Raw genomic sequence first — 54,992 nt, forward strand, 5'->3', positions numbered from 1 at the left:
CGCATTTGCCGGCAGGCGGTTTCGAGCACCCAATCGCCGATCTGCAGGATCATGCCGTTCTCTTCGGCCAGGGAGATGAAGTGCTCCGGCGGTACGTCGCCGAAGGTCGGATGGCGCCAGCGAATCAGCGCTTCGGCGCCCACCAGGCGATAGTCGTCGAGGCTGATTTTCGGTTGGTAGTAGAGCTGCAGCTCGTTGCGCTCGATGGCGCGACGCAGTTCATGTTCCAGTGCCACTCGCTCACTGGCCTGCGCGGTGAGGTCGCGGGTGTAGCTTTCGACCCGGTTGCGGCCCTTGGCTTTGGAGCGGTACATCGCCGCGTCGGCGTTCTTGATCAGCGTGGCGACGTCGCCGCCGTCCTGTGGATAAAGGCTGGTGCCGATACTGGAGCTGATGAAAAACTCATGCTCGCCGGCCTGAAACGGAGCGGTGAAGCAGTTAAGCAGTTTGGTCGCGATGTTGTCGGCGTCGCTGGCTTGCTGCAGGCCGGGTAACAGGATGATGAACTCGTCGCCGCCCAGGCGCGCCACGGTGTCGATGTCGCGCAGCTGCTCTTTGAGCCGCACGGCAATGCCTTTGAGCAGCAGGTCGCCGACCGGGTGACCGAGGCTGTCGTTGATGTGTTTGAAACGGTCCAGATCCAGGAACAGCACCGCGCCCTGGCCGCCGTTCTCCTTCTGGGTATTGAGGGCGGTCAGCAGGCGGCTTTCGAATAGCGTGCGGTTGGGCAGGCCGGTGAGCGGGTCGTGGTGGGCCTGGTAATCGAGTCTGGCCTGGGCGTGTTTGAGGCTGGAGATGTCAGCGAACACGGCCACGAAATGGGTGATGAACCTGTCCCGGTTGCGCACGGCGCTGATGGTCAACCAGCTCGGGTAGAGCTCGCCGTTTTTGCGCCGGTTGGAAATCTCGCCTTGCCAGTGACCTTCGGCGGTCAATTGATGCCACATGGCGGCGTAGAACGCGCTGTCATGCAGGCCGGAGGCGAGCAGGCGGGGGGTATGGCCCAGGGCTTCGCTTTCGCTGTAACCGGTGATTTCGGTAAACGCGCGGTTGACGGCGCTGATGTGCTGCTGGGTATCGGTGATTAGTACGCCTTCGGCAGTGCTCTCGAATACCGTCGCCGCTTGTTGCAGTTTTTCCTGCATCAGGTGGCGCTCGGTGATGTCCCGGGCGATGGTCAGCATGCAGTCTTCGTCACCAATCGGCAGCGGACGGCTGGACACTTCGCAGAGGCGGATCTGGCCGTCGCTGCGGCGAATATGGCAACTGAAGTCGCGGACAAAGCCGTCGCGGTGCAGCAGGTCGAGCATCTGCTTGCGCTCGTTGAGGTTGACCCAGATCCCCAGATCCAGCGCCGATCGGTCCACCGACATCGCGCTGTTGAACCCGGTAATGCGGCTGAACCCCTCGTTGACCTCGATCAGCAGGCCGTCGCTTTGACGGGACAGCAACAAGCCGTCCGGCGAGGCGTGGAACGCCTTGGCGAATTTTTCTTCGGAGGTTTGCAGTTGTTGCTGGGTTTCCTTGAGCTGGGTGATATCACGTACGACCACCACCAGCGCCGGGGTCGTATCGAGGTCAAAGGGCTCGGCGGAGATCAGGCCGGTAAACACCTGGCCATTGCTGCGACGAAAGGGCATCTCCAGGTTGCGGATGCTGCCGGCCTGCAAGCGCTGCAACAATCCCGGCCCGACGCCGGGTATGCCCCAGATATTGAGGTTGGTGGCGGTCTGGCCGATGACGTCCTCGGCCCGCAGGCCGATCTGTTCTTCGAACGCTTCGTTGACCTCCAGCAGGCAGCCGTCGGAAAGGCGTGCGATCACCAGGATGTCCGGGCATTGCTGGAACACCGAGGCAAACTTCTGCTCCGACAGGCGCAGGGCTTCTTCGGTGCGCTTGGCTTCGCTGATGTCGATCATCAACCCGCGCATCACCGGTTCGTGGCCATGTTCGATCAGGCTGACGATATCGCGCACCCACAGGCAGCGCCCATCGGCGGTGATGACCCGGTAATCGAGGCTGTGGTCGCGTCCGGCCAGCACTTCGTGATCACAGAAGTTCTGCGCGCGGGTCAGGTCGGCGGGGTGAATGATGTTGCGCCAGAAGCCCGGAATCAGCCAGTGCGACAGCGGATAGCCGAGCAAGGCCTCGGCGTGGGGCGACACATAGCTGTAGGTGAAGTCGCTCATCCGCGCTTCCCAGGCGATGGCCGACAGGCTCTCCACCAGCCCGCGGTAGTGGTATTCACTGCTGCGCAGTTCCTGTTCCAGATCGACGCGGCGGGCGATCTCCGAGCTCAGTCGGCGGTTGATCCGGATCACTATGGCCAGCACGATCATCAACAGCAGTAAACCCGGCAGGCCGTAGACCAGCAGATCGGACCAGAAAGTCCGATGATCGAGGACGTTGCCTACCCAATGTTCCTGAATGGAACTGATTTCGGCCGGGCTCATGTCCGCCAGAACTTTATCCAGGATGCCGACCAGCATTTTGTTGTTGCGGGGCACGCCCATGGCCAATTGATAGCGATAGGGGGTCTCGCCGCTGACGTAGAGGCCGTCCAGCTTGAGCTGGCGCAGACTCCAGACGCTGGAGGCAAGGTCGCCGACCACGGCGTCCACTTCGTCGGTGGCCAGCGCCTGCAAGGCCGAGCTGACGTTGGGCATCGCCACCAGATTCAAATCGGGGTTGTGGGTGCGTAACAATTCGTGGGGCGCGTAGTTTTCCACAACGGCAATTTTCAGCCCGTACAAGTCCTCGATTTTGCGTGGCTGGGGCCCTCCGACATGGGCCAGGATGACAATCGGGAAATCCAGGTAGGGGCGGGTGAATGACAGGTAGCTCTGGCGTTCCGGGGTCGACATGATGCCTGGCAAGAGATCCAGCTTGCCTTGTTTGGCTTGCTCCAGCACGACGGTCCAGCTGACCGGCTCGATAGGCGTCAGTTCAACCGCCAGGCGCCGGCGGATCAGGTCGATGTAGTCTGCCGCAAGGCCCTGATAGCGGCCCTGTTCGTCGCGAAACTCAAAGGGCGGCCATGATGCATCGACACCCAGGCGCAGGTCCGGGTGGGCCGCAAGCCAGCTACGTTCTTCGTCGGTCAGAGTCAGCGCGCCAGCCGTTGCGGTCCAGGTCATCAGCGACAGCAAAAAAAACACGGTCGGCAGTCTGGGCATAACGGTCTCGTTATGGCTCGGGGGAATGCTTCGAGTGTAGACGGGCAATTCGGCGGGAGGGGTAGCGCGGGGGATTTAATCTGTAGAAAGCAAAACCCCCGGCCTGGGCCGGGGGTTCTGTGATCACTCGTCGAGGAAGGAGCGCAGATGCTCGCTTCTCGTCGGGTGGCGCAGCTTGCGCAACGCCTTGGCTTCGATCTGACGAATCCGTTCACGGGTCACGTCGAACTGTTTACCAACCTCCTCGAGGGTGTGGTCGGTATTCATATCGATACCGAAGCGCATGCGCAGAACCTTGGCTTCACGTGCAGTGAGGCCGGAGAGTACTTCGCGAGTCGCTTCTTTAAGGCTCTCAACGGTGGCAACATCGATTGGCGACTGCATGGTCGAGTCTTCGATGAAGTCACCCAGATGGGAGTCTTCGTCATCACCGATCGGGGTTTCCATGGAGATCGGCTCTTTAGCGATCTTCAATACCTTGCGGATCTTGTCCTCAGGCATCTCCATGCGTTCGCCCAGCTCTTCCGGGGTCGGTTCACGACCCATTTCCTGCAGCATCTGACGGGAAATGCGGTTGAGCTTGTTGATCGTCTCGATCATGTGCACCGGAATACGGATGGTGCGGGCCTGGTCGGCGATCGAGCGAGTGATCGCCTGACGGATCCACCAGGTGGCATAAGTCGAGAATTTGTAGCCGCGGCGGTATTCAAACTTGTCTACCGCTTTCATCAAGCCGATGTTGCCTTCCTGGATCAGGTCGAGGAATTGCAGGCCACGGTTGGTGTACTTCTTGGCGATGGAGATCACCAGACGCAAGTTCGCTTCAACCATCTCTTTCTTCGCGCGGCGGGCCTTGGCCTCACCGATCGACATGCGACGGTTGATGTCCTTGATCTCGGCGATCGTCAAACCGGTTTCGGTTTCCAGCGCGGTCAGCTTTTGCTGGCAGCGAATGATGTCCGGCTGCAGGCGACCAATGGCTTCAGCGTATTTGCTTTTGCCTTTGGCCAGCGCGTCGGACCAGCTTTCGTCGACTTCATTGCCCGGGAACTGGCGCAGGAAATCGGCGCGCGGCATGCGCGCATCACGAACGCAGAGCTGCATGATTGCACGCTCTTGCTGACGCAGGCGATCCAGAGCACTGCGAACACGCTCGACCAGGCCTTCGAATTGCTTCGGCACCAGTTTGATCGGCATGAACAGGTCGGCCAGGGCCAACAGTTCGGCGATCGCCGCCTTGTTGTGGCGACCGTGCTTTTTCAGGGCCTTGCGGGTGATTTCCATCTGATCGGCCACAGCGCCAAAGCGCTGTGCAGCGATGATCGGATCCGGACCGCTTTCGGCTTCTTCCTCGTCGTCCGAAGCTTCGGCGTCATCATCGTCGGAATCGTCGTCCGCTTTCACGGCTTTCGGATCGATCGGTGGTGGCACTTCGGCTGCAGGCGGCGCAATGCCGTCGTCCGGGTCGATATAACCGCTCAGGACGTCGGACAGGCGACCACCTTCGGAGGTGACGCGGGTGTACTCGGAGAGAATATGGTCAACCGTGCCAGGGAAGTGCGCGATAGCGCCCATCACTTCACGGATGCCCTCTTCAATACGTTTGGCGATTTCGATTTCGCCTTCACGTGTGAGGAGCTCTACAGTACCCATTTCGCGCATGTACATGCGCACCGGGTCGGTAGTGCGACCAATGTCGGTCTCGACCGCTGCCAGCGCTGCTGCTGCCTCTTCGGCCGCGGCTTCGTCGGTATCGGCGTCGGCCAGCATAAGGGAATCCTTATCTGGCGCAACCTCGAATACGTTGATCCCCATGTCATTGATCATGCGGATGATGTCTTCCACCTGTTCCGGATCTGAAATATCCTCCGGCAGGTGGTCGTTGACCTCCGCGTAAGTCAGGTAGCCCTGCTCACGACCAAGTGTGATCAACTCTTTGATACGAGACTGCTGTTGCGCTTTTCCGGACATAACACCCTATCCACTGAAGGTCTTGGCGGGCAAAAAACAAGCCGAGGATTATACCTGAGCTATGACCTCACGCGCCAGTTGAGGTCGGGTTTGGTACAGCCATATTGCGTTTTAATAGGTCGCGCATCTGATTTGCGATCTGATTTGCTTCCTCGGCAGTCAATCCTGGCTGCTTCGCTTTTCTGATGAGTTCTTCCAGGCTATCGGTGTGTTGACCCGCTGATAACCTAGTAATGGTGTCTAAAAACTGTTGTTCAAGGTTGTCGCCGTCAATCAGCCATTCCTTTTCGGCCAAGGCCTTCAGCAAGCGTCCCTGTTCAGTGCCGTGCCAGCGAGCCATTAACTGAATAGAGTTTAGCTTAGGGTTTTTTTGCACAGCCTCGATGAGGGCTACCAGCAATTGCCCATAAGTGCTGCTTTCATTGGCGAAGTGGTTGGCGGTTTCGACTTTGCCAGCCAGTTGCGGATGATGAATGAGCGTACGCAACGCAATGAGTGTAGGTGCTTCGACGGCAATGGGTTTGCGCGGGGCACTCTGTTGATCGCGATCGCCGCCACGCTTGCCGTTCTTGTCCCAGGGTTTTTTGTCCCATTTCTTGCCGCCGGCACCGGGCTTCTTCGGTGTCCATTCCTGTTGCGGCACATACATTTCTTGCGATTGCGGCTGATGATAGTCGCTGTAATCAGGCATCGCGTCGTAATCGATGCCAGGGTCATAGGCGGGCGGCGCCTCGTGTGGCGCGCTTTGCGCCAGTTGGCTGACCGTTTCGCTGCTCAGGCCGGTGATTTCGGTCAGGCGCTGGCGCATCAGAATACGCAGGTTGGCTCCCGGCACCTTGTCGATCAGCGGCGCTGCGAGGGTGGCCATGTGGGCCTTGCCTTCGAGGGAGCGCGGGTCCGATTCTTCCGTCAGCTGTTGAAAGAAATAATCTGCCAATGGCTGGGCGTGCTGGTTGATCCGTGCGCGGAAGGCATCCGTGCCTTCGGAGCGCACCAGGGTATCCGGGTCTTCGCCTTCGGGCAGGAACAGGAAGCGGGCTCGTCGCCCATCCTGCAGGCTTGGCAGGGTGGCTTCCAGTGCGCGCCACGCGGCGTTGCGACCCGCCTGGTCGCCGTCGAAGCAAAACAGCACGCTGGGCACGACACGGAACAGTCGCTTGAGGTGTTCTTCGCTGGTCGCGGTACCCAGGGTGGCGACAGCATTGCGCAGGCCTTGCTGGGCGAGGGCGATGACGTCCATGTAGCCTTCGACGACGATGATTTCGTCGAGGTTGCGGTTGTTCTTGCGGGCTTCATACAGGCCGTAGAGTTCCTGGCCTTTATGGAATACCGGGGTTTCCGGCGAGTTCAGGTATTTCGGTTTGTCGTCGCCCAGTACCCGGCCGCCGAAGGCAATGACACGCCCGCGACTGTCGCGGATCGGGAACATCACGCGGTCGCGGAAGCGATCATAGCGTTTGCCGGTTTCGGCGTTCTCGATCAACAGGCCGGCATCGATCATGGCTTTCTGCTGCAGGGTATCGCTGCTCAAGTGCTTGAACAGGTTGTCCCAGCCAGGCGGTGCGAAGCCGAGGCCGAAGTCGCGGGCGATTTCGCCGGTCAGGCCACGACCTTTCAGGTAGTCCACCGCAGCTTTGCGCGATGGATGGCTTTTCAGGGCCTGACGGTAAAAGTCGGCCGCGGCGGTGAGCAGTGGATACAGCGGCGAATCGGTCGGCTGGCGCGGCTTGTGCGCGCGGCCGCTTTCTTCCCGTGGAACTTCCATGCCGGCCGCCTTGGCCAGATCTTCGACAGCCTGGACGAAATCCAGGTTGTCGTGGTCCATGATGAAGCCCAGGGCATTGCCGCCGGCGCCGCAGCCGAAGCAGTAATAGAACTGCTTGTCGGGGCTGACGCTGAACGATGGGGTTTTCTCTTTGTGGAACGGGCAGCAGGCGGTGTAGTTCTTGCCGGCTTTTTTCATTTGCAGGCGCGAGCTGACCACGTCGACGATGTCGGTGCGGTTCAGAAGGTCGTCAATGAAGCTCTGGGGAATTAGCCCGGCCATGGCGTTCTCGTCATCTGCGCTGATTGGGTCCGAAACGAAGGGTAGTCGAACGAAGGTCAGTGTTTGAGGCGCACAAGATGGGCGGCTCGACCGGTGTCGTCTGCGTAATCGCTATCGGGAAATGTATCTGCCGAAAATCCCCTGACGTTAATGCCAATCAGTATTCGACTTTTTGAAAGTGTTGCGCTGAATCCGGCTGCGGCCAGTCATGGGCCTCGGATAGCTCATCATTTGCACGCGTGAGGTGCCTTGGGCTGATCGTCGTGAGAGGAATCAGTGGGTGTGCTCGTCAGTAGCCTTGAAAGGCTCGTCAGAAAAGACGTGCACCGCTGGCAAAAGAGCCAGGTCTGACGCGATGAAGCAGATTTGTCTCAGTCGCGTCTGCGGCTTCGACGGTGAAGCATCAAGCGTTTTACGCAAATGCCATTAGCCCGGCGGAGAGCCGGGCTTGGCAGAAGCTTGCTACGATCGTCTGTGTATTAGTACAGACGAACGGCGCGGCGCTGTTCGCGCTGAACTTTCTTGGCGTGACGCTTAACAGCGGCTGCTGCTTTGCGCTTACGCTCAGAAGTTGGCTTCTCGTAAAATTCGCGGCTACGAACTTCAGCCAGTACACCGGCTTTTTCGCAGGAGCGCTTGAAACGACGCAGAGCTACGTCGAAGGGTTCGTTCTCTTTTACTTTGACGGCTGGCATCCAGAGCTACCTTCATTCATTACCGGGGTCAACATCCTCGCGGCAAAAGAGCACTTGAAGACGTCGGTTTTTAAGGGTTGCGGATGTTAACCCCTCATCGCACGGAATGCAAAGCCTCTGATCGAAAACCGCTGGTCGGGGCATCACGCGACGACTATTATGCGCGCCTTCGAATTCAGCCTAAACAAGGCGCAAACCCATGCTAGTACTGGGATTAGAAACCTCCTGCGACGAAACCGGTGTCGCATTGTATGACAGTGAGCGTGGCCTGCTGGCCGATGCGCTGTTCAGCCAGATCGACCTGCATCGTGCCTATGGTGGCGTGGTGCCGGAGCTGGCCTCGCGTGACCACGTCAAACGCATGCTGCCCTTGATTCGTCAGGTGTTGGCCGAAGCCGACTGCGTGCCGACCGAGATCGATGCGATCGCCTACACCGCCGGTCCTGGCCTGGTCGGCGCGCTGCTGGTCGGCGCTTCCTGTGCTCAGGCACTGGCCTTCGCCTGGGGCATTCCGGCCCTTGGTGTACATCACATGGAAGGTCATTTGCTGGCGCCGATGCTGGAGTCGCAACCGCCGGAATTTCCGTTCGTCGCTTTGTTGGTTTCAGGTGGTCATACGCAACTGGTTCAAGTCGACGGGATCGGTCAATACACGCTTTTGGGCGAAACCCTGGATGACGCCGCCGGCGAAGCGTTCGACAAGACCGCGAAGATGATGGGCCTCAACTATCCAGGCGGCCCGGAAATCGCTCGACTGGCGGAGCAGGGGCTTGCAGGACGTTTCGTCTTCCCGCGTCCGATGTGTGACCGACCTGGCCTCGATTTTAGCTTCAGTGGCCTGAAAACCTTTGCCCTGAACACCTGGCAGCAGTGTGTGAGCGCCGGGGACGACAGCGAGCAAGCCCGTTGCGACATCTCGCTGGCGTTCCAGCAGGCCGTGGTGGAGACTTTGACCATCAAGTGCAAGCGTGCCCTGAAGGCGGCAGGCATGAAGCGTCTGGTGATCGCTGGCGGAGTCAGCGCCAACAAGGCGTTGCGCACGTCCCTGGAAAAAATGCTCGGCGACATGAAGGGCGACGTTTTTTATGCCCGTCCACAGTTCTGTACCGATAACGGTGCGATGATCGCTTTTGCCGGTTGTCAGCGTTTGCAGGCCGGTCAGCAGGAAAGCCTGGCGATCAGCGTCCAGGCGCGTTGGCCGATGGAGCAGTTGTCAGCGCTGTGATGAGTGGCGCTGCCGGGCGGCATTTAAAAATGCCGTTCGCGCCCGGCGAACAGGTCGCGTAGATTGCCGCGATGACGCCAGACGATCATCCCCGTGAGCGCGCTCATGGGCAGCAGCGCCGCCGGCTCTTGCCAGGCCAGCAATGGCAGGGTCAGTGGGGTGGCGATCAAGGCGGCCAACGAGCTGGTGCGGGTCAGGTAGAACGTCAGCAGCCAGGCACAGACCGCCAGTAAGGCCGCAGGCGGGTACAGGCCCAGCAACATGCCGGCAGCGGTGGCGACACCCTTGCCACCGCGAAAGCGAAAGTACAGCGGGAACAGGTGGCCGATGACGGCGCAAACGCCGATCCAGGCCTGATCATGCAGGGAAAGTCCGGCAAAACCGGCGATCAGCACAGGCAGCAGGCCTTTGAAGAGGTCGCCGAGCAACGTCAGGACGGCGAGTTTTTTGCCGGCCAGGCGCAACATGTTGGTGGCGCCGGCATTGCCCGAGCCACTCATTCGCGGATCGGGGTTTCCGGTCAGGCGGCTGAGCAAAATGGCGAAGGACAGAGAGCCGAGCAGGTAGGCGAGGATCGCCAATAACCAAAACATGCTAACTATTCCGGGCGAGGACGCCCTGATTCTAACGGCGCATTGCGCCCTTGTCGTGTAGCGGAGAAAAGTGCTTGGACAGAGTGTTTATCGAGGGCCTGGAAGTCGACACCGTCATCGGTGCCTACGACTGGGAGCGAGGCATCCGACAGTGCTTGCGTCTTGATCTGAGTTTTGCCTGGGATAATCGTCCGGCAGCCGCTGGTGATGACCTGACCCTCGCGCTCGATTATGCGAGCGTTTCGTCGCGCATCCAGGCCTTTGCCGAGCAGGCGCAATTCCAGTTGGTTGAAACCTTCGCCGAGCGTCTGGTTGAAGTGCTGATGAGCGAATTCAAGATCACCTGGATGCGTCTGAAACTGACCAAGCCTGGTGCAGTCCCTGCCGCTACCGGTGGTGTGGGTGTGGAGATCGAGCGCGGATGTCGCTGACTCAGGTGTATCTCGGACTCGGTAGCAATATCGAGCGTGAAGCCCATTTGCAGGCCGGCCTGGAAGCATTGGCGGGTTTTCTGGTGGATATTCGTTGCTCGGCGGTTTTCGAAAGCCAGCCGGTGGGGATCAAGAGCGGGCCGTTTTTCAATTTTGTGGTGTCGGCCTTTACCGATCTGCCACTGATTGAACTGGATCGCCGGCTTAAATTCATTGAGGCGGACAATGGCCGCTACGCGCCGGACCGCAAGGGTTTGCCGCTGGACATCGATGTGTTGCTGTTCGGTGATCTGGTGGGCAACTTCGATGGTTTGGTGTTGCCGCGAGCAGAGATTCTGAAAAACGCCTTCGTGCTGTGGCCGTTGTCGTTGATTGCGCCGGATCGAGTTCACCCGGGCGTAGGCAAGAGTTTCGCCACGTTGTGGGCTGAATCACAGATTGATCAGGTGCTGGCTCCCGTGGCTTTTGAGTGGCGCGGCATTCAACTGACGCCTTCAGATTTGTTGTGATATTCATGACGCCATCGCGGGCAAGCCCGCTCCCACAGGTGCGATGCAATCCCTGTGGGAGCGGGCTTGCCCGCGATGGCGGCAGTCAGGACGACGCAGTCTCTTTGTAGGCCTTCAACGCCTTTAGCCGTTCGCGCTTGATCGCCTCGCCCAATTCTGGCCCTTTGAACCCTTTCTCCAGCAATGGCTGCACCGCCACGCTACGGGCGGCGGTTGCTGCACCGCGAAGGTAATCCGCCTGTGGGTAACTTCGCTCTTCCAGTCCTTTGCGCCCGCGTGCATCCATCTCGCATGCCGCGATGAACTCCTCGAACCGCTGTGGTCGACGGTAAACGTCGAAGCTTTGCAGCAACTCCAACAGCGTCGATGGCTTCAGCTCCAGGGCACGATGGCCGTGGGTGTGATATTCGCCCACCAGCAACGCCAATTCCTGGCAGTCCCTCGGTGCCTTGAAGCGTTCGTTGACCGCTTTGATCAGCTTCAGTCCCTTGAACTCGTGGGCAATGTGTCGAGGCCATTCTTCCTTCGGCGTCAGGCCTTTGCCCAAGTCATGCAGCAGGCACGCCCAGCGCACGGTGAGTGGTTGCTTGTGGCGCGCGGCTTGTTCCAGCACGCTCAGGGTATGCGCGCCCGTATCGATTTCCGGATGATGGGCTTGCGGTTGAGGTACGCCAAACAAGGCGTCAACCTCAGGCATCAACACGTTGAGCGCACCGCAGGCCCGCAGTACTTCAATGAACACCTGTGGCTGATCTTCCATCAGGGCACGGGAGATTTCTTTCCAGATGCGTTCCGCTGTGAGCGCTTGCAGTTCACCTGATTCGCTGAGTTGACGCATCAGATCCAGCGTCTCCGGAGCGACGGTGAAGCCAAGCGCGGCATAACGGGCCGCGAAGCGCGCAACGCGCAGAACCCTGAGTGGATCTTCGGCAAACGCGGGGGAAACGTGGCGAAGCAGGCGCGCTTCCAGGTCGCGTTGGCCATGGTATGGATCGGTCAGGTTTTGTTGATCGTCCTCGGCCATGGCGTTGATGGTCAGGTCGCGACGGATCAGGTCTTCTTCGAGGGTCACTTCGGGGCTGGCGTGAAAGGTGAAGCCGCCGTAGCCGCGTCCGCTTTTGCGTTCGGTGCGGGCGAGGGCGTATTCCTCTCCGCTTTTGGGGTGTAGAAACACCGGGAAATCCGCACCTACCGGGCGAAAGCCCTTGGCGAGCATGTCTTCGGTGGTGGCGCCCACCACGACCCAGTCGATATCGGTGACGGGTCTGCCCAGCAGGCGATCACGAACGGCACCGCCGACTTTATAAATACGCATAAAAAACCTCCGTTAGCTCGACAGGATAACCTTTGCGCCGGGCTTTCGGAGGTCGAAACTGGATCAAAGATGAACGACGGCCAAGTCCAGTCGGCCGTAATCACCCTCCCCATGTTCGTTTCTGGGTGGAACGTGATGGGTTTTCATCACCTGATCGTCTTGCAAGGTTTCGAGGTGAATGTCGAAGCCCCAGAGGCGGTGCAAGTGCTTGAGCACTTCCTCCGTGGAATCTCCCAGCGGTTTGCGATCATGTTGCTGATGACGCAGGGTCAGCGAGCGGTCGCCGCGCCGGTCGATGCTGTAGATCTGTACGTTGGGTTCGCGGTTGCCCAGGTTGTATTGAGCGGCCAGTGTTTCACGGATGATTCGATAGCCACCTTCATCATGGATGGCCGGGACCAGCAGGTCGTCCTTCTGGTCGTCGTCGAGAATGCTGAACAGTTTCAGATCGCGGATTACCTTCGGTGACAGGTACTGCAGGATGAAACTCTCGTCCTTGAAGCTGCTCATGGCGAACTTGATGGCTGCCAGCCAGTCAGTGCCGGCAATGTCCGGGAACCAGCGGTAATCCTCTTCCGTGGGTTCTTCGCACATGCGCCGGATATCGCGGTACATGGCGAATCCCAGGGTATAGGGGTTGATCCCGCTGTAATACGGGCTATCGAAGCCCGGTTGATAGATTACGCTGGTATGGGACGTCAGGAACTCCATCATGAAACCATCGGTGACCAAGCCTTCGTCGTACAGGTCGTTCATCAAGGTGTAGTGCCAGAACGTGGCCCAGCCCTCGTTCATCACCTGAGTCTGACGCTGTGGGTAGAAGTACTGGGCGATTTTTCGCACGATCCGTACGATTTCCCGTTGCCACGGCTCCAGCAGTGGTGCGTGTTTTTCGATGAAGTACAGGATGTTTTCCTGAGGTTCGGCGGGGAAGCGTGCGTTGTCCTTGTCGCTGTATTTGTCCGCGCCTTTGGGAATGGTACGCCACAGATCATTGATCTGTTTCTGCATATGTTCTTCGCGGTCCTTTTGCCGGCGACGTTCTTCTTCGGCGGAGATCGGATAAGGCCGTTTGTAGCGGTCGACGCCATAGTTCATCAGGGCGTGGCAGGAATCGAGCAGGTCCTCGACCGCGTCGATGCCGTGGCGCTCTTCGCATTGCATGATGTATTGCTTGGCGAACACCAGGTAATCGATGATCGAACTGGCGTCTGTCCAGGTGCGAAACAGGTAGTTGCCCTTGAAAAAGCTGTTGTGCCCATAACAGGCGTGCGCAACGACCAGTGCCTGCATGCAGATGGTGTTTTCTTCCATCAGGTAGGCGATGCACGGGTCCGAGTTGATCACGATCTCGTAGGCCAGTCCCATCTGCCCGCGGCTGTAGGATTTTTCAGTGCTGAGGAAGTGTTTGCCGTAGGACCAGTGGTGATAGCCCAGGGGCATGCCGACGGAGGCGTAGGCATCCATCATCTGTTCTGCGGTGATCACTTCGATCTGGTTGGGGTAAGTGTCGAGCGCATAGCGAGCCGCAAGGCGACTGATTTCTTTGTCGTAGGCCTGGATCAGCTCGAACGTCCATTCCGAGCCGGTGGAAATGGGTTGGCGCTTTTGCTCTTTGGCGGTCATGTCACTAACCTGCGCTGGAAGAGTTCACGGAAGACCGGATAGATATCCCCGGCCGAGACCAGTTGTTGCTGGGCAAAAGTGTCGGAGAACGCTTCGGCGATGCGCTCATACTCGAACCACAGGGCCTGATGTTCGCGTGGGGTGATCTCAACGTAAGTGTAGTACTGCACGAACGGCATGATCTGGTTGATCAGGATGTCGCGGCAAATCGGCGAGTCGTCGTTCCAGTTGTCACCGTCGGAGGCTTGGGCGGCGTAGATGTTCCACTCGTTGCTCGGATAGCGCTCGGCCATGATCTCCTGCATCAGTTTCAAGGCGCTGGACACGATGGTCCCGCCGGTTTCGCGGGAGTAGAAAAACTCTTCTTCGTCCACTTCGCGGGCGCTGGTGTGGTGACGGATGAATACGACGTCAATCTTGTCGTAATTACGCTTGAGGAACAGGTACAGCAGGATGAAGAAGCGCTTGGCGATGTCTTTGGTCGCCTGAGTCATGGACCCAGACACGTCCATCAGGCAAAACATCACGGCCTTCGAACTGGGATTGGGCTGCTTGATCAGCAGGTTGTATTTGAGGTCGAAGGTGTCGAGAAAGGGAACGCGATGGATGCGCGCGCTGAGTTTTTCAATTTCTGCTTCGATTTTCTGAATATCGCCGAAATTGTCCGGTTCTTCTTGCTTGAGTCGCAGAAGTTCCTCTTTCGCTTCGCGCAGTTTCGCCCGGCTGCTGCCGGACAGCGCAATTCGCCGCGCATGAGCCGAGCGCAGGGTGCGGATGATGTTGATCCGCGACGGGTTGCCCTCGTTACTGATGCCCGCGCGAACGGTTTTGAACGTGTCGGTGCCGGTCAGGTTGCGCTTGACCAGGTTCGGTAGTTCAAGATCCTCGAACATGAATTCGAGGAATTCCTCCTGGGTGATCTGGAAGACGAACTCGTCCATCCCTTCGCCCGAGTTGCCGGCCTTGCCAGGGCCCCGACCGCCGCCACCTCCCGGTGGGCGCGCAATGTGTTCGCCGCTGGTGAATTCCTTGTTGCCGGGGTGCACGACCGTCTGTTTGCCACCGCGACCATGGTGAAGCACCGGCTCATCGATGTCGCGGCCGGGGATGCTGATTTGCTCGCCGTGTTCCATGTCGGTAATGGAGCGCCGGCTGACCGCCTCTTCGACAGCCTTCTTGATGTGGTCACGGTAACGCCGCAGAAACCGCTGACGGTTCACCGTGCTCTTGTTCTTGCCATTGAGACGTCGGTCGATCACATAGCTCATAGGGAGCCCTCCGGACAGCTACAAGTTACCAGCTTCAAGCGGCAAGCTTGAAGCTTTCAAGGCAAACAGAGCCACCAACAGCCTCAAGCGCCCCGTTCGGTGTGCTTGAGGCTTGTAGCTTGCCGCTTGCGGCTGCCTTACTGCGATTTTCTGACCCGTAGATACCACTCGGACAGCAGTCGTACCTGTTTGTCGGTGTAGCCCCGCTCGACCATCCGTGTGACGAAGTCGTTGTGCTTCTGCTGGTCCTCTTTGCTGGCCTTGGCATTGAAGCTGATGACCGGCAGCAGGTCCTCGGTGTTGGAGAACATTTTCTTCTCGATGACCACCCGCAGTTTTTCGTAGCTGAGCCAGGTTGGGTTCTTTCCGTTGTTGTTGGCTCGGGCACGCAGTACGAAGTTGACGATTTCGTTGCGGAAATCCTTCGGATTGCTGATGCCGGCCGGTTTTTCGATTTTTTCCAGCTCCTCGTTGAGTGCCACGCGGTTGAGGATTTCGCCGGTTTCCGGATCGCGGTATTCCTGATCCTGAATCCAGAAGTCGGCGTACAGCACGTAGCGGTCGAAGATGTTCTGGCCGTACTCGCTGTAAGACTCGAGGTAAGCGGTCTGGATCTCCTTGCCGATGAATTCGATGTAGCGCGGCGCCAGGTACTCCTTGAGGAAGCGCAGGTAGCGTTCGCGGGTTTCCGCCTGGAATTGTTCCTGTTCGATCTGTTGTTCAAGTACGTAGAGCAAGTGCACCGGGTTGGCGGCGATTTCGTGCGGGTCGAAGTTAAAGACCTTCGACAGGATCTTGAACGCGAAACGGGTCGACAGGCCGTTCATGCCTTCATCGACGCCGGCGTTATCGCGGTATTCCTGGATCGACTTGGCCTTCGGATCGGTGTCCTTGAGGTTTTCGCCGTCGTACACGCGCATTTTGGAGTAGATGTTGGAGTTCTCCGGCTCCTTGAGCCGAGACAGCACAGTGAACTGGGCGAGCATCTTCAAGGTATCGGGTGCGCAATGGGCCTTGGCCAGCGAGCTGTTGAACAGCAGTTTGTCGTAGATCTTCACTTCGTCGCTGACCCGCAGGCAGTACGGCACTTTGACAATGTAGATCCGGTCGATGAACGCTTCGTTGTTCTTGTTGTTACGGAAGGTGTGCCATTCCGATTCGTTGGAGTGGGCCAGCAGGATCCCGGTAAACGGAATCGCGCCAAGACCTTCGGTACTGTTGTAGTTACCTTCCTGAGTCGCCGTCAGCAATGGGTGCAGCACCTTGATCGGTGCCTTGAACATTTCGACGAACTCCATCAGGCCCTGGTTGGCCCGGCACAGTGCGCCGGAGTAGCTGTAGGCGTCGGCGTCGTTTTGCGGGAACTCTTCCAGTTTGCGGATATCGACCTTGCCCACCAGTGCCGAGATGTCCTGGTTGTTCTCATCTCCCGGCTCGGTTTTGGCCACGGCGATCTGGTTGAGGATCGACGGGTAGAGTTTCACCACGCGGAACTGGCTGATATCGCCGCCGAATTCGGCCAGGCGTTTGGTGGCCCACGGCGACATGATGGTATTGAGGTAGCGCCGTGGAATGCCGAAGTCTTCCTCGAGGATCGCGCCATCTTCAGTGGCGTTGAACAGACCCAGGGGTGATTCGAAAACCGGCGAGCCCTTGATGGCGTAGAAGGGCACTTTCTCGATCAGTTGTTTCAGCTTCTCGGCCAGGGATGATTTACCGCCACCAACAGGGCCGAGCAGATAGAGGATTTGCTTCTTCTCTTCCAGGCCCTGAGCGGCATGGCGGAAATACGACACGATCTGGTCGATGCATTCTTCCATCCCGTGGAAGTCTTCAAAGGCCGGATAGCGACGGATCACCTTGTTGGAGAAGATTCGCGACAGCCTCGAATTGGTCGAAGTGTCGAGCAGTTCCGGTTCACCGATGGCCAGAAGCAGACGCTCGGCGGCGGAAGCGTAGGCGCTGCGGTCCTTTTTGCACAGCTCAAGATACTCTTGCAGCGTGAGTTCTTCCTGGCGTGTGGACTCGAAACGTTGTTGGAAGTGGCTAAAGATACTCATGACGTCACCTCGCTCGATACGTGGAGCCGACGCCGGATCACTCAGTCGATGCTGGCAGCAACCGCACAGGCAGTCGCTGTTTACCCCCCAGAACTCTCTCGAAGCTGACGACTCCGAAAGCTACTCCCGATGACCCGCGCGCCGGTGTACCGGCTCTCCCCTGTTTTGGATGGCCTGCGCTTAAGGATAGTTGCTTATTCGGGAGGTAAAGGGGAGATGCGTAATTATGTGTGGCAGACCGTTCGTCTGCCACCGCGCTAGCCCGCGGGAGCCGGGGCTTGCGTGTTACAAAAAAATTATTCGGAGGTGCCTTGCGCCGTTTCTGAAGGATACGTCGTACGCCACAGCTCAAAACCGCCATCCATGCTGTAGACGTCGGAGAAGCCCTGGCTGATCAGGTAGGCGGCTGCGCCTTGGCTGGAATTGCCGTGGTAGCAAACCACCACGGTGGGGGCATCAAGGTCGGCGCCCTGGATGAAAGCGTGCAAGGAGTGGTTGTCCAGATGCTTCGAGCCGGCGATGTGCAGCGCCGCGAAAGTTGCAGGATCACGGACGTCGACCACCACTGCGCCTTGTTCGCGCAGGGCTTGGGCCTGTTCAGGGGGGATACGTTTGAATTCGCTCATGTCGGGCTCCTGTGGCTCGGCTGAATAGGCAGTCTAGCGCGGGGCGCTGGCTGGCGATGTGTCGGGAATGGGTGAGGCGACTGGCGGCAGGGCGGCATGGCCATGCTCGTCGCACTTGCAGGACAGGCGTTCGCCAGTGTCGACATTCATCAGGGTCAGGGCGCCGCCCCAGACGCAACCGGTGTCGAGGGCCGAGATGCCCGGCTCCTGGACCTTGCCTTCCAGTGCAGCCCAGTGACCGAAGATAATCTTCAGGTCCTTGGTCTTGCGGTCCTTGTGCTGGAACCAGGGTTTGTAGCCCGGTGGTGCGGTGTCCAGGCCTTCCTTGCTCTTGAGGTCAAGCTTGCCGTCGGCAGTGCAGAAGCGCATGCGCGTGAAATAGTTGGTGATCACCCGCAGGCGAGTCACGCCTTTGAGGTCGCTGTCCCATTTCGCCGGATCGTTGCCGTACATGCCATCGAGATAGGGCGCGAACAGGTTGTCGTCGCGCAGGGCCGTTTCGACCTCGGCAGCGCATTTGAGGGCCTTGCGCAGCGACCATTGCGGCGGAATGCCGGCATGCACCAACGCTACGTTGCGTTGCTCGTCGTAGTGCATGAGTTTTTGTTGGCGCAGCCAGTCCAGCAAATCGGCGCTATCGGGCGCCTCAATGATTTCGCGCAGGGTATCGGCTTTCTTCAGGCGTTCGATGTTCTGGCCGGCGGCCAGCAAATGAAGGTCGTGGTTGCCGAGTACGCATACCAGCGATTCGCGGATGCTATAGAGGAAGCGCAACGTTTCCAGTGATTGCGGGCCGCGATTGACCAGATCGCCCACCAGCCACAGGCGATCCTTTTCCGGGGCGAAGGCGACTTTTTTGAGCAGGCATTGCAACGCCTCAAGGCAGCCTTGCAAATCACCGACAGCGTATGTCGCCATCAGTGCAAGGCTCCGGGGACCGCTAGACGGAACGGGGCGATGATGGCGTCGAATTGCTTACCGTCGTCGGCAATCATCTGATAGCTGCCTTGCATGGTCCCGACTTTAGTCGTCATGACCGTGCCGCTGCTGTAGGTGTGGCTTTTGCCTGCCGCGATCAACGGTTGCTGACCAACCACACCGGCACCGCGAACCTCTTCGACGTGCCCGTCGCCGTCGGTGATCACCCAGTGCCGTGAAAGCAGTTTGGCGGGTAGCTCACCATTGTTTTGCACGGTAATGGTGTAGGCGAAGGCAAAGCGGTCTTGTTCTGGTTGCGATTGTTCTGCCAGATAGCGGGTGACGACGCTGACGTCGACCTGATAACGAGGATCGGACATGCAAGAGGCCTTAAAAACGAAGCGGAACGCGGGGCGTAGCTGATGGAGTTCAGTCTAGGCCAAGTGTCGGATAGTAAACCAGACATGGGTGCTGGTGTCCTATCCGATAACGCGTCAGGTCTGTCAGATATCGGCAGGCTTCTGTAGGGCTTGTTCGCTGAGCTTGTCGGCCAGGCGCACAAAGGCGGCCAGATCGAGTTGCTCGGGACGCAGGCTGCCATCGACGCCAGCGGCTTCGATTTCGGCGTTGCTCAACAGCAGCTTGAGGGTGTTACGCAATGTTTTGCGGCGCTGATTGAAGGCTTCGCGTACGACGCGTTCGAGCAGCCGGTGGTCTTTGGCGGGGTGGGGCAGAACGGCGTGGGGCACCAGTCGCACAATGGCCGAATCGACTTTCGGCGGTGGATTGAATGCGCCCGGGCCAACGTTGAACAGGTGCTCAACACGGCAGTGATACTGAACCATGATCGACAGCCGGCCCCAATCACCACCGCCAGGCCCTGCCGCTAGACGCTCGACCACTTCTTTTTGCAGCATGAAGTGCATGTCGCGAATCAAGTGAGAGTTGTTTAGCAGGTGGAAAATCAGCGGGGTGGAGATGTTATACGGCAGGTTGCCAACCACTCGCAGGCTGCCCGGCGCGGCATTCAGGCTGTTGAAGTCGAACTTCAGCGCGTCGCCCTGGTGCAGGTTGAAGTTGCTCTTGCCGGCGAATTGCTGGTTGAGGATCGGGATCAGATCCTTGTCCAGCTCTACCACGTCAAGTTGTGCGCCGCTGTTGAGCAGGCCTTCGGTCAACGCGCCCTGGCCAGGGCCGATTTCCAGCATGCGGTCATCGGGTTTGGCGTGGATGGAGCGTAGGATACGGTCGATAACGCCGGCATCGTGCAGAAAGTTCTGGCCGAAGCGCTTGCGCGCCCGGTGTTGGTATTGCTCGGTCATAAACGGGTCTCGGCCATCTGATAGGCGGTTTCCAGGGCGACTTGCAGGCTGCCGGTATCGATTTTGCCGCTACCGGCCAGATCCAGCGCAGTGCCGTGATCGACTGATGTGCGGATGATCGGCAAGCCCAGGGTCACGTTGACTGCAGCGCCAAAGCCTTTGTATTTCAGCACAGGCAGGCCCTGGTCGTGGTACATCGCCAGCACTGCGTCGCAGTGCTCCAGATATTTGGGGGTGAACAGAGTGTCGGCGGGCAGCGGACCTCGCAGGTCCATGCCTTCGCCGCGCAGGCGCTCTAATGTGGGTTCGATAATGTCGATTTCTTCATGGCCCAGGTGCCCACCTTCACCGGCGTGGGGGTTTAACCCGCATACCAGGATCCGTGGTTGGGCAATGCCGAACTTGTGTTGCAGATCGGCATGCAGAATGCGCGTGACCCGCTCCAGACGCTCCGGTGTGATTGCATCGGCAATCTCGCGAAGGGGCAGGTGGGTGGTGACCAGGGCCACGCGCAATCCGCGAGTGGCGAGCATCATGACCACTTGCGCGGTATGGGTCAGGTCGGCGAGGAATTCGGTGTGTCCGGAAAAGGCGATCCCGGATTCGTTGATCACGCCCTTGTGCACGGGGGCCGTGATCATTCCGGCAAAGTGCCCGTCCAGGCAGCCTTGGCCTGCGCGGGTCAGGGTCTCCAGGACGAAAGCGGCATTGGCCTTGTCCAGTTGCCCGGCGACGACCTTGGCGTTGAGTGGGGTATCCCAGACATACAGGCTGTTGGCGGGTGCGGGCGCATCTGGCCAGGCGTCTGGAGTGACCGGCAGCAAGTCGACAGCCACGCCCAGTTGCGCGGCCCGCTCGAGGAGCAGGTCGCGGCTGGTAATGGCAATCAGGGGGTGCGGCTGGGCTTGCGAGGCGAGCAGCAGGCACAGGTCGGGACCTATGCCGGCTGGTTCACCGGGTGTCAGCGCAAAACGTTTGGGTTTCACTGCGCTGCCTGGTTCGCGCCAGGGAGTTTGATTTCAACATACGCTTCGTCACGGATCTGACGCAGCCAGGTTTGCAGCTCTTCGTCGTATTTGCGGTTACGCAGTACGGTCATCGCTTGTTGCTCGCGAGCCTGGGTGGTGTTGTCGGTGGCGCGGCGGCCAAGGACTTCCAGGACGTGCCAGCCGTATTGAGTCTTGAAAGGCTTGGACAGTTGACCTTGCGGGGTCTTGGACATCACTTCGCGGAATTCCGGGACCAGAACGCTCGGGTCGATCCAGTTCAGGTCGCCACCGTTGAGGGCGGAACCCGGGTCTTCCGAGTAGCTTTTCGCCAGTTCGCCGAAGTCTTCGCCCGCCTCGATGCGGGTATAGAGCGACTGAACCAGGGCCTTGGTTTTTTCTTCGTCGCGAATCGGGCTTGGTTTGACCAGGATGTGGCGCACATGCACTTCGTCACGTACCTGGGTCTCGCCGCCACGCTTGTCGGTGATCTTCAAGATGATGAAACCGCCCGGCGTACGCATCGGCTGGGTCACATCGCCGACCGCCATGGTGCTCAGCAGGCGATCGAACGGCGGTGGCAGTTGAGCGGCTTTACGCCAGCCCATGTCGCCGCCTTCCAGTGCGGTTTCGCTGGCGGATTTGGCGATGGCCAATTGACCGAAGTCGGCGCCTTGCTTGAGTTGTTGATAAATCGCATCAGCCTGTTTGGCAGCATTCTGAATCGCGTCAGAGTTGGCGCTTTCTGGCGTAGGAATCAGGATGTTGGCCAGGCGGAACTCTTCGGACAGCTGCATTTTGCCGAGGTCCGACGCCAGGAAGTTCTTCACTTCCTGCTCGGAGACCTGGATGCGCTCAGCCACACGACGCTGACGCACGCGGCTGATCACCATCTCGCGACGAATCTGTTCACGTGCATCGTCATATGACACGCCGTCGCGAGTCAGCGCGGCGCGGAATTGATCGATCGACATGTTGTTTCGCTGGGCAATGGTGCCGACAGCCTGGTTCAGTTCTTCATCGGTGATGCGGATGCCGGAACGTTCGCCGATCTGCAGTTGCAGGTTTTCGACGATCAGGCGCTCGAGCACCTGTTGCTCCAGCACGCTGGCCGGTGGCACGGCGGTGCCGCGCTTGGCGATGGTTTGCTGAACGTCATGGACCCGCTGGTCCAGTTGGCTCTGCATGACCACATCGTTATCGACAATGGCCACCACTTTATCGATGGACTGTACCGCGGCGTTGGCCGCGGTACCCAGGAACAGCGCGCCCAGCAGCAGCGGGCGCAGACAATCAGAAAGCTTGGTCTTCACGTTCACGATAACCTTGGATGCCTTTGTCGAGGAAGCTCTCTACTTTGGCGCCGGTGAGGCCGCCGAGTCCCTTCAGAACGATTTGTAGGAATACGCCGTGGTCGCCTTTTTCGTTTTGCGGTGCTTCCTGACTGAATTCGTCGTAGGAAACCCAGTAACGGTTGATCAGGCGCAGTTTCCAGCAGCAGTTGTCGTACTCGAAACCACCGAAGGCTTCCAGGGTACGGTTACGGTTGTAGTCATACTGCCAGCGGCTGATGGCGTTCCATTGCGGCACGACTGGCCAGATTACCGAGAAGTCGTGCTGTTGGATTTTGTAGTAATCCTTCACGTAGCCAGGCTGACCCGGGGTGCCATAGTCACCGCCGCCCACCTGCCATTTACCGGTGTTCTGGTCATAACGCACCTGGTCATTACGATAGCGATAGCCGGCGTTGATGACCTTGTTCGGGTTGTCTTCAGGCTGGTAGTGGAACATCGCGCTGCCCGAGCGAGGGCTGCGGCTGTCCGGGTCCCAGTTGTAATCGGCCGTCGTGCGCCAATCGCGGTTCCAGCGATATTCGTAATCCAGTGCGTAAGGCGAAACGTTCGAATGCGCATCCTGACGGGTTTTCGCATCGATGCCCGGCAACTGGACTTCGCGATCCTTGAAGTACAGGGCCTGACCGACACTGACGCGTTGACGCTCGAAGCCGTTGTCTTCAATCCAGCGGCTGGTCACGCCCAGGGACAGCTTGTTCTCGTCACCGACGCGGTCGGAACCCGAGAAGCGGTTGTCACGGAACAGCGACGCATAGTTGAAGGTGTATTCGCTGGTGTCGAACACCGGAATGTTTTCCTGGTCCTTTTCCGGCACGTACAAGTAGAACAAGCGCGGCTCAAGGGTCTGACGATAGTTCTTGCCGAACCATTGGGTGTTGCGATCGAAGTACAGGCCGCTGTCGATGCTGGCAATCGGCACGCCACGATTCTGGTTGCTGCCGAAGGTACCATTGAGCTGGTCCTGTTCCGGTGTCTGCGCAGCAATCTGGCTTTTGCCGATGCTGTCCAGGTCCAGTTGATACTGGGTGTATTGGTACTTGAGCGTTGGCTTCAGGAAACCATAAGTCCAGTCGAGCGGCAGGCTTACGGCCGGTGCAAGATTGAGGCGATCGCCGTTGGCGCGTGCCAGACCTTGAACGTTGGTGTCCAGTCGCGGCGACACATTGCCGTTTTCATCGGTGAACGTGCCATTTTTCAGGTCGCGATCGAACCGTACGACTTCAGTGTTATAGGTGAAATTCAGGCCGTTTGGATGATATGGCAGTGCACCGTCGAAGGTGATCTGCGGCAGACGGTCATACGGCGTGATGTTCGAAACGGTTGCAAGCTCGTAAGCCTGGGCGTTCACGCGGGCGGTGTAGCTGTCGCCACGATAGGTGACGGAGCCTTGTTGGTTCACATAGTCTGCGCTTTTCACACCAATCTGGTCGGTCTGCAGATCCTGGAAGTAATAAGGATCGCTGATCTTGGTGTAATCGACTTGCGTGAAGACTCGCGAATCGAGGCCGCCCTTGTGTTGCCAGTTGTACATGTAGCGGTTTTTCTCGTAATCGGTCTGCTTGCTGCGCTCGGTGTCCTCGTCGTTGAGGTACGCAGCACCGAACTGGCCTTCGCTGGACTTGGTGAGGTAGCGGAACTCGCCTTCCATCAACAAGCCATGCTTTTCCATGTAGCGCGGGTACAACGTGGCGTCGTAGTTCGGTGCCAGGTTGAAGTAGTACGGTGTCACCAGCATGAAGCCGGTATCGCTGCCGGTGCCGATGGTCGGCGGCAGGAAGCCGGACTGGCGGCGGTCGTCGATCGGGAAATAGATGTACGGCGTGTACAGGACAGGAATGTCCTTGACCCGCAGTGTCACGTTGGTCGCAGTACCGAAGCCGGTAGCCGGGTTCAGGGTGATGTTGTTGCCCTTGAGCTGCCAGGCGTTGCTGTTCGGTTCGCACGTGGTGTACGTACCATCCTTGAGGCGGATGATCGCGTTCTCGGCACGTTTGGCGTACAGCGCGTTACCGCGAATACGCGACTTGTGCATCACGTATTCGGCGTTATCGACCTTGGCTTCACCGGTGTCGAGCTGCACATCGGCGTGATCGCCCACGATCAGTGCGCCGTTGTCGCGGATACGGACATTGCCGCTGAGTTCGCCACGGCTCTCGGCCTGGTACAGGTTGGCCTCGTCGGCTTCGACCTGCATGCTGCCCTGGCGCATGACCACGTCACCGGCCAGGGTGGCGACTTGTTCATCCTGCTTGTAGCGAGAGGCTTTCGCGCCGATAAAGGTTGGCGCGTCACTTTTATTCGTCTTGTCATTCATGCCAGGACGAATCGGTTCGATATAGGAACCAGAGCAATAAGGACCGGTTTCTGCCAATTGCGCCGCTGTGAGCTGATCGCGTGGAACCCAGTCGAGGTGGCTATAGTCTTCGCTACGCGACTTCAGGCCGCGCCCCTTGGACTCGGTCACGAGCACAGGCTTGGCGCCGGTGTCTTCACTGGTGCCTTCCTGTGACGGGGTCTCGCCAGTGGCGCTGACTGCGCTGCCTTCATGCACGGGACGCGGTGGCAAGGCTGCCGCCGGCGCCTTTGGCGCACATGCCCAGGCACCCGAAGCAGAGACTGAGCAGTCATACTGTTCCGCGGCGACCACGAAGGAAGTGGCTAGAGGTTGCAAGGCCAGCATACTGCCGGTTACCAACAACGGAAATTTTTTACGAAACGCGGGGGATTTCAATGCCATCTTATTAGTCCGGGCTTCCTGCGTGCCATCTGCCCGCGGTGTGGGCCGCACGCCTCTCGATGGTCTGAAAAAGATGCTGGATAATAAAGCATGACCCGCTTGACGGCTAGCGCCGTCGGAGACCCTTGCAATGCCTGACCAAGATGTACGTTTGCAACACCTGAAAGTTTGGCTCGATGAGCAATTGGCAAACCTTTATACAGAACAGGGTTGGGGTGCCGTACCCCCGGCCACGTTGACCGCAGCCAGTAGCGATGCGAGTTTCCGACGTTATTTTCGTTGGGAAGGTGCGGGAAAAAGTTTCATCGTGATGGATGCCCCGCCGCCTCAGGAAAACTGCAAACCCTTCGTGGATATCGCTTTTTTACTGGCGAAATCCGGAATAAATGTGCCGAAAATTTATGCCGAGGACCTCGAGCGCGGTTTTCTTTTGCTCAATGACTTGGGCAACAAGACGTATCTGGATGTCATCGACAGCGAAAACGCCGACGATTTGTTCACCGATGCGCTGCAAGCACTGCTGGCGTTTCAACAGTTGCCGATGGTTGCGCCACTACCGAGTTATGACGTGGCGCTGCTGCGTCGAGAGTTGGAGTTGTTTCCCGAGTGGTACGTGAAACGCGAGCTGGGCATCGAGTTCGACGCCGCTCAGCAAGTGCTTTGGCAGCAGGTCAGCGACCTGTTGATCGACAGCGCATTGGCCCAGCCGAAAGTCCTCGTACATCGTGACTATATGCCACGCAATCTGATGCTCAGCGAACCGAATCCCGGCGTGCTGGACTTCCAGGATGCTGTTTATGGTCCGGTGACTTATGACGTGACGTGTCTGTTCAAGGATGCCTTCCTCAGTTGGCCCGAGGAGCGCGTGCGTGGCTGGCTGGAGAGTTACTGGCAGCAAGCGGCGGCGTTGAATATTCCGGTTCAGCCCGACTTCGAGGATTTCCTGCGTGCCAGTGACTTGATGGGTGTGCAGCGTCACCTGAAAGTGATCGGCATCTTCGCCCGCATCTGTCATCGCGACGGCAAGCCACGCTACCTGGGTGATGTGCCGCGTTTCTTTGCATATATAGATGCTGTGATTGCGCGTCGTCCGGAGTTGGCTGAGCTGGACGTGTTGCTGGCCAGTCTGCGTGCTGGAGTCACGGCATGAAGGCAATGATTCTGGCAGCAGGCAAGGGCGAGCGCATGCGCCCCCTGACGCTGACCACGCCAAAGCCGCTGGTCCGTGCAGGTGGGGTGCCCCTGATCGAGTATCACCTGCGTGCCCTGGCGGCGGCCGGGTTTGACGAAATCGTGATCAATCATGCCTGGCTGGGCCAGCAGATCGAAGACTATCTGGGCGATGGCTCGCGGTACGGTGTGCACATTCAGTATTCGCCGGAAGGGGAGCCGCTGGAAACGGGAGGCGGGATTTTCCGCGCATTGCCGTTGTTGGGTGATGAGGCTTTTGTGGTGGTCAACGGCGATATCTGGACCGATTACGACTTCAGCGTGTTGCATCAGCCGATTGTCGGTCTGGCTCACCTGGTGCTGGCGAACAACCCGGACCACCATCCGGCCGGGGACTTCCAGTTGATCGACGGGCAGGTGCGCGACAGTCAAGCGGATGCGCCCACGCTGACCTACAGCGGTATCGCAGTGCTACATCCGCAGCTGTTCGAAGGCTGCTCTGCCGGGGCGTTCAAACTGGCACCGTTACTGCGCTCGGCAATGGCGAACGGACAAGTGTCCGGCGAACGGCTGAACGGGCAGTGGGTCGATGTCGGCACTCACGAGCGATTGGCGCAAGTCGAAACCCTGATTGAAGCGAGACGTTGACATGCTGTGGCCAGGGACTCTGATTGGAGCCGGAGCGGGTTTTGCCATCGCCAGCATTCCCGGGGCCATGCTGGGTGCATTGTTGGGGCAGGCGCTGGACCGGCGCCTGCACTTGCAGAGCTGGGGGCACTTGCTTGAAAAGCTTGGTGGCCGCCCGGCGCTGCGCAACGATGAACTGTTGTTTGTTTTGTTGGGGCGATTGGCCAAGAGCGACGGGCAGGTTGTGGATGGCCATATTCAGCAGGCGCGGCAGGAAATGCGGGCGCTGGAGATGAACGAATCGGCTCAGCGTCGGGCGATAGCAGCGTTCAATCGCGGCAAGTCGGGCAATGATCGGTTGCGTGGTTATCTGCGCCGCTTGAGTGCGCAACCCCATGCGGCAGAAGGGGTATTGCGCGCCTGTTGGCGGATGATCTGGGCGGACGGCCGGGCCGGCACCCGTGAGCGGGAGTTGATTGCTCAATGGGGGCGGTGGCTGGGCTGGCGGTCGCATCAGGTGCAGGCGTTGGCGGCGGACTATGAGCCGCAAAAGCGATCGGTGGCGAACAAAGCAGCCACCTATCAAGACGCCATGCGGCTGTTGGGCGTATCAGCCACCACTGAGCCGGCGCAGATCAAGCGTGCCTATCGCCGCCTGCTCAGTCGTCATCATCCGGACAAAGTCGCCGGAAGGGGGGCGACGGAACTTCAGGTCCGCGAAGCAACCGAGAAAACTCGTGAATTGCAGGGTGCTTATATGCTGATTCGTCAGCGGCGGGATTTTTGATAGCGGCAACGGTGTGGATGGCTCGTGATGCCTGTATCGCTGGCAAGCCCGCGATACAGGCGACCCGGTCACTCAGTCTGCTGCGGTTTGTGGACTTAACCAACCCCGAACCCGGCGCACCAATTGTTCCTGCTCAGCCTTGGCATTGCCCGGTAATGCCTTGAGCGACACCTGGCTAAACGCCGAAGACTTCAAGCGTTTGCTGGCCTGTAAACGGGCGAGCGCCGCGTCGCGGTCCAGGGGTTTGTCCTTATAGTAAATGTCGGCGGTAGGCAGTTTCAGGGTTGGCGTGAGCTCGTCCAGTTCGGGTTTCGCTTGAACCGGCGTCTGCGCGGCAACCATGACGAACCGCTCGACCTGCGATGTCTGTTTTTCGCTCAGGTAGCGTGCCGCCCAGTAAGCGCCAGTGCCGTGTCCCAATACGACGATGCTGCGCGCGCTTTGCTGTTCAGCGAACGCAATCGCGGCGTCGATACGGGCGAAGATCCGCTCGGCATCGGCCTTGGCCTGCTCTTCCGTGGTTTCGGCGATCGCCTTGTCGGCCACGTCCGCTTCGCCACCAGCCGCCTGTTCGATGGGGGACGCGGTTGTCGAATCCTTGCTGCCGGTGTCCGCCGCCTTGGGGGCTGGCGCCACTTCAACGATGCGCGGCGCAATGGCATCGCTTTGCAGGTCCGGCAAGGTGATACTCAGGCTGCTCCACGCGGCGTTCGGCAAGTTGCGCCGTAAAGGGCCGATCGCTTGAGGCCAGTCAACGGTTTCGCCCGCGCCCGGGATGATAATCACCGCACCTTTGGGTTCGGCCGTATTGGCCGGTTTCCATAAGGCCAGGAAGGTATCGCCGCCCGCTTGCAGTTGCTGCTGTTCCTGAGCCGGGATTTTTCGCTCGAGTGCTGTCGCTTCTTCCTGACTACGCTCAGGCAAGGGCTGGCGTTCGACCGGTTTTTCTTCGGCGGGCTTTTGCGCGGCATCGGGTGCCGGGTCGGCAGCTTCGACCGAAAAAGCGCAAGGCAGGATCAGCGACAGGCACAATGCTGGCAGTGCCAGGCGGTAGACAGGGGGCATCGGATATTCCAGGCCAGAAGTAATTCCGGCAGCCTAATGGGTTGGTCAGTATTTGTCAGTGTGTGAGAGTTCGATGATGCGTTTTCGCTGCCTGTGGGTTATCGGCTGTTTGTGGTTTCCCTTGATGGGCTGGGCGGCAGTCATGCCCCCGGCGCACGTTGCAATCTTGTCGCCCAAGCAGCAACAGTGGCTGGCCCGGCAAGGAGAATTGCGGGTCGGGCTGGTGTTGCAAGCGCCCTATGCGCAATACGATCGCCGCTTGCAGCGGCTGTCCGGGGTTAACGTCGAGCTGATGAAATGGCTGGCCAAGTCGCTCAAGGTCGAACTGACCTGGCGTAACTTTCCCGACCTTGAGCAGTTGGAAGCCGCTGCGCGCCAGGGCGAAATCGACATCGCGCCAGGGCTGACCCAGACGCCTGGTGGTTTGCGCCTCTGGCAGTTTTCCGACCCATACATGCGCGTGCCTCAATTGGTGGTCAGCGACCAGAAAAGCACCGGCGCGGTCGAGCTGGAAAAACTCGACAGCCAGACCCGCGTCGCGATACGCATGCCCAGCGTCACTGCCGATTACCTGCGCAGCAACTACCCGCATTTAAACCTGCAGGGCGTTCCGGTCGAGCGTCAGGCGTTGCAATTGTTGTTGAGTCAGCAAGCGGCCTACGCCGTCGTCGATGAGGCGCAATTGGGGCGTCTGTCTGTCGAGCCGGAGTTCGCCGAGCTGGTCGTCGTGGGCGACATCGGCTTGCCCCAACTGTTGCGAATCGCGACGCGGCGCGACCTGCCGGAGTTGGCAGGCATCGTCGAAAGCGCATTACGGGCAATCCCGGCCAAGGATCTGGAGACCCTGCACAACCAATGGCTTCAGCCCAAGTACCCGCGGCTCACTGAAACGCCGGGCTTCTGGCAAAACCTTTGCCTGCTGTTGCTGGTGTTGGCATTGAGCAGCATGGCCATCGTGTTTTGGCAGCGCCGTCAGCAGCTCAGCCTGGAGCAACGACTGGCGGCGGCGCAGCAAGACATTGCCTTGCGTGCCGCGAGTGAAGAAGCCTTGCGGCTGACGCAGTTTTCCATCGATCAGAGCACCGTCGGTATCCTCTGGGTCAATTGGGACAGTCATGTGCGCTACGCCAACCGAGCGGCCGAAAGCATGTTGGGCTATTCATCGGGGGGAATCATCGATCGCCCCCTGATCGACTTCGAGCCCGGTCTGAACATGGATCGCTGGTTGAACCTGTGGAAACTCGCCAGGGCCAGCGACGACGCCCCGCAAAGTTTCGAAACCAATTGCCTGCGGGCCGACGGCAGCATCCTGCCGGCAGACGTCTCGCTGAGTTTCCTGCGTTTTCGCGATGGCGAATACCTGGTGGTTTACCTCACCGATGTCACCGAGCGCCGCCGTGCCCTGGCCGCACTGCAGGAAAGCGAAGCGCGGCTGCAAGGGATCGCGGCGAATGTGCCTGGACTGGTCTTTCGCCTTGAGCGGGCGCCGGTGACCGGGCAGATCGATTTTGCCTATATCAGTGAAGGCAGCGAGAGTCTGGTGGGGTACTCGCCGGCCACCCTGGCTCATCGCGACAAAGGCCTGCGTAGCCTGGTGCACCCGGACGACAAGGCCAGCTATCACCAGACCCAGGACCACGCCCTGGACACCGACAGCGACTGGTCATGGCAAGGGCGAATCCTGACCCGTCAGGGCGAGCAACGCTGGGCGGAAATCAAGGCGATTACCCGGCGACTCGAGGACGGCGCGTACGTATGGGATGGGATCGTCTGGGACATCAGCGAGAGCAAACGCATCGAACTGGAGCTGGCCAGTTCCCGGGAGCAACTGCGGGAGTTGTCCGCGCACCTGGAGAGCGTGCGTGAAGAGGAAAAGGCCCGCATCGCGCGGGAAGTCCACGACGAGCTGGGGCAAATGTTGACCGTGCTCAAACTGGAAACGTCCATGTGCGAACTGGCCTACGCCCAGCTCGCCCCCGGTCTGAACGAACGCCTGAACAGCATGAAGCGCCTGATCGCGCAGTTGTTCCAGCTGGTGCGTGATGTGGCGACAGCGTTGCGGCCACCGATTCTTGATGCCGGGATTGCCTCGGCCATTGAATGGCAGGCCCGTCGCTTCGAGGCGCGCACGCAGATTCCTTGTCTGGTGCAGGTGCCGGACAATTTGCCGGTGCTCAGTGATGCCAAGGCGATTGGCCTGTTCCGCATCCTTCAGGAAGCACTGACCAATGTCATGCGCCATGCCCAGGCGCATACTGTCGAACTGACACTGGCCCTTGATGGCAATGAGTTGTGTCTGACCATCAGCGATGATGGCGTAGGATTTGTTGCAGCCGCGGGCAGGCCGACCTCCTTTGGGGTGGTCGGCATGCGCGAGCGAGTGTTGATCATGGGCGGCCAATTGTCGCTTGAGAGTGAGCCGGGCGAGGGCACGACCCTGATCGTGCGAGTGCCGTTGGATGAGGAGAAGTAAGTGATCCGTGTACTGGTAGCCGAAGACCACACCATCGTCCGCGAAGGCATCAAGCAATTGATTGGCCTGGCCAAGGATCTGCTGGTGGTGGGGGAGGCGAGTAATGGCGAACAGTTGCTCGAGACCTTGAGACATGTGCCCTGTGAAGTGGTGCTGCTGGACATCTCCATGCCGGGCGTCAACGGCCTCGAAGCGATTCCACGGATACGTGCGCTGAACAATCCGCCGGTGATTCTGGTGCTGTCGATGCACGACGAAGCGCAAATGGCGGCGCGGGCGTTGAAGGTCGGCGCCGCAGGTTATGCCACCAAGGACAGCGACCCGGCCCTGCTGTTGACCGCCATCCGCCGGGTTGCGGCGGGTGGGCGTTATATCGATCCGGACCTGGCCGACCGCATGGTCTTCGAAGTCGGCCTGACCGATTCGCGGCCCTTGCACTCGCTGCTGTCGGAACGTGAGTTTTCAGTGTTCGAACGCCTGGCCCAGGGGGCGAACGTCAACGACATCGCCCAGCAATTGGCGTTGAGCAGCAAGACCATCAGCACCCACAAGGCGCGGTTGATGCAGAAACTCAACATCACTTCGCTGGCGGAACTGGTGAAGTACGCGATGGAACACAAACTCCTCTAAACCTGTGGGAGCTTGCTCGCTCCCACAGGTTTAGTGTTCGCATACCCATTTGCGACACATGGTTTCAGCGCTTTTGCCTTTGCTTGCTGCTTCTGGCTGACAGCTTGCCTCTGCGTATGCCAAAACGCGCCATCCTTGTAGGGCAATCCCTACCCCCAACCTTCCATCCGTCTGAGGCGATTCTCTCCTGCACCCCGATTTGCGTGGTCCCCAGCGTCCACTAGGCTTAGTCCACAGCAGTCATCAACAACAAAGGTGTGGGTATGAGCCAGGTCGATTCAAGTGCAGGGGCCAATGATGTTCTGGTCAGCTTTCGTGGAGTGCAGAAGAGCTACGACGGCGAGAACCTGATCGTCAAAGACCTCAACCTGGATATTCGCAAAGGCGAATTCCTCACCTTGCTCGGGCCATCCGGTTCCGGCAAGACCACCAGCCTGATGATGCTTGCCGGTTTCGAAACACCGACCGCCGGCGAGATCCTCCTGGCTGGTCGCGCCATCAATAACGTGCCGCCGCACAAACGCGACATTGGCATGGTGTTCCAGAACTACGCGTTGTTCCCGCACATGACGGTCGCCGAGAACCTGGCGTTCCCGCTCACGGTGCGTGGCATGAACAAGAGCGATGTGGGCGACAAGGTCAAGCGTGTACTGAGCATGGTGCAACTCGATGCCTTTGCTCAGCGTTATCCGGCACAACTTTCCGGTGGTCAGCAGCAACGTGTGGCATTGGCCCGCGCACTGGTGTTCGAGCCGCAACTGGTGCTGATGGACGAACCCCTCGGCGCGCTCGACAAGCAGTTGCGTGAACACATGCAGATGGAAATCAAACACCTGCACCAGCGTCTGGGCGTGACCGTGGTCTACGTGACCCACGACCAGGGCGAAGCCCTGACCATGTCTGACCGCGTGGCGGTGTTCCATCAGGGTGAAATCCAGCAGATCGCGCCACCGCGCACGCTCTACGAAGAGCCGAAAAACACCTTCGTCGCCAACTTCATCGGCGAGAACAACCGTCTCAATGGCCGTTTGCACAGCCAGACCGGCGACCGCTGTGTGGTGGAACTGGGACGTGGTGAAAAAGTTGAAGCGCTGGCGGTGAATGTCGGCAGGACCGGTGAACCCGTCACCCTGTCGATTCGTCCGGAGCGCGTGAGCCTCAATGGCTCCAGCGAGTCTTGCGCCAACCGCTTCTCGGGAAGGGTGGCGGAATTCATCTATCTGGGCGACCACGTCCGGGTTCGCCTTGAAGTCTGTGGCAAGACCGACTTCTTCGTGAAACAACCGATTGCCGAGCTCGATCCCGGGCTGGCGGTCGGCGATGTGGTACCGCTTGGCTGGCAGGTCGAACACGTTCGCGCGCTCGATCCCCTTCTAGAGGCGAACTGATCGCCCCGGCAATACCAACACCAACCCTGCACGTGGAGAGAACAATAAATGTTGAGATCCCTGAAATTCACCGCTCTGGCACTGGGCATGATGGGGGCAGCAAGCGCGATGGCCGCTGGCCCTGACCTGACCGTGGTGTCCTTTGGCGGCGCGAACAAGGCAGCGCAGGTCAAAGCTTTCTATGCACCGTGGGAAGCGGCAGGCAACGGCAAGATCGTGGCAGGCGAGTACAACGGTGAAATGGCCAAGGTCAAGGCCATGGTCGACACCAAGAGCGTGTCCTGGGATCTGGTGGAAGTAGAGTCGCCAGAACTGTCCCGTGGTTGTGACGAAGACATGTTCGAGCCGCTTGATCCGAAGTTGTTCGGCAAGACCGAAGACTACGTTAAAGGCGCGATCCAGCCGTGCGGCGTGGGTTTCTTCGTATGGTCGACCGTGCTGGCCTACAACGCCGACAAGCTGAAAACCGCACCGACCAGCTGGAAGGACTTCTGGGACACCAAGCAATTCCCGGGCAAGCGTGGCCTGCGTAAAGGCGCCAAGTACACCCTGGAATTCGCTCTGATGGCCGACGGCGTTGCGCCGAAAGACGTCTACAAAGTGCTGGCCAGCAAAGACGGCCAGGACCGTGCGTTCAAGAAGCTCGATGAGCTCAAGCCAAGCATTCAATGGTGGGAAGCCGGCGCTCAACCACCGCAATACCTCGCTTCCGGCGACGTGGTCATGAGCTCGGCCTACAACGGTCGTATCGCTGCCGTGCAGAAAGAAAGCAACCTGAAAGTCGTGTGGAACGGCGGTATCTACGACTTCGACGCATGGGCCATTCCAAAGGGTCTGGACAAGGCGCGGGCAGAAGCGGCGAAGAAATTCATCGCCTTCTCGGTACAGCCACAGCAGCAGAAGACCTACTCGGAAAACATCGCCTACGGCCCGGCCAACACCCAAGCCGTACCGTTGCTGGCCAAGGATGTCCTGAAAGACATGCCGACCACCCCGGAAAACATCGCCAACCAGGTGCAGATCGACGTCAGCTTCTGGGCTGACAACGGCGAGCAACTGGAACAGCGCTTCAATTCCTGGGCCGCGAAGTAAGCAAACCCCGTGGTTTGAACGCCGCAATCCTTGTGGGAGCGAGCTTGCTCGCGATAGCAGTGGGTCAGTCAACATTGATGTTGAATGTTATGCCCCCATCGCGAGCAAGCTCGCTCCCACAGGTTGTTTGTATGCCTCTGTAACGATCAAAGATTTCCGGAGTACGCCATGGCTATCGCCGTTCCCCTGAACGCGGGCACTGATCCCACCTTGAAGCAACGGCTCAAGCACGCCGAGCGGGTCAACCGCTGGAAGGCCCAGGCCTTGATCGCGCCGCTGGTGCTGTTTCTGTTGCTGGTGTTCCTGGTGCCAATCGTGGCGCTGCTCTACAAAAGTGTCGGTAACCCGGAAGTGGTCGGCGGCATGCCGCGCACCGTGACGGCTATCGCCAGTTGGGACGGCCGTGGCCTGCCCGCTGAACCGGTGTACAAGGCCGCCAGCGAGGACCTCGCTGAAGCCCGCAAGAATCAGACCTTGGGCGACCTGTCCAAGCGCTTGAACATGGAATTGGCCGGCTATCGCAGCCTGTTGACCAAAACCGCACGTGCCTTGCCGTTCGCCACCGAGCCAACCTCTTATAAAGAAGCGCTGGAAGGTCTCGACGAGCGTTGGGGTGACCCGGCCTATTGGCAAGCTGTACGCCGTAACACCAGCAGCATTACGCCTTACTACTTGCTGGCTGCCGTCGATCACCGTATCGATGACCTCGGCGAACTGGCCCCGGCCACCCCGGATCAGGCCATCTACCTCGACATCTTCGCCCGCACTTTCTGGATGGGCCTGATCATCACGGTGATCTGTCTGGTTCTGGCCTATCCATTGGCCTACCTGCTGGCGAACCTGCCATCGCGTCAAAGCAACCTGCTGATGATTCTGGTGCTGCTGCCGTTCTGGACCTCGATCCTGGTGCGGGTCGCGGCGTGGATCGTGCTGCTGCAGTCGGGGGGGCTGATCAACAGCGGCCTGATGGCCCTGGGCATCATCGATAAGCCGCTGGAGCTGGTGTTCAACCGCACCGGTGTCTACATCTCGATGGTGCACATCCTGCTGCCGTTCATGATTCTGCCGATCTACAGCGTGATGAAAGGCATCTCGCCGACCTACATGCGTGCGGCGATTTCCCTCGGTTGCCATCCGTTTGCAAGCTTCTGGCGGGTGTACTTCCCGCAGACCTATGCCGGTGTCGGCGCCGGTTGCCTGTTGGTGTTCATCCTCGCCATCGGCTACTACATCACCCCGGCGTTGCTGGGCAGCCCGAACGATCAGATGGTCAGCTACTTCGTCGCCTTCTACACCAACACCAGCATCAACTGGGGCATGGCGACCGCACTGGGCGGGCTGCTTCTGCTGGCAACGGTCGTGCTTTATCTGATTTACAGCTGGCTGGTAGGCGCCAGTCGCCTGCGCCTGAGCTAAGGGGAGAACAAAATGCTGAGTCCTTATATGTCGCCCATTGAGCGGGTGTGGTTCTACAGTTTGCGGATTCTCTGCGGCCTGATTCTGTTGTTCCTGATCCTGCCGGTACTGGTGATCATTCCGCTGTCGTTCAACTCCGGCAGTTTCCTGGTCTACCCGCTGCAGGGCTTCTCGCTGCAGTGGTACCACGATTTCTTCGCTTCGGCGGAGTGGATGCGTGCGCTGAAGAACAGCATCATCGTCGCCCCGGCGGCCACGGTGCTGGCGATGGTCTTCGGTACGCTGGCGGCCATTGGCCTGACCCGTGGCGACTTCCCCGGCAAGGCGCTGGTCATGGCGCTGGTGATTTCGCCGATGGTGGTGCCGGTGGTGATCATCGGTGTGGCCAGCTACCTGTTCTTTGCGCCGCTGGGCCTGGGTAACAGCTTCTTCTCGTTGATCGTGGTGCACGCGGTACTGGGCGTGCCGTTCGTGATCATCACCGTGTCGGCGACGTTGCAGGGGTTTAACCAAAACCTGGTGCGCGCCGCTGCCAGCCTCGGTGCTTCGCCGCTGACGGCGTTTCGGCGGGTAACCTTGCCGCTGATCGCTCCCGGTGTGATTTCCGGTGCATTGTTCGCCTTCGCCACCTCGTTCGACGAAGTCGTGGTGACGCTGTTCCTCGCCGGTCCAGAGCAAGCGACCTTGCCACGGCAGATGTTCAGCGGGATCCGCGAAAACCTCAGCCCGACGATTGCCGCTGCGGCGACCTTGCTGATCGCTTTCTCGGTGATCCTGCTGCTGACCCTGGAATGGTTGCGTGGGCGTAGCGAGAAACTGCGTACTGCGCAGGTCTGACGCCACTCGACCCACTGTAGGAGCGAGCAGGCTCGCTCCTACAGGTGTTATTGGTGGTTCTCGGGCTCGTCGGTCATTCACGACCTGAATACCAGACAACCCCAAATCCCCAGCTACTCTTGTGCCCAGCTCCCCTACCTATAAGAGGCTGCGCACATGAGTCTTTCCTCTTTCAAAATCGCTCACAAACTGATCACCGGCGCCGGAGCCATCGAGCAACTGGCGGCTGAGTTGACGCGTCTGGACATCGACAACCCGCTGATCGTCACCGACGCCGCCCTGGTGAAATCCGGCACGGTGGAACTGGCGCTGGCGCAGTTGGGGGAGCGTACTTACGAAATCTTCGACCGGGTTCTGCCGGACCCGGAAATCGCCATCGTCGAAGACTGCATGCGGGTCTACCGCGATGGAGGGCATGACGGCTTGATCGGTCTGGGCGGCGGCAGCGCCATCGACATCGCCAAGAGCGTAGCGGCGTATGCCGGTTATCACGGTGCGCTGGAGGATTTGTTCGGCATCGACCAGGTGCCGCGCAAAGGCCCGCCGCTGATCGCCATCCCGACCACCGCCGGTACCGGCTCGGAAGTCACCAACGTGGCGATCCTCTCCGACAAGGTCGCGCAGTTGAAGAAAGGCATTGTCAGTGACTACCTGTTGCCAGACGTTGCGCTGGTCAGCCCGCAGATGACCCTGACGTGTCCCCGCAGTGTCACAGCGGCCAGTGGTGTCGATGCGCTGGTGCATGCCATCGAGTCTTATTTGTCACTGAATGCGTCGGCGATAACCGACTCACTGGCCATCGGGGCCATCAAACTGATCGTCCGGGCGCTGCCCAAGGCCTATGCCAATCCGTCCAATCTGCAGGCCCGAGAAGACATGGCTACCGCCAGCCTGATGGCCGGCATGGCCTTTGGTAATGCCGGTGTCGGTGCGGTCCATGCGCTGGCGTATCCGCTGGGCGCGCGTTACAACATTGCCCACGGCGTCAGCAACGCCTTGCTGCTGCCCCATGTCATGCACTGGAACAAGATGGCCTGCTTCGAGCGCATGCAGGACATTGCCGAGGCCATGGGGGTGAAGACCGCTCATCTGAGCGTCACGCAAGCGGCCGATAAAGCGGTGGAAGCCATGACCGAGCTGTGCGCGGCAGTGGAAATCCCCTCAGACCTGCGCAGCTTCGGGGTTCCCGAGGAGGCCATTGCGAGCATGGCCGTGGAAGCAGCGGGGATCGAGCGCCTGATGCGTAATAATCCGCGCAAACTGAATGCGGTCGATATCGAGAAGATCTACCGCGCGGCTTACTAGGCACAACCCAATCATCGCGGTCACGGTGCGCGCGTCAAAGCATGAGGTATACAATGCGCGCCATCGTGATTCTGCTCAGAAAAGGTGCGTCATGCAGCCCTTCGTAATTGCTCCGTCGATTCTCTCCGCCGACTTCGCCCGCCTGGGTGAAGAAGTAGACAATGTCCTGGCCGCTGGCGCCGACTTCGTGCACTTCGATGTCATGGACAACCATTACGTGCCAAACCTGACCATCGGCCCGATGGTGTGCTCGGCACTGCGCAAGTACGGTGTCACCGCGCCGATCGACGCGCATTTGATGGTCAGCCCCGTGGACCGCATCGTCGGTGACTTCATCGAAGCGGGCGCGACCTACATCACCTTCCACCCGGAAGCCACGCAGCACGTCGACCGTTCCCTGCAACTGATCCGTGAAGGCGGCTGCAAATCGGGCCTGGTGTTCAACCCCGCGACCCCGCTGGACGTGCTCAAATACGTGATGGACAAGGTCGACATGATCCTGCTGATGAGCGTCAACCCGGGTTTCGGCGGGCAGAAGTTCATCCCCGGCACCCTCGACAAGCTGCGCGAAGCACGGGCTCTGATCGATGCCTCCGGCCGCGATATCCGCCTGGAAATCGACGGCGGCGTGAACGTCAACAACATCCGTGAAATCGCTGCGGCTGGTGCCGACACGTTCGTCGCCGGTTCGGCCATTTTCAACGCGCCGAACTATCAGGAAGTGATCGAGAAGATGCGTTCCGAACTGGCGCTGGCTCGTCCATGAGCGGTTTTGAGCAGCTGTTCCCGGGAAGCCTGCCAAGGTTGGTGATGTTCGATCTGGACGGCACGCTGATCGATTCGGTCCCTGACCTCGCAGCGGCTGTGGATAACATGCTGCTCAAGCTCGGCCGTCAACCCGCGGGTATCGAATCGGTGCGCGAGTGGGTGGGTAACGGTGTCCAGATGCTGGTGCGCCGGGCCCTGGCCAACAACATCGACGCCGAAGGTGTCGATGAGGCCGAAGCCGAACATGCCCTGGAGCTGTTCAACGGCTTCTATGAAGATGGTCACGAGCTGACCATGGTTTACCCCGGCGTACGCGATACCCTGAAGTGGCTGCACAAACAGGGTGTCGAGATGGCGCTGATCACCAACAAGCCGGAACGCTTCGTCGCGCCGCTGCTTGATCGGATGAAGATTGGTCGGTATTTCCGCCTGATCATCGGCGGCGACACCCTGCCGCAGAAAAAGCCGGACCCGGCCGCCCTGTTTTTCGTGATGAAAATGACCAATATCCCGGCGTCGCAGTCCTTGTTCGTCGGCGATTCGCGCAGTGATGTGCTGGCGGCGAAAGCGGCGGGGGTCAAGTGCGTGGCCCTGAGCTACGGCTATAACCATGGTCGTCCGATCGCCGAGGAATCGCCGGCACTGGTGATCGACGATCTGCGCAAGCTAATTCCCGGTTGCCTGGATCCGGCGGCTGAGATAACGTTGCCCGACGCTGTTCAATCCCCTCCTGGAAATTCCATCGTGGTGGTCACTCGCAAACTCTGGATGAAAGTCATCAAGGCCCTGGCCCGCTGGCGTTGGCGCGCCTGACTTTTTCCTGGCCGGTTACCCGGCGCGTTTGCATACCTGACTGTTAGACCCTCAAGCCACGAGGCACCTCATGATCCGCGAAGAATTCCTGCGTTTGGCCGCTGCCGGCTACAACCGCATCCCGCTTGCCTGCGAAACCCTGGCCGACTTCGACACGCCGCTGTCGATCTACCTGAAACTGGCCGATGAGCCCAATTCCTACTTGCTGGAGTCGGTACAGGGCGGGGAGAAGTGGGGCCGTTACTCGATCATCGGCCTGCCATGCCGCACCGTGCTGCGGGTTCACGACCATCACGTCAGTGTGACCGTCGATGGCGTCGAGACTGAAAGTCACGACGTGGAAGACCCGCTGGCCTTCGTCGAAACCTTCAAGGCCCGCTATAACGTACCGACCATCGCCGGTCTGCCGCGCTTCAACGGCGGCCTGGTGGGTTACTTCGGCTACGACTGCGTGCGTTATGTGGAGAAGCGTCTGGGCAAATGCCCGAACCCGGATCCGCTGGGCGTGCCGGACATCCTGCTGATGGTCTCCGACGCGGTGGTGGTGTTCGACAACCTCGCCGGCAAGATGCACGCCATCGTCCTGGCCGACCCGGCGCAGGAAGACGCCTTCGAACAAGGTCGTGCACGCCTGGAAGAACTGCTGGAAAAACTGCGTCAGCCGATCACCCCACGCCGTGGTCTGGACTTCAGCAAGCAGCAATCGGCCGATCCGGTGTTCCGCTCCAGTTTTACCCAGGATGATTACGAAAAAGCCGTCGACACCATCAAGGAATACATCCTGGCTGGCGACTGCATGCAGGTTGTACCGTCCCAGCGCATGTCGATTGACTTCAAGGCTGCACCCATCGACCTGTACCGCGCGCTGCGTTGCTTCAACCCGACGCCTTACATGTACTTCTTCAATTTCGGCGACTTCCACGTCGTAGGCAGTTCGCCGGAAGTGCTGGTGCGGGTCGAAGACAACCTGATCACGGTGCGCCCGATTGCCGGTACCCGCCCGCGCGGGGCCACCGAAGAAGCCGATCTGGCGCTGGAAAAAGACCTGCTGTCCGATGACAAGGAAATCGCCGAGCACTTGATGTTGATCGACCTGGGCCGTAACGACACCGGTCGGGTCTCGGAAATCGGTTCGGTGAAGCTCACCGAGAAGATGGTCATCGAACGTTATTCCAACGTGATGCACATCGTGTCCAACGTCACCGGGCAATTGAAGGCCGGGCTGACGGCGATGGACGCCCTGCGGGCAATCCTGCCGGCGGGCACTTTGTCGGGCGCACCGAAGATTCGCGCGATGGAAATCATCGACGAGCTGGAACCGGTCAAGCGTGGTGTCTACGGCGGTGCCGTCGGCTACTTCGCCTGGAACGGCAACATGGACACCGCCATTGCAATCCGCACGGCGGTGATCAAGAACGGCGAGCTGCATGTGCAGGCCGGTGGCGGCATCGTCGCCGACTCGGTGCCGGCGCTGGAATGGGAAGAAACCCTGAACAAGCGCCGCGCGATGTTCCGCGCCGTTGCCCTGGCTGAACAAACTCCAGAAAGCTGACCCATGGACTGACCCGTATGCCGGCCGCCTCGACCGATCGAGCGCAGGCCGCAGCGGGTGGTTCATCCGAAGGCTGCATTAGAAGTCAGTGAATTCAAGAGGTTCTTAACGCCATGTTGCTGATGATCGATAACTACGACTCTTTTACCTACAACGTTGTGCAATACCTGGGTGAGCTGGGCGCCGAGGTCAAAGTCGTGCGCAACGATGAACTTACCATTGCTGAAATCGAAGCCCTCAACCCCGAGCGCATCGTGGTGTCTCCCGGTCCTTGCACCCCGACCGAAGCCGGTATTTCGATTGAGGCGATCAAGCACTTCGCCGGCAAACTGCCGATCCTCGGCGTGTGCCTGGGCCATCAGTCCATCGGCCAGGCCTTTGGCGGCGATGTGGTCCGTGCCCGCCAGGTCATGCACGGCAAGACCAGCGCGGTATTTCACGAAGACAAAGGCGTGTTCGAGGGGTTGAATCATCCGTTGACGGTCACCCGCTATCATTCCTTGGTCGTTAAGCGTGAAACGCTGCCCGATTGCCTGGAGCTCACCGCCTGGACTCAGCTCGAAGACGGTTCGGTGGACGAGATCATGGGGCTGCGCCACAAGACCCTGAACATTGAGGGTGTGCAGTTTCACCCGGAGTCTATCCTCACCGAACAGGGTCACGAGCTGTTCGCGAATTTCCTCAAACAAACCGGCGGCACGCGCTAAGGACTTTTCATGAATATCAAGACTGCCCTGAGCCGTATCGTCGAGCAACTCGACCTCAGCACCGATGAAATGCGCGATGTGATGCGCGAAATCATGACCGGACAATGCACGGACGCGCAGATCGGCGCGTTCATGATGGCCATGCGCATGAAGAGTGAAAGCATCGATGAAATCGTTGGTGCCGTGTCGGTGATGCGTGAACTGGCGGACAAGGTCGAGCTCAAGACACTCGACGGTGTCGTCGATGTGGTCGGTACCGGCGGCGACGGCGCCAATATCTTCAACGTGTCGACCGCCGCCGCCTTCGTGGTTTCGGCGGCCGGCTGCACCGTGGCCAAGCACGGTAACCGTGCGGTTTCGGGCAAGAGCGGCAGTGCCGATTTGCTGGAAGCCGCCGGTATCTACCTGAACCTGACGCCGGTCCAGGTGGCGCGTTGTATCGACAACGTTGGTATTGGTTTCATGTTTGCCCAGACTCATCACTCTGCGATGAAATACGCCGCGAGTCCGCGTCGTGACCTGGGCCTGCGTACGCTGTTCAATATGCTCGGCCCGCTTACGAATCCGGCCGGTGTGAAGCATCAAGTGGTCGGCGTATTCACTCAGGCGTTGTGCCGGCCTTTGGCTGAAGTGTTGCAGCGTCTGGGCAGCAAGCATGTGCTGGTGGTGCATTCGAAGGACGGTCTGGACGAGTTCAGCCTGGCTGCGCCAACCTTTGTTGCCGAACTCAAGAATGACCAGATCACCGAATATTGGGTCGAACCGGAAGATTTGGGTATGAAGAGCCAGAGCCTGCATGGCCTGGCGGTGGACAGCCCGGCGGCGTCCCTTGAGCTGATCCGCGATGCGCTGGGCAAGCGCAAGACCGAAAACGGTCAGAAAGCGGCTGAGATGATCATGCTCAATGCCGGTGCCGCCTTGTACGCCGCCGACCATGCCAGCAGTTTGAAAGAGGGGGTTGCCCTGGCGCACGATGCGCTGCACACCGGTCTCGCTCGGGAAAAACTCGAGGAGCTGGGTGCATTTACCGCGGTATTCAAAGTGGAGAATGAGGGATGAGTGTACCGACGGTTCTGGAAAACATTCTGGCGCGCAAAGTCGAGGAAGTTGCCGAGCGCAGTGCTCGCGTGAGCCTCGCCGAGCTGGAAAGCCTGGCCAAGGCGGCCGATGCACCCCGTGGTTTTGCCAAGGCTTTGCTGGCTCAGGCCAAGCTGAAACAGCCGGCGGTCATTGCTGAAATCAAAAAAGCATCGCCGAGCAAAGGCGTGATTCGGGAGAACTTCGTTCCCGCCGCTATCGCCAGGAGCTACGAGAAAGGCGGCGCTACCTGCCTGTCAGTGCTCACCGATATCGACTATTTCCAGGGCGCTGATGAGTACCTGCAGCAGGCACGTGCCGCGTGCAAACTGCCGGTGATTCGCAAGGATTTCATGATCGATCCCTACCAGATCGTCGAGGCTCGTGCGCTGGGCGCGGACTGCGTGCTGTTGATCGTCTCCGCTTTGGACGATGTGAAAATGGCCGAGCTGGCGTCGGTGGCGAAAAGCGTCGGCCTTGATGTTCTGGTGGAGGTTCACGATGGCGACGAGCTGGAGCGGGCCTTGAAAACCCTCGACACGCCGCTGGTTGGCGTGAACAACCGCAACCTGCACACTTTTGATGTCAGTCTGGAAACCACCCTCGACCTGTTGCCGCGGATCCCGCGCGATCGCCTGGTGATCACCGAGAGCGGCATCCTCAACCGTGCCGACGTCGAATTGATGGAAATCAGCGACGTTTACGCGTTCCTGGTCGGCGAAGCATTCATGCGTGCCGAAAGCCCGGGTACCGAACTGCAGCGCCTGTTCTTTCCGGAGCGTGGCATTCCTGTCAGTGGTTCTACACTCGACTGATCACCCGCAGATCGAGTCGACCCTATCGCGAGCAGGCTCGCTCCCACAAAAATTCTGCCAACACTAGGGGATTCAATGTGGGAGCGAGCCTGCTCGCAATGGCGGCATAAGAAACACCACAGACGATATGTCCTAGGGAATACCTTATGACCTCACTTGTTTCTCTGACCATCGAAGCCGGCCTGCAAGCCGAACAGGATTTGTTGGCGTCGGTCTGCGCCGGCGCCTCGGAGTTCGGCCTGCTGTTCTGGCAACCGAGTGATCGCGCATTGGTCATGCCGCGCCGCTTGAATCGTCTGCCCGGTTTCCAGCACGCCTGCGAAGTTTCTGCCGCCGCCGGCTGGCCAGTGCTGTTGCGCGAAACAGGCGGTGAACCTGTGCCGCAATCGGCATCGACGATCAACATCGCACTGGTTTACGCACCACCGCGCAGCGAGGGGGATCTGAACCGCATCGAGTCCGGTTACCATCGGCTGTGCGACCCGATCTGTCAGTTGCTGGATGAACAGGGCGGTACGTCGTCGCTTGGGGAAATCGAAGGCGCATTCTGCGACGGCCGTTTCAACGTCAACCTCGACGGCCGCAAGATGGTCGGCACGGCCCAGCGGTGGCGCCAGAGCCACGGTGGCCAGCGCCCGGTGGGGCTGGTGCACGGAGCTATGCTGCTGGATAACGAGCGTGAATCGATGGTTGCCGCAGTCAACCGCTTCAACGAGGCTTGCGGTCTGGAGCAGCGAGTACGCGCCGAAAGCCATATCGCTTTGCATGAAAAGTTTACGGCACCAGACGCGCTGGAGCGTCTCGATGAACTGTATCGACAAATGCTGACGCAGATGTTCAGCGCTTAGCGTGTACCGAAGACCACCATGGTCTTGCCTTTGACGTCCACGAGATTGCGTTCTTCCAGGTCCTTGAGCACGCGGCCGACCATCTCACGGGAACACCCGACAATCCTTCCGATTTCCTGACGGGTCACTTTGATCTGCATGCCGTCGGGGTGGGTCATCGCATCGGGCTGTTTGCACAACTCCAGCAGGCAGCGGGCGACACGCCCGGTGACGTCGAAGAACGCCAGGTCGCCGACCTTTCGAGTCGTGTTACGCAAACGTTGTGCGATTTGTCCGCTTAGCACGTAAAGAATGTCTGGATCTTGCTGGGACAATTCGCGGAATTTCGCGTAGCTGATTTCCGCGACTTCGCATTCGACCTTGGCGCGTACCCAGGCGCTGCGCTGCTGTTCCAGGCCTGCTTGTTCAAACAGACCCAGCTCACCGAAAAAGTCCCCGCCGTTCAGGTAGGCGATGATCATTTCCCGGCCGTCGTCATCCTCGATCAGGATGGTGACCGAGCCTTTAATAATGAAAAACAGGGTTTCCGAGCGATCACCGGCACAAATGATATTGCTCTTGGCCTGATAGCGACGGCGCTGGCAATGCATCAACAATTTGTCGAGGTTTTTGATCTTGGGGGGTAGGGCAATCGCAACCATGGTTGTATTCCGAAAAAACTGCACGGTGTAGTTGGTTTTTTATGCATCGCGAAGCCGCGGCAACCTGGCTGTGCGCCAGCGAATTGGCGCCAGCTTAACAGACGCTTCCTGCAATATTCGAGAATTTACCTACAGCTCAGGAGGTTATGTCCTAGGAAGGCGAGCGCTGTCAATCACGGGGCCTGTGCTAAGCTGGCTACCCTTTTTTATACAGTGGAGTCTTGGCGATGAAGGCACGCATCCAATGGGCTGGCGAAGCCATGTTTCTCGGCGAATCCGGTAGTGGTCATGTCGTGGTCATGGACGGTCCGCCCGATGCTGGCGGTCGTAACCTGGGTGTTCGGCCGATGGAGATGCTCCTGCTGGGCGTTGGCGGTTGCAGCAATTTCGACGTGGTCAGTATCCTCAAGAAGTCCCGTCAGGCCGTCGAGAGTTGCGAAGCCTTCCTCGAAGCTGAGCGTGCGACCGAAGATCCAAAGGTCTTCACCAAGATCCACATGCACTTTGTGGTCAAGGGCCGCGGCCTGAAAGAAGCCCAGGTCAAGCGTGCCATCGAACTGTCTGCCGAGAAGTATTGCTCGGCCTCGATCATGCTCGGTGCGGCCGGTGTCGAGATTACCCACGACTACGAAATCATCGAACTCGGTTGAATCGACATTCAACTATCATAAAAGCAGTGCAGACTCTGGCGATCCCAAGCCGACGTCTGCATAATGCGCCACTTTTTTCAGGGTAGTGGCCAGTCCTCCGACAGGCCGCGCACCCGAACAGACAACCAAAATCGCCATCGCGAAGAGGTGTTAACCGTCCTACGCAGGTGCGTCCTTCGCATCTGACGGGCATGCTTGATCACGCGGCCGGGCCGCAATACATAGAGAGTTTTTAACGGTGAAAAGCAAACTCAAGCTCCACGGGTTCAATAACCTGACAAAGACCTTGAGCTTCAACATCTATGACATCTGCTACGCGGAAACCCCGCAAGACCAACAGGCTTACGTTGAGTACATCAATAAAGAGTACAACGCCAAGCGCCTGACGCAGATCCTCACAGAGGTTGTCGATATCATTGGTGCCAACATCCTGAACATCGCCAGTCAGGACTATGAGCCGCAGGGCGCCAGCGTCACGATTCTGATCTCTGAAGAACCGGTGACCCCGACTGACAGCCAGATCGAAGAATCTCCGGGCCCGTTGCCCGAAATTATTCTGGCCCACCTCGACAAGAGCCACATCACGGTGCACACCTACCCGGAAATCCATCCGGTCGACGGCATTGCAACCTTCCGTGTGGATATCGACGTGTCGACATGCGGGGTCATTTCACCGCTTAAAGCGCTCAACTTCCTGATTCATCAGTTCGATTCGGACATCGTGACAGTGGATTACCGTGTGCGTGGTTTCACCCGCGACGTTGAAGGCAAAAAGCACTTCATCGACCACGAGATCAATTCGATTCAGAACTACCTTTCCGACGACACCCGCGACGCGTACCAGATGACCGACGTGAACGTGTATCAGGAAAACCTGTTCCACACCAAAATGTTGCTGAAAAACTTCGAACTGGATAACTACCTGTTCGGTGACGCCACCAGCAATCTGTCCTCTGAGCAGCGTGCCCAGGTGACCGACCGTGTGAAACACGAAATGCTCGAAATTTTCTACGCGCGCAATATGTCGAGCTAAGACCACCGAGCACAAAAAAGGCGACTACCTTGCGGCAGTCGCCTTTTTTATTGCTGGCGCGGGCGTCTGTCAAAAACGGAGTCAGATCCGATAAGTACTCTTGGTCATGACCTTGGCCAACAAGCTCATGCCGAACTTCACTGGCGCCGGAAAGCGGAAACCACCCGCCTCGCGCGCGCTCTCGGCATGTTGTTCTTCATCAAGGCGCATCTGCTCAAGGATCGCCCGGGACTTTTCATCTTCGGCTGGCAGTTGCTCAAGGTGTTCGTTCAAATGCTTGCACACCTGATCTTCGGTCGCTGCAACGAACCCCAGGCTGACTTTGTCGCTGATCAACCCGGCGACCGCACCAATCCCGAACGACATGCCGTAAAACAGCGGATTGAGAATGCTGGTATGGCTACCCAGTTGATGAATGCGCTGCTCGCACCAGACCAGGTGGTCGATTTCTTCTTCGGCGGCATGCTCCATGGCGGCACGCACTTTCGGCAGCTTGGCGGTCAGGGCCTGACCCTGGTACAGCGCCTGGGCGCAGACTTCACCGGTGTGGTTGATGCGCATCAGGCCGGCAACGTGCCGAGTGTCTTCATCGCTCATCTTCGTGTCCGGCTGCACGATGGCAGGCGACGGACGGTACGGCTGACCACTGAAGGGCAGCAAAGTACGCATTGCGGCATCGGCTTGCAGCAGAAGGCGGTCAATTGGCGAGTAGTGACGCTGGGTAGTCATGCTGACCTCCGGGGGGAATCTCGGCGGCCAGTTTAACTCAATCGGCCGTGGAAGGTTTGCGCTGGGTCATTGTGAGGCTGGGGTGGTGACAATGAGGTGAAGCCTTTGTGGGAGCGAGCCTGCTCGCGAAGAGGCGCTGACATCCAACGATTGTATTGGCTGCCACTGCGGCTTCGAGAGCAAGCTCGCTCCTGCAGGTTTTACGACATCAGCCCGGCGGCCAGAGCATCTGGCGCTGACCCAGCACGTGCATGTGAATGTGGTAGACGGTCTGGCCACCCAGTTCATTGCAGTTCATGACGACGCGGAAGCCGTCTTCGCAACCCAGTTCCTTGGCCAGGCGCTGGGCCGTGAACAGGATATGCCCGGCCAATGCCTTGTCGTCCTCGGTCAGGTCGTTCAGGGTGCGCACCGGTTTTTTCGGAATCACCAGAAAATGCACGGGCGCCTGTGGGGCGATGTCGTGGAAGGCCAGTACCTGGTCGTCCTCATAAATGATCTTCGCCGGGATTTCCCGGTTGATGATCTTGGTGAACAGAGTATCCACAGCTGTTTTCTCCGTTGTTTGGGCTGGCCTGAGTGTACTCATGGGTTTTGCCCGAGCCCAGCGTTTTACCTTGCAGGTCGATCAGCGCGGGCAGTATGCCTTGATGACCATGCCAGCGATTGTCCGGGTCAGCCACCGCGAGCCGAAGCGGGGCAGGGCAGCGAGCCAGCGGTTGCGTCGTCCCGGAATGATGATTGCGCGATTTTTCTCCAGGGCCCGCACGGTATAGAGTGCGACTTCTTCCGGACTCATCAGCAGTTTGCTGTCGGCCAATTTGTCGGTGTTCAGTTGTGCGGTGCGGAAAAAGCCTGTGCGCGTGGGGCCAGGACAGAGCACTGATACATTGACTGCGCATTTTTTCAGCTCGACGCGCAAGCCTTCGGAAAAATGCAGCACGTAAGCCTTGCTGGCGTAATACGTACTCATCCACGGACCGGGCTGGAACGCCGCAAGCGAGGCCACATTCAGAATCTGTCCACCGCCCTGTAGCGCCATGCTGTTGCCGATGGCATGGCACAGGCGGGTCAGCGCCAGAATATTCACTTCGATCAGGTCCTGCTCGGTCATCCAGTCCTGGGCCAGGAATGGGCCGCAAGTGCCAATGCCGGCACAATTGACCAGCAAGTCGATTTGCCGGTCACCTTCCTCCAGTTCCAGCAGGAACCCGGAGAGCCGCAGCGGCTCACCCAGGTCACAGGCACGGAACAACACTTCCACGCCAAAACGTTGGGTCAGTTCAATCGCAATACTTTCCAGCTGATCACGCTGGCGGGCCACCAGAATCAGGCTGCGGCCACGCCGGGCCAGCGCTTCGGCCATCGCCAGGCCGATGCCGCTGGAAGCGCCAGTGATCAGAGCGTAACGGGTCATGCAGTTCTCCATCGCAACAGCTCCGCGCCGCGACGCAGGTGTCATGGGCGGGGAGCGCTGTTCATTCTTGCGCAGAGTCTACAGGGGGCTGGGCTTGTTCGGCTGCATCGTCGGTGGAATTTGGTGTCGGTTCTACCTCGACTTCGATCTCGTCGGTGGTGACCGAGCCGCTTTGGTAGCTGTTTTCGAGGGTGTTTTCGTATGTGTCCTGAATGGCTGAGATACCGCCTGCCATTGCTCCGACGATCATCAGGGCGATCAACACCAGCCATAACGATGACAGTACCTTGACCGCCGTGCTGTTGGGCGGCGGAGGGGCGCCGTAGCGGTTGGCCACGCCGGATCCCGGTAAGACTACTAGCAGCAGCGGAAAGAAACTGCCTACGAACGGTACAAGGTTCAGCAACCATAGCCAGCCCGACCAGCCGACATCATGCAGGCGCTGAACGGTGATGAGGATGGTGGCGATGAGGAATGCCACACACAGGATGAACGCCAGAATACCCCCGACGATCAGGCCAGCGGTCGAGTCGGTGCTGACGAGGGCCAGGGCGCTCAGGGCAAATACGCCGACTACCGCGATCGTCACCAGGCTCAGCACCATTGACCATGCCAGAAACCGCAGGCGTCCGATGCGTCCTTCGACGCCGAACGGCTTGAGCGGCGCGTACTCAGGCACCCGCTCAGCGACGTCAGCCTGCGGTGGCGCGTAGGGGGAGTCGGGCTCTGTAGCGGCGGGCGCGTGATCACGGACATCGGACAGATTCAGTTCAATCACGGGTTCCGGCTCGAGGTGGGCATCTATACCGGTGTTCTTCAGGGCTTGCAGGTAGGTCTGTGCGTCAATCTGCGATAGGTCACGTTTGAGTGTGACGGGTTGACCGCTGAACAAGCGTTCGACGGCGGCGACCTCGCTTTTGTATAGCGCGGCGAGATTGAGTTTGGCGGTATTGATATCAACACCCGGCAGTAGCGTGCCGTCGAAGACGATTTTGAAGCGGTGTTCGCTCATTGCCGAGGCATCCTTGTCGCGAGTGTTTTAAGGGTGAAATGCCGGATGGCCTGATTTTTCTGTCAGCGAGGCCAGCGTTTGGGCAGTTGTGCGGCATGTTCCAGTGCCTTGCGATACTCCGCGTCGAGCCGTGCCACCAACTGGTCAACGCTGGGTAAATCATCGATTCCCCCAACGCCCTGGCCTGCGGACCACACGGTTTTCCAGGCTTTGGCTTCATCGCTGATCGGCTTGAGCTTGGCGCCGAAGTTGACTTCGCCCTTGTTTTGCAGCGCTGCCATGTCAAACCCGGCGGCTTCCAGGCTCTGGCGCATGAAACTCGCCGGTACACCCGACACCGCTGGAGTATGAATGATGTCTGCCGCCCTGGATGTCAGCAGCATCTCCTTGTAGGCGTCAGGCGCATGACTTTCGGCCGTGCCGATAAAGCGTGTGCCGAAGTAGGCCAGGTCCGCACCGAGCATTTGGGCGGCGAGGATTTCGTGCCCGTGGTTCAGGCATCCAGCCAGCAGCAACGTTTTGTCGAAGAACTGTCGGATCTCGGCGATCAGCGAGAACGGGCTCCAGGTCCCGGCATGCCCACCGGCACCGGCGGCCACCGCAATCAACCCATCCACGCCGGCCTCGGCGGCTTTTTCGGCATGGCGGCGAATCGTCACGTCATGGAACACCAAGCCGCCGTAACTGTGCACGGCGTCGACCACTTCTTTCACTGCTCCAAGGCTGGTGATCACGATCGGCACTTTGTGCTCGATGCAGATCGCCAGATCGGCCTGTAATCGCGGGTTGCTGTTGTGGACGATGAGGTTCACAGCGTACGGCGCGGGATTGTCCAGCGAAGCGAGCCCGGCTTCGATCTCTTCCAGCCAGCTCTTGAAGCCGCTGCTCTCGCGCTGATTGAGCGCAGGAAAGCTGCCCACCAGCCCGTTGCGGCAGCAGGCGAGCACCAGTTGCGGATTGGAAATCAGGAACATCGGCGCCACCACCACGGGTAGGCGCAAGCATTGTTCGAGCAGAGCGGGCAGCGACATGGGATGTACCCCGGTGAGATGTGCCTGTTGAGTTTAGAACGGCCGTATAACGACCAGAATCACGATAGCCAGCAATATCAGAACCGGCACTTCATTGAACCAGCGATAAAAGACATGGCTACGGGTGTTTTCGCCACGGGCAAATCGCTTCACTTGGGCGCCGCACATGTGGTGGTAGCCGATCAGCAGGACCACCAGGGTCAGTTTCGCGTGCATCCAGCCGCCCTGGCTGAAGTAGGCGCCAGGGTTGAGGCTGATCAGCCAGCCGCCGAAAATCAGCGTTGCGATCATTGCCGGGCCCATGATGCCGCGGTACAGCTTGCGCTCCATGAGGCTGAAGCGTTCCTTGCTGACGGTGTCCTCGCTTTGAGCGTGATAGACGAACAGGCGCGGCAGGTAAAACAGGCCGGCAAACCAGCACACGACGCTGATGATGTGAAAAGCTTTGAGCCACAGATAAAGCATTTTGGTTATTCCCAGATTCACGGTAGTCGGGATAGTAGAGGCTTGAGGCTCCATACGTCACCTTGCCGGTTGTCGCAGGCGCGCCAGCCCCCTATTATCGACGGCTTTCCAGTGGGTTCGTTGAGGGCAGGTTTATGGTCAAGGTCGGTATCGTCGGCGGCACGGGTTACACCGGTGTCGAACTGCTGCGTCTGTTGGCACAGCATCCGCAAGCTGAAGTGGTAGTCATCACTTCCCGATCCGAGGCCGGCCTGGCCGTGGCCGACCTGTACCCGAACCTGCGAGGCCATTACGACGGCCTGGCGTTCACCGTTCCGGACATCAAGACCCTGGGCGCCTGCGACGTGGTGTTCTTCGCCACGCCACACGGCGTTGCCCACGCTCTGGCGGGTGAGTTGCTGGCGGCGGGGACCAAGGTCATCGACCTGTCGGCTGACTTCCGTCTGCAGGATGCTGATGAATGGGCCAAGTGGTACGGCCAGCCGCACGGCGCACCAGCGTTGCTGGATGAGGCGGTGTATGGCCTGCCGGAAGTTAATCGCGAGCAGATCAAGAAGGCGCGACTGATCGCAGTGCCGGGTTGCTACCCGACTGCTACGCAATTGGGTTTCCTGCCGTTGCTTGAAGCTGGCCTTGCCGATGCATCGCGCCTGATCGCCGACTGCAAGTCCGGTGTCAGCGGTGCCGGTCGTGGCGCTGCTGTCGGTTCGTTGTACTCCGAGACATCGGAGAGCATGAAGGCCTATGCCGTCAAAGGCCACCGTCACTTGCCGGAAATCCGCCAGGGTCTGCGTCGTGCCGCAGGCAAGGATGTCGGCCTGACCTTTGTTCCGCATCTGACGCCGATGATCCGTGGCATTCATTCCACGCTGTACGCGACTGTCGTGGATCGCTCGGTGGATCTGCAGGCGCTGTTCGAAAAGCGTTATGCCAACGAACCGTTTGTCGACGTCATGCCCGCCGGAAGCCACCCGGAAACCCGCAGCGTGCGTGGTGCCAACGTCTGCCGGATTGCGGTACATCGGCCACAGGACGGTGATCTGGTGGTTGTGCTGTCGGTGATCGACAACCTGGTCAAAGGTGCATCGGGTCAGGCGGTGCAGAACATGAACATCCTGTTCGGACTGGATGAACGCCTTGGTCTGTCTCACGCTGGCATGTTGCCGTAAGGCTCTGTAGCGCCCAGTAAAAAGGCCCGTTGAACGGGCCTTTTTTCATTCTGGGTCGGCGACTTGATTGGTTGATATACCCTAACAATAGTTGACCGCTTTTCTAGGAGAAGCGGATAATGCGCGTCATCACGCATTATGGCGGCGTAGCGCCGGGAGATAGTCAGCATGAGCGTCGAATCCTTCACCCCCACGGCTTTGCAATTTACCCACGGTGCCGCGCACAAGGTGAAGAGCCTGGTCGATGAAGAGGGGAATGATCGCTTGAAGCTGCGCGTATTCGTTACGGGCGGCGGTTGTTCAGGTTTTCAGTATGGCTTCACCTTCGATGAAGAAGTGGCCGATGACGACACCATCGTCGAGCGCGAAGGTGTGAGTCTGGTGGTCGATCCGATGAGCTTCCAGTACCTGGCCGGGGCCGAGGTGGATTATCAGGAAGGTCTGGAAGGTTCGCGCTTCGTCATCAAGAACCCGAATGCAACCACAACCTGTGGCTGCGGCTCTTCGTTCTCGATCTGATCAGCACGCCTGCATCACTAAGCGCCGCATGGCCTCTGGGCTCTGCGGCGTTTTGCTGTCTGGCGTTTATGCGGGGTAGATCGCGCCCAATACACGCAAGCCGCGGGCGCCGGTGACGCTCGGGCGATTGGCGGCGATGCCTTCGAGACAGCAGTGGGCCAGCCAGGCGAAGGCCATGGCTTCGACCCAGTCAGGGTCGACACCGTAAGCCGCAGTGCTGCTGACGGTTGCGCCCGGCAGCAGGCTGGCCAGTCGGTTCATTAGCGTGGTGTTATGCGCGCCGCCGCCACAGACCAGCAGTTCCTGGGTGTTCGATTGGGCGCTTTGCAGGGATTCGACGATGGTCAGCGCAGTCAACTCAAGTAGTGATGCCTGCACGTCCTCGGAAGCGAAGGTCGGCAACTGCGTCAGGTGATGCATCAGCCATGGCAGGTTGAAAACCTCCCGGCCGGTGCTCTTTGGTCCCTTGGTCAAGAAGAATGGGTCGCTAAGCAGCGCTTTTAACAGCACTGGCTCGACTTTTCCGCTGGCAGCCCATTGACCGTTGCGATCAAAGTTGTCGCCACGCTGCTGATGAATCCAGGCGTCCAGCAGTACATTCCCCGGGCCGCAGTCGAAACCGGCGACAGGCTTGCCCGGCTCGATCAGGCTGAGGTTGCTGAAGCCGCCGACGTTGAGCACGGCTCGGTTGCCGGCCCGCTCTTCAAACAAGGCTTCGTGGAAGGCAGGCACCAAGGGGGCGCCTTGCCCGCCTGCGGCCACATCGCGGCTGCGGAAATCACTGACCACGGTGATATGGGTCAGCTCCGTCAATAGCGCCGGATTACCGATCTGTACCGTAAAGCCTCGCGCCGGCTCATGGCGAATGGTCTGACCATGGCTGCCAATCGCTCGAATGTCTTCAGGTTTGAGTTGTTCTTGTGCGAGGAGGCCGTGAATGCCCTGCGCTGCGAGCGTTACCCAGTTCTGCTGGGCGATGGCGGAGCGGGCTATCTCGTCGGGGCCGCTGGCGCACAGGCCAAGTAGCTCGGTGCGCAGCGTTTCGGGCATGGGTATGTAGTGTGTGGCGATCAGCCTGATCGCCTGGTTTTGCTCGATCAGCGCAATATCCAGTCCATCAAGGCTGGTCCCGGACATTACGCCTATATAGAGCGGCATGGCTTAGCGCTTGCTCGAAGCCAGCATGGTGGCCTTTTCCTGCTCCATGCGCGCCATCAGAGGCTGGCTCTGTGCGAGGAAGCGGGCGCGTTCGGCCTTGGCGATTGGATCAGCCATTGGCAATTTCTGGCCCAGTGGATCCACGTGCACGCCATTGACCTGGAACTCGTAGTGCAAGTGCGGTCCGGTCGAAAGTCCGGTGGTGCCGATGTAGCCGATGACCTGGCCCTGTTTGACGGTGCCACCGGTCTTCACGCCCTTGGCAAAGCCTTGCATGTGGCCATACAGCGTGGTGTAGGTGTTGCCATGCTGGAGGATAATGGTATTGCCGTAGCCGCCGCGGCGTCCTGCCAGCATTACCTTGCCATCACCGGCAGCCTTGATCGGAGTGCCACGTGGTGCTGCGTAGTCGACACCTTTATGTGCGCGGATTTTGTTCAGGATCGGGTGCTTGCGGCCCATGGAAAACTTCGAGCTGATGCGGGCAAAGTCCACTGGGGTGCGGATGAATGCCTTGCGCATGCTGTTGCCTTCAGCGGTGTAGTAGCTGCTGTTGCCTTGTTTATTGGTGTAACGCACAGCGGTGTAGGTTTTGCCACGGTTTGTGAAGCGTGCGGACAGGATCGGACCGTTGCCGACGGCTTTGCCATTGACGACTTTCTGCTCGTAAATCACATCGAATTCGTCGCCCTGGCGAATGTCCTGGGCGAAATCGACGTCATAACCAAACACGCTGGCCATGTCCATGGTCAGGCTGTGGGACAGGCCGGCACGTGCAGCGGACTGCGACAGCGAGCTGTTGATCACGCCATGAACGTAGGCGGAGCGGACGGTCGGCTTGGCGGTAATGCGATTGAACGTATAGCCCTTGTTGTTTTTGGTGAGGGTGATGGTTTCGAGGTCGCTGACCTTGCTGTGCAGGTTGGTCAGCTGGCCGT

General features: G+C 59.3%; 50 protein-coding genes (2 of these 50 only partly in view). 24 read left to right on the forward strand and 26 right to left on the reverse strand.

What is annotated here, in order from left to right; translation table 11 throughout:
* The 4 genes from ACX3YD_RS01840 to rpsU all read right to left on the reverse strand — a co-directional run.
* A protein-coding gene (locus ACX3YD_RS01840) for a bifunctional diguanylate cyclase/phosphodiesterase (RefSeq protein ID WP_458959172.1) crosses the window boundary here: on the reverse strand, nt 1–3,176 show its 5' portion. It extends 571 nt beyond the left edge of the window; the window shows 3,176 of its 3,747 coding nt (coding positions 1–3,176); its start codon is at nt 3,174–3,176; its stop codon lies off the left edge, out of view.
* 123 nt (nt 3,177–3,299) lie between these two features.
* Nucleotides 3,300–5,147 (reverse strand): RNA polymerase sigma factor RpoD, encoded by a 1,848-nt coding sequence (rpoD, locus tag ACX3YD_RS01845; RefSeq protein WP_047534175.1) that lies wholly within the window; start codon nt 5,145–5,147, stop codon nt 3,300–3,302.
* Between the two features lie 67 nt (nt 5,148–5,214).
* On the reverse strand, nt 5,215–7,194 hold the full coding sequence (gene dnaG, locus ACX3YD_RS01850; RefSeq protein WP_047534172.1) for a DNA primase: 1,980 nt from the start codon (nt 7,192–7,194) through the stop codon (nt 5,215–5,217).
* Between the two features lie 479 nt (nt 7,195–7,673).
* A complete protein-coding gene (rpsU, locus tag ACX3YD_RS01855) occupies nt 7,674–7,889 on the reverse strand; it encodes a 30S ribosomal protein S21 (RefSeq protein ID WP_002551877.1) in 216 nt (71 codons plus the stop codon).
* 199 nt (nt 7,890–8,088) lie between these two features.
* Here rpsU and tsaD point away from each other — a divergent pair, with 199 nt between their 5' ends.
* Nucleotides 8,089–9,114: a tRNA (adenosine(37)-N6)-threonylcarbamoyltransferase complex transferase subunit TsaD gene (gene tsaD / locus ACX3YD_RS01860; RefSeq protein WP_047534165.1), complete on the forward strand. Its 1,026-nt coding sequence runs from the start codon at nt 8,089–8,091 to the stop codon at nt 9,112–9,114.
* A gap of 23 nt (nt 9,115–9,137) precedes the next feature.
* On the opposite strand, the gene plsY is transcribed toward tsaD, so the two are convergent.
* Entirely contained in the window at nt 9,138–9,707 is a 570-nt protein-coding gene (plsY, locus tag ACX3YD_RS01865) for a glycerol-3-phosphate 1-O-acyltransferase PlsY (protein WP_103404099.1), read from the reverse strand.
* A gap of 74 nt (nt 9,708–9,781) precedes the next feature.
* Here plsY and folB point away from each other — a divergent pair, with 74 nt between their 5' ends.
* Together folB and folK are read left to right on the forward strand one after the other, a co-directional pair.
* Nucleotides 9,782–10,138: a dihydroneopterin aldolase gene (gene folB / locus ACX3YD_RS01870; RefSeq protein WP_008051601.1), complete on the forward strand. Its 357-nt coding sequence runs from the start codon at nt 9,782–9,784 to the stop codon at nt 10,136–10,138.
* On the forward strand, nt 10,129–10,647 hold the full coding sequence (gene folK / locus ACX3YD_RS01875; RefSeq protein WP_047534158.1) for a 2-amino-4-hydroxy-6-hydroxymethyldihydropteridine diphosphokinase: 519 nt from the start codon (nt 10,129–10,131) through the stop codon (nt 10,645–10,647). Before folB ends, folK begins: the two co-directional genes overlap by 10 nt.
* Before the next feature lie 85 nt (nt 10,648–10,732).
* On the opposite strand, the gene ACX3YD_RS01880 is transcribed toward folK, so the two are convergent.
* From ACX3YD_RS01880 to ACX3YD_RS01930, 11 genes are all read right to left on the reverse strand, one after another.
* Nucleotides 10,733–11,962 (reverse strand): multifunctional CCA addition/repair protein, encoded by a 1,230-nt coding sequence (locus tag ACX3YD_RS01880; RefSeq protein ID WP_047534156.1) that lies wholly within the window; start codon nt 11,960–11,962, stop codon nt 10,733–10,735.
* 63 nt (nt 11,963–12,025) lie between these two features.
* The gene (locus ACX3YD_RS01885) at nt 12,026–13,588 is read right to left on the reverse strand and encodes a SpoVR family protein (RefSeq protein ID WP_458959173.1); all 1,563 of its coding nucleotides are present in this window, start codon (nt 13,586–13,588) and stop codon (nt 12,026–12,028) included.
* Nucleotides 13,585–14,856: a YeaH/YhbH family protein gene (locus ACX3YD_RS01890; protein WP_007947798.1), complete on the reverse strand. Its 1,272-nt coding sequence runs from the start codon at nt 14,854–14,856 to the stop codon at nt 13,585–13,587. Before ACX3YD_RS01890 ends, ACX3YD_RS01885 begins: the two co-directional genes overlap by 4 nt.
* Before the next feature lie 137 nt (nt 14,857–14,993).
* Nucleotides 14,994–16,916, reverse strand: coding sequence for a PrkA family serine protein kinase (locus ACX3YD_RS01895; RefSeq protein ID WP_047534149.1), 1,923 nt, complete (start codon nt 16,914–16,916; stop codon nt 14,994–14,996).
* Nucleotides 16,917–17,212: 296 nt separating this feature from the next.
* The gene (glpE, locus tag ACX3YD_RS01900) at nt 17,213–17,542 is read right to left on the reverse strand and encodes a thiosulfate sulfurtransferase GlpE (protein ID WP_030130002.1); all 330 of its coding nucleotides are present in this window, start codon (nt 17,540–17,542) and stop codon (nt 17,213–17,215) included.
* A gap of 33 nt (nt 17,543–17,575) precedes the next feature.
* Entirely contained in the window at nt 17,576–18,460 is an 885-nt protein-coding gene (locus ACX3YD_RS01905) for a symmetrical bis(5'-nucleosyl)-tetraphosphatase (RefSeq protein WP_458959174.1), read from the reverse strand.
* Nucleotides 18,460–18,840, reverse strand: coding sequence for a Co2+/Mg2+ efflux protein ApaG (gene apaG, locus ACX3YD_RS01910; RefSeq protein ID WP_458959175.1), 381 nt, complete (start codon nt 18,838–18,840; stop codon nt 18,460–18,462). The genes ACX3YD_RS01905 and apaG overlap by 1 nt, the downstream gene beginning before the upstream one ends.
* Nucleotides 18,841–18,963: 123 nt before the next feature.
* On the reverse strand, nt 18,964–19,782 hold the full coding sequence (gene rsmA / locus ACX3YD_RS01915; protein WP_047534137.1) for a 16S rRNA (adenine(1518)-N(6)/adenine(1519)-N(6))-dimethyltransferase RsmA: 819 nt from the start codon (nt 19,780–19,782) through the stop codon (nt 18,964–18,966).
* A complete protein-coding gene (gene pdxA, locus ACX3YD_RS01920) occupies nt 19,779–20,768 on the reverse strand; it encodes a 4-hydroxythreonine-4-phosphate dehydrogenase PdxA (protein WP_047534133.1) in 990 nt (329 codons plus the stop codon). The genes rsmA and pdxA overlap by 4 nt, the downstream gene beginning before the upstream one ends.
* Nucleotides 20,765–22,087 (reverse strand): peptidylprolyl isomerase SurA, encoded by a 1,323-nt coding sequence (gene surA / locus ACX3YD_RS01925; RefSeq protein WP_458959176.1) that lies wholly within the window; start codon nt 22,085–22,087, stop codon nt 20,765–20,767. The genes pdxA and surA overlap by 4 nt, the downstream gene beginning before the upstream one ends.
* Nucleotides 22,062–24,860: an LPS-assembly protein LptD gene (locus ACX3YD_RS01930; protein ID WP_458959177.1), complete on the reverse strand. Its 2,799-nt coding sequence runs from the start codon at nt 24,858–24,860 to the stop codon at nt 22,062–22,064. Before ACX3YD_RS01930 ends, surA begins: the two co-directional genes overlap by 26 nt.
* 130 nt (nt 24,861–24,990) lie before the next feature.
* Here ACX3YD_RS01930 and ACX3YD_RS01935 point away from each other — a divergent pair, with 130 nt between their 5' ends.
* From ACX3YD_RS01935 to ACX3YD_RS01945, 3 genes are read left to right on the forward strand one after another with little or no spacing between them, the layout of a single operon-like run.
* Complete coding sequence (locus tag ACX3YD_RS01935) at nt 24,991–26,010, forward strand: aminoglycoside phosphotransferase family protein (protein ID WP_458959178.1); 1,020 nt, start codon at nt 24,991–24,993, stop codon at nt 26,008–26,010.
* The gene (murU, locus tag ACX3YD_RS01940) at nt 26,007–26,678 is read left to right on the forward strand and encodes an N-acetylmuramate alpha-1-phosphate uridylyltransferase MurU (RefSeq protein WP_103404093.1); all 672 of its coding nucleotides are present in this window, start codon (nt 26,007–26,009) and stop codon (nt 26,676–26,678) included. The genes ACX3YD_RS01935 and murU overlap by 4 nt, the downstream gene beginning before the upstream one ends.
* 1 nt (nt 26,679) lies before the next feature.
* Nucleotides 26,680–27,444, forward strand: coding sequence for a TerB family tellurite resistance protein (locus ACX3YD_RS01945; RefSeq protein ID WP_047534126.1), 765 nt, complete (start codon nt 26,680–26,682; stop codon nt 27,442–27,444).
* Nucleotides 27,445–27,516: 72 nt separating this feature from the next.
* Here the strand turns inward: ACX3YD_RS01945 and ACX3YD_RS01950 are convergent, their stop codons facing one another.
* Nucleotides 27,517–28,509, reverse strand: coding sequence for an alpha/beta hydrolase family protein (locus tag ACX3YD_RS01950; protein ID WP_047534124.1), 993 nt, complete (start codon nt 28,507–28,509; stop codon nt 27,517–27,519).
* A gap of 73 nt (nt 28,510–28,582) precedes the next feature.
* Between ACX3YD_RS01950 and ACX3YD_RS01955 the strand changes: the two genes are divergently transcribed.
* The 14 genes from ACX3YD_RS01955 (at nt 28,583) to ACX3YD_RS02020 (ending at nt 44,230) form a co-directional block, all read left to right on the forward strand.
* Nucleotides 28,583–30,982 carry a PAS domain-containing sensor histidine kinase gene (locus ACX3YD_RS01955; protein WP_458959179.1) on the forward strand — a complete coding sequence of 800 codons (2,400 nt, stop codon included), beginning with the start codon at nt 28,583–28,585 and terminating at the stop codon, nt 30,980–30,982.
* Nucleotides 30,983–31,612, forward strand: coding sequence for a response regulator (locus tag ACX3YD_RS01960; protein ID WP_020798801.1), 630 nt, complete (start codon nt 30,983–30,985; stop codon nt 31,610–31,612).
* Between the two features lie 263 nt (nt 31,613–31,875).
* Nucleotides 31,876–33,000: an ABC transporter ATP-binding protein gene (locus ACX3YD_RS01965; protein WP_103404090.1), complete on the forward strand. Its 1,125-nt coding sequence runs from the start codon at nt 31,876–31,878 to the stop codon at nt 32,998–33,000.
* Between the two features lie 48 nt (nt 33,001–33,048).
* On the forward strand, nt 33,049–34,092 hold the full coding sequence (locus ACX3YD_RS01970) for an ABC transporter substrate-binding protein (protein WP_047534118.1): 1,044 nt from the start codon (nt 33,049–33,051) through the stop codon (nt 34,090–34,092).
* Nucleotides 34,093–34,260: 168 nt separating this feature from the next.
* Entirely contained in the window at nt 34,261–35,508 is a 1,248-nt protein-coding gene (locus ACX3YD_RS01975; RefSeq protein ID WP_103404089.1) for an ABC transporter permease, read from the forward strand.
* Between the two features lie 12 nt (nt 35,509–35,520).
* Nucleotides 35,521–36,345, forward strand: a complete 825-nt coding sequence (locus tag ACX3YD_RS01980; protein ID WP_047534114.1) for an ABC transporter permease — start codon at nt 35,521–35,523, stop codon at nt 36,343–36,345.
* Between the two features lie 156 nt (nt 36,346–36,501).
* On the forward strand, nt 36,502–37,650 hold the full coding sequence (locus ACX3YD_RS01985; protein ID WP_458959180.1) for an iron-containing alcohol dehydrogenase: 1,149 nt from the start codon (nt 36,502–36,504) through the stop codon (nt 37,648–37,650).
* 91 nt (nt 37,651–37,741) lie between these two features.
* Nucleotides 37,742–38,416 carry a ribulose-phosphate 3-epimerase gene (gene rpe, locus ACX3YD_RS01990; RefSeq protein WP_008061583.1) on the forward strand — a complete coding sequence of 225 codons (675 nt, stop codon included), beginning with the start codon at nt 37,742–37,744 and terminating at the stop codon, nt 38,414–38,416.
* A complete protein-coding gene (locus tag ACX3YD_RS01995) occupies nt 38,413–39,231 on the forward strand; it encodes a phosphoglycolate phosphatase (protein WP_047534109.1) in 819 nt (272 codons plus the stop codon). The genes rpe and ACX3YD_RS01995 overlap by 4 nt, the downstream gene beginning before the upstream one ends.
* Nucleotides 39,232–39,301: 70 nt before the next feature.
* Entirely contained in the window at nt 39,302–40,783 is a 1,482-nt protein-coding gene (trpE, locus tag ACX3YD_RS02000; RefSeq protein ID WP_090466780.1) for an anthranilate synthase component I, read from the forward strand.
* A gap of 113 nt (nt 40,784–40,896) precedes the next feature.
* Nucleotides 40,897–41,490 carry an aminodeoxychorismate/anthranilate synthase component II gene (locus ACX3YD_RS02005; RefSeq protein WP_103404086.1) on the forward strand — a complete coding sequence of 198 codons (594 nt, stop codon included), beginning with the start codon at nt 40,897–40,899 and terminating at the stop codon, nt 41,488–41,490.
* Between the two features lie 9 nt (nt 41,491–41,499).
* Nucleotides 41,500–42,549 carry an anthranilate phosphoribosyltransferase gene (gene trpD, locus ACX3YD_RS02010; RefSeq protein ID WP_047534102.1) on the forward strand — a complete coding sequence of 350 codons (1,050 nt, stop codon included), beginning with the start codon at nt 41,500–41,502 and terminating at the stop codon, nt 42,547–42,549.
* Nucleotides 42,546–43,382 (forward strand): indole-3-glycerol phosphate synthase TrpC, encoded by an 837-nt coding sequence (gene trpC, locus ACX3YD_RS02015; protein WP_103404085.1) that lies wholly within the window; start codon nt 42,546–42,548, stop codon nt 43,380–43,382. The genes trpD and trpC overlap by 4 nt, the downstream gene beginning before the upstream one ends.
* A gap of 146 nt (nt 43,383–43,528) precedes the next feature.
* Nucleotides 43,529–44,230: a lipoate--protein ligase family protein gene (locus tag ACX3YD_RS02020; protein ID WP_458959181.1), complete on the forward strand. Its 702-nt coding sequence runs from the start codon at nt 43,529–43,531 to the stop codon at nt 44,228–44,230.
* Here ACX3YD_RS02020 and crp read toward each other — a convergent pair.
* Nucleotides 44,227–44,871 (reverse strand): cAMP-activated global transcriptional regulator CRP, encoded by a 645-nt coding sequence (gene crp, locus ACX3YD_RS02025; RefSeq protein WP_047534096.1) that lies wholly within the window; start codon nt 44,869–44,871, stop codon nt 44,227–44,229. The genes ACX3YD_RS02020 and crp overlap by 4 nt on opposite strands.
* A 227-nt stretch (nt 44,872–45,098) precedes the next feature.
* Between crp and ACX3YD_RS02030 the strand changes: the two genes are divergently transcribed.
* Complete coding sequence (locus ACX3YD_RS02030; RefSeq protein WP_008061600.1) at nt 45,099–45,521, forward strand: OsmC family protein; 423 nt, start codon at nt 45,099–45,101, stop codon at nt 45,519–45,521.
* A gap of 238 nt (nt 45,522–45,759) precedes the next feature.
* On the forward strand, nt 45,760–46,554 hold the full coding sequence (gene speD, locus ACX3YD_RS02035) for an adenosylmethionine decarboxylase (protein WP_047534092.1): 795 nt from the start codon (nt 45,760–45,762) through the stop codon (nt 46,552–46,554).
* A gap of 81 nt (nt 46,555–46,635) precedes the next feature.
* Here speD and coq7 read toward each other — a convergent pair whose 3' ends face one another.
* The 6 genes from coq7 to hemJ form a co-directional block, all read right to left on the reverse strand.
* Nucleotides 46,636–47,283, reverse strand: coding sequence for a 2-polyprenyl-3-methyl-6-methoxy-1,4-benzoquinone monooxygenase (coq7, locus tag ACX3YD_RS02040; RefSeq protein ID WP_103404082.1), 648 nt, complete (start codon nt 47,281–47,283; stop codon nt 46,636–46,638).
* A gap of 208 nt (nt 47,284–47,491) precedes the next feature.
* Nucleotides 47,492–47,830 carry a histidine triad nucleotide-binding protein gene (locus ACX3YD_RS02045; RefSeq protein WP_458959182.1) on the reverse strand — a complete coding sequence of 113 codons (339 nt, stop codon included), beginning with the start codon at nt 47,828–47,830 and terminating at the stop codon, nt 47,492–47,494.
* Between the two features lie 81 nt (nt 47,831–47,911).
* A complete protein-coding gene (locus ACX3YD_RS02050; protein WP_458959183.1) occupies nt 47,912–48,700 on the reverse strand; it encodes an SDR family NAD(P)-dependent oxidoreductase in 789 nt (262 codons plus the stop codon).
* 61 nt (nt 48,701–48,761) lie between these two features.
* A complete protein-coding gene (locus ACX3YD_RS02055; protein WP_458959184.1) occupies nt 48,762–49,712 on the reverse strand; it encodes a DUF805 domain-containing protein in 951 nt (316 codons plus the stop codon).
* A 62-nt stretch (nt 49,713–49,774) separates the two neighbouring features.
* The gene (locus tag ACX3YD_RS02060) at nt 49,775–50,743 is read right to left on the reverse strand and encodes an NAD(P)H-dependent flavin oxidoreductase (RefSeq protein WP_458959185.1); all 969 of its coding nucleotides are present in this window, start codon (nt 50,741–50,743) and stop codon (nt 49,775–49,777) included.
* Nucleotides 50,744–50,776: 33 nt separating this feature from the next.
* Nucleotides 50,777–51,208, reverse strand: coding sequence for a protoporphyrinogen oxidase HemJ (gene hemJ, locus ACX3YD_RS02065; protein WP_458959186.1), 432 nt, complete (start codon nt 51,206–51,208; stop codon nt 50,777–50,779).
* 134 nt (nt 51,209–51,342) lie between these two features.
* On the opposite strand from hemJ, the gene argC reads away from it, so the two are divergent.
* Both argC and erpA read left to right on the forward strand, forming a co-directional pair.
* On the forward strand, nt 51,343–52,377 hold the full coding sequence (gene argC / locus ACX3YD_RS02070) for an N-acetyl-gamma-glutamyl-phosphate reductase (protein WP_103404078.1): 1,035 nt from the start codon (nt 51,343–51,345) through the stop codon (nt 52,375–52,377).
* A 168-nt stretch (nt 52,378–52,545) separates the two neighbouring features.
* Complete coding sequence (erpA, locus tag ACX3YD_RS02075) at nt 52,546–52,896, forward strand: iron-sulfur cluster insertion protein ErpA (RefSeq protein WP_007906865.1); 351 nt, start codon at nt 52,546–52,548, stop codon at nt 52,894–52,896.
* Between the two features lie 66 nt (nt 52,897–52,962).
* Here erpA and ACX3YD_RS02080 read toward each other — a convergent pair whose 3' ends face one another.
* Together ACX3YD_RS02080 and ACX3YD_RS02085 are read right to left on the reverse strand one after the other, a co-directional pair.
* Nucleotides 52,963–54,054 carry an anhydro-N-acetylmuramic acid kinase gene (locus ACX3YD_RS02080; RefSeq protein ID WP_458959187.1) on the reverse strand — a complete coding sequence of 364 codons (1,092 nt, stop codon included), beginning with the start codon at nt 54,052–54,054 and terminating at the stop codon, nt 52,963–52,965.
* Nucleotides 54,055–54,057: 3 nt separating this feature from the next.
* A protein-coding gene (locus ACX3YD_RS02085) for a peptidoglycan DD-metalloendopeptidase family protein (protein WP_458959188.1) crosses the window boundary here: on the reverse strand, nt 54,058–54,992 show its 3' portion. The gene runs 484 nt beyond the window's last position; 935 of the gene's 1,419 nt are visible here — the last part of the coding sequence; the start codon falls outside the window, past its right edge — the gene reads right to left on this strand; its stop codon occupies nt 54,058–54,060.

Source organism: Pseudomonas fluorescens group sp. PF-1 (assembly GCF_054481335.1).

Coding starts and splice junctions, on each gene's coding strand:
- ACX3YD_RS02055 (WP_458959184.1), bottom strand. CDS start 49,712: ATGAGCGAACACCGCTTCAAAATCGTCTTCGACGGCACGCTACTGCCG.
- ACX3YD_RS01880 (WP_047534156.1), bottom strand. CDS start 11,962: ATGCGTATTTATAAAGTCGGCGGTGCCGTTCGTGATCGCCTGCTGGGC.
- ACX3YD_RS01930 (WP_458959177.1), bottom strand. CDS start 24,860: ATGGCATTGAAATCCCCCGCGTTTCGTAAAAAATTTCCGTTGTTGGTA.
- crp (WP_047534096.1), bottom strand. CDS start 44,871: ATGGTTGCGATTGCCCTACCCCCCAAGATCAAAAACCTCGACAAATTG.
- ACX3YD_RS01950 (WP_047534124.1), bottom strand. CDS start 28,509: ATGCCCCCTGTCTACCGCCTGGCACTGCCAGCATTGTGCCTGTCGCTG.
- rpe (WP_008061583.1), top strand. CDS start 37,742: ATGCAGCCCTTCGTAATTGCTCCGTCGATTCTCTCCGCCGACTTCGCC.
- murU (WP_103404093.1), top strand. CDS start 26,007: ATGAAGGCAATGATTCTGGCAGCAGGCAAGGGCGAGCGCATGCGCCCC.
- tsaD (WP_047534165.1), top strand. CDS start 8,089: ATGCTAGTACTGGGATTAGAAACCTCCTGCGACGAAACCGGTGTCGCA.
- folK (WP_047534158.1), top strand. CDS start 10,129: ATGTCGCTGACTCAGGTGTATCTCGGACTCGGTAGCAATATCGAGCGT.
- dnaG (WP_047534172.1), bottom strand. CDS start 7,194: ATGGCCGGGCTAATTCCCCAGAGCTTCATTGACGACCTTCTGAACCGC.
- ACX3YD_RS01970 (WP_047534118.1), top strand. CDS start 33,049: ATGTTGAGATCCCTGAAATTCACCGCTCTGGCACTGGGCATGATGGGG.
- erpA (WP_007906865.1), top strand. CDS start 52,546: ATGAGCGTCGAATCCTTCACCCCCACGGCTTTGCAATTTACCCACGGT.
- ACX3YD_RS02060 (WP_458959185.1), bottom strand. CDS start 50,743: ATGTCGCTGCCCGCTCTGCTCGAACAATGCTTGCGCCTACCCGTGGTG.
- argC (WP_103404078.1), top strand. CDS start 51,343: ATGGTCAAGGTCGGTATCGTCGGCGGCACGGGTTACACCGGTGTCGAA.
- ACX3YD_RS01995 (WP_047534109.1), top strand. CDS start 38,413: ATGAGCGGTTTTGAGCAGCTGTTCCCGGGAAGCCTGCCAAGGTTGGTG.
- ACX3YD_RS02080 (WP_458959187.1), bottom strand. CDS start 54,054: ATGCCGCTCTATATAGGCGTAATGTCCGGGACCAGCCTTGATGGACTG.
- ACX3YD_RS02005 (WP_103404086.1), top strand. CDS start 40,897: ATGTTGCTGATGATCGATAACTACGACTCTTTTACCTACAACGTTGTG.
- ACX3YD_RS01895 (WP_047534149.1), bottom strand. CDS start 16,916: ATGAGTATCTTTAGCCACTTCCAACAACGTTTCGAGTCCACACGCCAG.
- ACX3YD_RS01890 (WP_007947798.1), bottom strand. CDS start 14,856: ATGAGCTATGTGATCGACCGACGTCTCAATGGCAAGAACAAGAGCACG.
- trpD (WP_047534102.1), top strand. CDS start 41,500: ATGAATATCAAGACTGCCCTGAGCCGTATCGTCGAGCAACTCGACCTC.
- ACX3YD_RS01945 (WP_047534126.1), top strand. CDS start 26,680: ATGCTGTGGCCAGGGACTCTGATTGGAGCCGGAGCGGGTTTTGCCATC.
- apaG (WP_458959175.1), bottom strand. CDS start 18,840: ATGTCCGATCCTCGTTATCAGGTCGACGTCAGCGTCGTCACCCGCTAT.
- ACX3YD_RS01935 (WP_458959178.1), top strand. CDS start 24,991: ATGCCTGACCAAGATGTACGTTTGCAACACCTGAAAGTTTGGCTCGAT.
- ACX3YD_RS02020 (WP_458959181.1), top strand. CDS start 43,529: ATGACCTCACTTGTTTCTCTGACCATCGAAGCCGGCCTGCAAGCCGAA.
- rpsU (WP_002551877.1), bottom strand. CDS start 7,889: ATGCCAGCCGTCAAAGTAAAAGAGAACGAACCCTTCGACGTAGCTCTG.
- ACX3YD_RS01975 (WP_103404089.1), top strand. CDS start 34,261: ATGGCTATCGCCGTTCCCCTGAACGCGGGCACTGATCCCACCTTGAAG.
- ACX3YD_RS01955 (WP_458959179.1), top strand. CDS start 28,583: ATGATGCGTTTTCGCTGCCTGTGGGTTATCGGCTGTTTGTGGTTTCCC.
- ACX3YD_RS01965 (WP_103404090.1), top strand. CDS start 31,876: ATGAGCCAGGTCGATTCAAGTGCAGGGGCCAATGATGTTCTGGTCAGC.
- rpoD (WP_047534175.1), bottom strand. CDS start 5,147: ATGTCCGGAAAAGCGCAACAGCAGTCTCGTATCAAAGAGTTGATCACA.
- ACX3YD_RS01885 (WP_458959173.1), bottom strand. CDS start 13,588: ATGACCGCCAAAGAGCAAAAGCGCCAACCCATTTCCACCGGCTCGGAA.
- ACX3YD_RS02030 (WP_008061600.1), top strand. CDS start 45,099: ATGAAGGCACGCATCCAATGGGCTGGCGAAGCCATGTTTCTCGGCGAA.
- plsY (WP_103404099.1), bottom strand. CDS start 9,707: ATGTTTTGGTTATTGGCGATCCTCGCCTACCTGCTCGGCTCTCTGTCC.
- ACX3YD_RS01985 (WP_458959180.1), top strand. CDS start 36,502: ATGAGTCTTTCCTCTTTCAAAATCGCTCACAAACTGATCACCGGCGCC.
- ACX3YD_RS02050 (WP_458959183.1), bottom strand. CDS start 48,700: ATGACCCGTTACGCTCTGATCACTGGCGCTTCCAGCGGCATCGGCCTG.
- coq7 (WP_103404082.1), bottom strand. CDS start 47,283: ATGACTACCCAGCGTCACTACTCGCCAATTGACCGCCTTCTGCTGCAA.
- ACX3YD_RS01980 (WP_047534114.1), top strand. CDS start 35,521: ATGCTGAGTCCTTATATGTCGCCCATTGAGCGGGTGTGGTTCTACAGT.
- trpE (WP_090466780.1), top strand. CDS start 39,302: ATGATCCGCGAAGAATTCCTGCGTTTGGCCGCTGCCGGCTACAACCGC.
- rsmA (WP_047534137.1), bottom strand. CDS start 19,782: ATGACCGAGCAATACCAACACCGGGCGCGCAAGCGCTTCGGCCAGAAC.
- ACX3YD_RS01905 (WP_458959174.1), bottom strand. CDS start 18,460: ATGGCGACATACGCTGTCGGTGATTTGCAAGGCTGCCTTGAGGCGTTG.
- hemJ (WP_458959186.1), bottom strand. CDS start 51,208: ATGCTTTATCTGTGGCTCAAAGCTTTTCACATCATCAGCGTCGTGTGC.
- glpE (WP_030130002.1), bottom strand. CDS start 17,542: ATGAGCGAATTCAAACGTATCCCCCCTGAACAGGCCCAAGCCCTGCGC.
- trpC (WP_103404085.1), top strand. CDS start 42,546: ATGAGTGTACCGACGGTTCTGGAAAACATTCTGGCGCGCAAAGTCGAG.